Annotated in this window: 40 protein-coding genes, 5 tRNA genes and 1 pseudogene (1 of these 46 cut by a window edge); 13 read left to right on the top strand and 33 right to left on the bottom strand. The window is 49.2% G+C overall.

Going from position 1 to position 57,671, the window contains the following annotated elements; translation table 11 throughout:
• The 7 genes from IEV19_RS04360 to IEV19_RS04390 all read right to left on the bottom strand — a co-directional run.
• On the bottom strand, positions 1-3,036 hold a 3,036-nt coding region (locus tag IEV19_RS04360; RefSeq protein WP_194419537.1), incomplete at its 3' end, for a beta strand repeat-containing protein.
• Positions 3,037-3,445: 409 nt separating this feature from the next.
• Positions 3,446-5,158, bottom strand: a complete 1,713-nt coding sequence (locus IEV19_RS04365; RefSeq protein ID WP_188369461.1) for an Ig-like domain-containing protein — start codon at positions 5,156-5,158, stop codon at positions 3,446-3,448.
• Positions 5,159-5,261: 103 nt separating this feature from the next.
• A complete protein-coding gene (locus IEV19_RS04370) occupies positions 5,262-8,993 on the bottom strand; it encodes a Calx-beta domain-containing protein (RefSeq protein WP_188369462.1) in 3,732 nt (1,243 codons plus the stop codon).
• A 214-nt stretch (positions 8,994-9,207) separates the two neighbouring features.
• Positions 9,208-10,887 carry an Ig-like domain-containing protein gene (locus IEV19_RS04375; protein WP_188369463.1) on the bottom strand — a complete coding sequence of 560 codons (1,680 nt, stop codon included), beginning with the start codon at positions 10,885-10,887 and terminating at the stop codon, positions 9,208-9,210.
• 129 nt (positions 10,888-11,016) lie between these two features.
• Positions 11,017-13,047 (bottom strand): OmpA family protein, encoded by a 2,031-nt coding sequence (locus tag IEV19_RS04380; RefSeq protein WP_188369464.1) that lies wholly within the window; start codon positions 13,045-13,047, stop codon positions 11,017-11,019.
• Between the two features lie 11 nt (positions 13,048-13,058).
• Positions 13,059-14,015 (bottom strand): PorP/SprF family type IX secretion system membrane protein, encoded by a 957-nt coding sequence (locus IEV19_RS04385; protein ID WP_373284802.1) that lies wholly within the window; start codon positions 14,013-14,015, stop codon positions 13,059-13,061.
• Positions 14,016-14,030: 15 nt separating this feature from the next.
• A complete protein-coding gene (locus IEV19_RS04390) occupies positions 14,031-20,459 on the bottom strand; it encodes a T9SS type B sorting domain-containing protein (RefSeq protein ID WP_188369466.1) in 6,429 nt (2,142 codons plus the stop codon).
• Positions 20,460-20,836: 377 nt separating this feature from the next.
• On the opposite strand from IEV19_RS04390, the gene IEV19_RS04395 reads away from it, so the two are divergent.
• Entirely contained in the window at positions 20,837-22,426 is a 1,590-nt protein-coding gene (locus IEV19_RS04395; RefSeq protein WP_188369467.1) for a peptide chain release factor 3, read from the top strand.
• A gap of 36 nt (positions 22,427-22,462) precedes the next feature.
• On the opposite strand, the gene IEV19_RS04400 is transcribed toward IEV19_RS04395, so the two are convergent.
• The 25 genes and pseudogenes from IEV19_RS04400 to IEV19_RS04525 form a co-directional block, all read right to left on the bottom strand.
• Entirely contained in the window at positions 22,463-22,774 is a 312-nt protein-coding gene (locus tag IEV19_RS04400) for a DUF3467 domain-containing protein (RefSeq protein ID WP_188369468.1), read from the bottom strand.
• 60 nt (positions 22,775-22,834) lie between these two features.
• Positions 22,835-27,133: a DNA-directed RNA polymerase subunit beta' gene (rpoC, locus tag IEV19_RS04405; RefSeq protein ID WP_188369469.1), complete on the bottom strand. Its 4,299-nt coding sequence runs from the start codon at positions 27,131-27,133 to the stop codon at positions 22,835-22,837.
• Between the two features lie 44 nt (positions 27,134-27,177).
• Positions 27,178-30,987 carry a DNA-directed RNA polymerase subunit beta gene (rpoB, locus tag IEV19_RS04410; RefSeq protein WP_188369470.1) on the bottom strand — a complete coding sequence of 1,270 codons (3,810 nt, stop codon included), beginning with the start codon at positions 30,985-30,987 and terminating at the stop codon, positions 27,178-27,180.
• Between the two features lie 130 nt (positions 30,988-31,117).
• Entirely contained in the window at positions 31,118-31,501 is a 384-nt protein-coding gene (gene rplL / locus IEV19_RS04415; RefSeq protein ID WP_188369471.1) for a 50S ribosomal protein L7/L12, read from the bottom strand.
• Between the two features lie 52 nt (positions 31,502-31,553).
• Complete coding sequence (gene rplJ / locus IEV19_RS04420) at positions 31,554-32,069, bottom strand: 50S ribosomal protein L10 (protein ID WP_188369472.1); 516 nt, start codon at positions 32,067-32,069, stop codon at positions 31,554-31,556.
• A gap of 18 nt (positions 32,070-32,087) precedes the next feature.
• The gene (gene rplA / locus IEV19_RS04425) at positions 32,088-32,777 is read right to left on the bottom strand and encodes a 50S ribosomal protein L1 (RefSeq protein ID WP_188369473.1); all 690 of its coding nucleotides are present in this window, start codon (positions 32,775-32,777) and stop codon (positions 32,088-32,090) included.
• Between the two features lie 21 nt (positions 32,778-32,798).
• Entirely contained in the window at positions 32,799-33,236 is a 438-nt protein-coding gene (gene rplK / locus IEV19_RS04430) for a 50S ribosomal protein L11 (RefSeq protein WP_188369474.1), read from the bottom strand.
• A 71-nt stretch (positions 33,237-33,307) separates the two neighbouring features.
• Complete coding sequence (gene nusG / locus IEV19_RS04435) at positions 33,308-33,859, bottom strand: transcription termination/antitermination protein NusG (RefSeq protein WP_188369475.1); 552 nt, start codon at positions 33,857-33,859, stop codon at positions 33,308-33,310.
• A gap of 8 nt (positions 33,860-33,867) precedes the next feature.
• Positions 33,868-34,053 (bottom strand): preprotein translocase subunit SecE, encoded by a 186-nt coding sequence (secE, locus tag IEV19_RS04440; RefSeq protein WP_188369476.1) that lies wholly within the window; start codon positions 34,051-34,053, stop codon positions 33,868-33,870.
• A 66-nt stretch (positions 34,054-34,119) separates the two neighbouring features.
• Positions 34,120-34,192, bottom strand: a tRNA-Trp gene (locus IEV19_RS04445).
• Between the two features lie 65 nt (positions 34,193-34,257).
• Positions 34,258-35,445: an elongation factor Tu gene (tuf, locus tag IEV19_RS04450; RefSeq protein ID WP_188369477.1), complete on the bottom strand. Its 1,188-nt coding sequence runs from the start codon at positions 35,443-35,445 to the stop codon at positions 34,258-34,260.
• A 54-nt stretch (positions 35,446-35,499) separates the two neighbouring features.
• A tRNA-Thr gene (locus IEV19_RS04455) sits at positions 35,500-35,571 on the bottom strand.
• Between the two features lie 91 nt (positions 35,572-35,662).
• A tRNA-Gly gene (locus IEV19_RS04460) sits at positions 35,663-35,735 on the bottom strand.
• A 206-nt stretch (positions 35,736-35,941) separates the two neighbouring features.
• Positions 35,942-36,024: transfer RNA gene (locus IEV19_RS04465), tRNA-Tyr, on the bottom strand.
• 27 nt (positions 36,025-36,051) lie between these two features.
• A tRNA-Thr gene (locus IEV19_RS04470) sits at positions 36,052-36,125 on the bottom strand.
• An 85-nt stretch (positions 36,126-36,210) separates the two neighbouring features.
• The gene (locus tag IEV19_RS04475; protein WP_188369478.1) at positions 36,211-36,528 is read right to left on the bottom strand and encodes an HPF/RaiA family ribosome-associated protein; all 318 of its coding nucleotides are present in this window, start codon (positions 36,526-36,528) and stop codon (positions 36,211-36,213) included.
• A 45-nt stretch (positions 36,529-36,573) separates the two neighbouring features.
• Positions 36,574-37,464, bottom strand: coding sequence for a phage lytic cycle repressor MrpR family protein (locus tag IEV19_RS04480; protein WP_188369479.1), 891 nt, complete (start codon positions 37,462-37,464; stop codon positions 36,574-36,576).
• 85 nt (positions 37,465-37,549) lie between these two features.
• Entirely contained in the window at positions 37,550-37,744 is a 195-nt protein-coding gene (gene rpsU, locus IEV19_RS04485; protein ID WP_161434848.1) for a 30S ribosomal protein S21, read from the bottom strand.
• 69 nt (positions 37,745-37,813) lie between these two features.
• Positions 37,814-38,977 carry an acyl-CoA dehydrogenase family protein gene (locus tag IEV19_RS04490; RefSeq protein ID WP_229732480.1) on the bottom strand — a complete coding sequence of 388 codons (1,164 nt, stop codon included), beginning with the start codon at positions 38,975-38,977 and terminating at the stop codon, positions 37,814-37,816.
• Positions 38,978-38,989: 12 nt separating this feature from the next.
• Complete coding sequence (locus IEV19_RS04495; protein WP_188369480.1) at positions 38,990-39,817, bottom strand: ComEA family DNA-binding protein; 828 nt, start codon at positions 39,815-39,817, stop codon at positions 38,990-38,992.
• A 296-nt stretch (positions 39,818-40,113) separates the two neighbouring features.
• Complete coding sequence (locus tag IEV19_RS04500; RefSeq protein WP_188369481.1) at positions 40,114-42,177, bottom strand: amino acid carrier protein; 2,064 nt, start codon at positions 42,175-42,177, stop codon at positions 40,114-40,116.
• 91 nt (positions 42,178-42,268) lie between these two features.
• A complete protein-coding gene (locus IEV19_RS04505) occupies positions 42,269-43,279 on the bottom strand; it encodes a potassium channel family protein (protein WP_188369482.1) in 1,011 nt (336 codons plus the stop codon).
• 1 nt (position 43,280) lies between these two features.
• Positions 43,281-43,508 carry a PspC domain-containing protein gene (locus IEV19_RS04510; protein ID WP_129602635.1) on the bottom strand — a complete coding sequence of 76 codons (228 nt, stop codon included), beginning with the start codon at positions 43,506-43,508 and terminating at the stop codon, positions 43,281-43,283.
• Positions 43,509-43,517: 9 nt separating this feature from the next.
• A pseudogene (locus IEV19_RS13815) lies at positions 43,518-44,800 on the bottom strand (DUF2851 family protein).
• 56 nt (positions 44,801-44,856) lie between these two features.
• Positions 44,857-45,165, bottom strand: coding sequence for a rhodanese-like domain-containing protein (locus IEV19_RS04525; protein WP_188369484.1), 309 nt, complete (start codon positions 45,163-45,165; stop codon positions 44,857-44,859).
• A gap of 178 nt (positions 45,166-45,343) precedes the next feature.
• Here IEV19_RS04525 and IEV19_RS04530 point away from each other — a divergent pair, with 178 nt between their 5' ends.
• The 12 genes from IEV19_RS04530 (at position 45,344) to IEV19_RS04585 (ending at position 56,874) form a co-directional block, all read left to right on the top strand.
• On the top strand, positions 45,344-45,790 hold the full coding sequence (locus IEV19_RS04530) for a MarR family winged helix-turn-helix transcriptional regulator (protein WP_188369485.1): 447 nt from the start codon (positions 45,344-45,346) through the stop codon (positions 45,788-45,790).
• Positions 45,791-45,796: 6 nt separating this feature from the next.
• Positions 45,797-46,429, top strand: a complete 633-nt coding sequence (locus tag IEV19_RS04535; RefSeq protein ID WP_188369486.1) for an NAD(P)H-dependent oxidoreductase — start codon at positions 45,797-45,799, stop codon at positions 46,427-46,429.
• Positions 46,430-46,468: 39 nt separating this feature from the next.
• Complete coding sequence (locus tag IEV19_RS04540; RefSeq protein WP_188369487.1) at positions 46,469-47,050, top strand: YceI family protein; 582 nt, start codon at positions 46,469-46,471, stop codon at positions 47,048-47,050.
• Positions 47,051-47,221: 171 nt separating this feature from the next.
• The gene (locus IEV19_RS04545) at positions 47,222-48,706 is read left to right on the top strand and encodes an aryl-sulfate sulfotransferase (RefSeq protein ID WP_229732481.1); all 1,485 of its coding nucleotides are present in this window, start codon (positions 47,222-47,224) and stop codon (positions 48,704-48,706) included.
• A gap of 244 nt (positions 48,707-48,950) precedes the next feature.
• The gene (locus IEV19_RS04550; RefSeq protein ID WP_188369489.1) at positions 48,951-50,348 is read left to right on the top strand and encodes an anthranilate synthase component I family protein; all 1,398 of its coding nucleotides are present in this window, start codon (positions 48,951-48,953) and stop codon (positions 50,346-50,348) included.
• On the top strand, positions 50,349-50,918 hold the full coding sequence (locus IEV19_RS04555) for an anthranilate synthase component II (protein ID WP_188369490.1): 570 nt from the start codon (positions 50,349-50,351) through the stop codon (positions 50,916-50,918).
• Positions 50,915-51,904, top strand: a complete 990-nt coding sequence (trpD, locus tag IEV19_RS04560; RefSeq protein ID WP_188369491.1) for an anthranilate phosphoribosyltransferase — start codon at positions 50,915-50,917, stop codon at positions 51,902-51,904. The genes IEV19_RS04555 and trpD overlap by 4 nt, the downstream gene beginning before the upstream one ends.
• A 2-nt stretch (positions 51,905-51,906) precedes the next feature.
• The gene (trpC, locus tag IEV19_RS04565) at positions 51,907-52,692 is read left to right on the top strand and encodes an indole-3-glycerol phosphate synthase TrpC (RefSeq protein WP_188369492.1); all 786 of its coding nucleotides are present in this window, start codon (positions 51,907-51,909) and stop codon (positions 52,690-52,692) included.
• Positions 52,689-53,336, top strand: a complete 648-nt coding sequence (locus IEV19_RS04570) for a phosphoribosylanthranilate isomerase (protein WP_188369493.1) — start codon at positions 52,689-52,691, stop codon at positions 53,334-53,336. The genes trpC and IEV19_RS04570 overlap by 4 nt, the downstream gene beginning before the upstream one ends.
• A gap of 2 nt (positions 53,337-53,338) precedes the next feature.
• Positions 53,339-54,523 (top strand): tryptophan synthase subunit beta, encoded by a 1,185-nt coding sequence (gene trpB / locus IEV19_RS04575; protein WP_188370732.1) that lies wholly within the window; start codon positions 53,339-53,341, stop codon positions 54,521-54,523.
• A 16-nt stretch (positions 54,524-54,539) separates the two neighbouring features.
• The gene (gene trpA / locus IEV19_RS04580; protein ID WP_188369494.1) at positions 54,540-55,310 is read left to right on the top strand and encodes a tryptophan synthase subunit alpha; all 771 of its coding nucleotides are present in this window, start codon (positions 54,540-54,542) and stop codon (positions 55,308-55,310) included.
• Between the two features lie 67 nt (positions 55,311-55,377).
• Positions 55,378-56,874, top strand: a complete 1,497-nt coding sequence (locus IEV19_RS04585; protein WP_188369495.1) for a M20/M25/M40 family metallo-hydrolase — start codon at positions 55,378-55,380, stop codon at positions 56,872-56,874.
• A gap of 51 nt (positions 56,875-56,925) precedes the next feature.
• On the opposite strand, the gene IEV19_RS04590 is transcribed toward IEV19_RS04585, so the two are convergent.
• On the bottom strand, positions 56,926-57,671 hold the end of the coding sequence (locus IEV19_RS04590) for a phosphoenolpyruvate carboxylase (RefSeq protein ID WP_188369496.1). 1,804 nt of this gene lie beyond the right edge of the window; only the last 746 of its 2,550 coding nucleotides appear in the window; its start codon lies off the right edge, out of view; it ends in the stop codon at positions 56,926-56,928.

Here is a 57,671-nt window from a genome sequence, read left to right on the forward strand (position 1 = left end):
CCCGGCCAAAGCATTGATCTCATCGATCGCAGCCTGTACATCAGTGGCTACAAGGCCTGAAGCCGTATTGTCATAAGGGTTGCTCGAAGCATTGGTATCGATGGTCTGGGTTGCACCCGTCTCATCGGTATAGGTATAGGTACCATCGGCATTGTCCACCAAAGTGGAAATAGAGGTATCTGTAATGGTTGTGGTATTTCCGGCGGCATCTGTAAAATCATAAGTACCATCGCCGTTATCTACCAGAGAAACGTTACCAGCCATGGCATTGATCTCGTCAATGGCAGCCTGTACATCGGTGGCGGTCAGGCCAGATGCGGTATTGTCATAGGGGTTGGAAAGTGCCCTGGTATCAATGGTTACAGGTGTTCCATCATTGTTGTTAAAGACGTAGGTGCCGTCAAAATTATCTATGATATCAGACTTGCTTATGATCTGTGCAACACCGTCTTCGTTGGTATACGTGATCGTTCCGTCGAAATTGTCGACAAACGTGGTAAGGGTCTCCGTGAATATGGTCGTTAAACCCGTCTCATCTGTATAGGTAAAGCTACCATCTCCATTATCAGTTAGGGTAGAAATACTTGTATCACTAATGGTAGTTGTATTTCCGGCAGCATCTGTAAAGTCGTATGTACCATCGCCATTATCCACCAAAGCTACAGTTCCTGCAAGGGCATTGACCTCGTCAATAGCTGCCTGAACATCGGTAGCTACAAGACCGGAGGCGGTATTGTCGTAGGGGTTCGCAATAGCCCGTGTATCAATTGTAACCGGACTTCCATCATTGTTGTTAAATACGTAGGTGCCGTCAAAATTATCTATGATATCAGACTTGCTTATGATCTGTGCAACACCGTCTTCGTTGGTATACGTGATCGTTCCGTCGAAATTGTCGACAAGCGTGGTAAGGGTCTCCGTGAATATGGTCGTTAAACCCGTCTCATCTGTATAGGTAAAGCTACCATCTCCATTATCAGTTAGGGTAGAAATACTTGTATCACTAATGGTAGTTGTATTTCCGGCAGCATCCGTAAAGTCGTATGTACCATCCCCGTTGTCTACCATGGCCACTGTACCGGCCAGGGCATTGATCTCGTCAATAGCAGCCTGAACATCAGTGGCTACAAGGCCAGAGACCGTATTGTCATAAGGGTTGCTCGAGGCATTGGTATCGATGGTCTGGGTAGCTCCCGTCTCATCGGTATACGTATAAGTACCATCGGCATTATCCACTAAAGTGGAGATAGAAGTATCTGTGATGGTCGTCGTATTACCGGCAGCATCCGTAAAGTCGTATGTACCATCTCCGTTGTCTACCAGGGCAACTGTACCGGCAAGGGCATTGATCTCATCGATGGCAGCTTGCACATCGGTGGCTATCAAACCAGAGACTGTGTTGTCATAAGGATTGCTCGAGGCATTGGTATCGATGGTCTGGGTTGCTCCTGTCTCGTCGGTATAAGTATAGGTACCATCGGCATTATCCACTAATGTGGAGATACTTGTGTCGCTAATGGTAGTATTGTTTCCTGCAGCATCGGTAAAGGTATAAGTACCATCCCCGTTGTCTACCATGGCCACTGTACCGGCCAGGGCATTGATCTCGTCAATAGCAGCCTGAACATCAGTGGCTACAAGGCCAGAGACCGTATTGTCATAAGGGTTGCTCGAGGCATTGGTATCGATGGTCTGGGTAGCTCCCGTCTCATCCGTATAGGTATAGGTGCCATCGGCATTGTCCACTAATGTGGAAATACTTGTATCTGTGATGGTGGTGGTATTCCCTGCTGCATCCGTAAAGTCGTATGTACCATCTCCGTTGTCTACCAGGGCAACTGTACCGGCAAGGGCATTGATCTCGTCAATAGCAGCCTGTACGTCGGTGGCCGTCAATCCTGAAACTGTATTGTCATAGGTCACTTCGGCAGCGGTCTGATCGTCCGTACTACCTGCAGCTACTTCGTCTATTGCCGCCTGAACATCAGTGGCGGTCAGGCCGGAGACTGTGTTGTCATAAGGATTGCTGGAGGCATTGGTATCGATGATCTGGGTGGCTCCCGTCTCATCCGTATAGGTATAAGTACCATCGGCATTGTCCACGAGGGTGGAGATGCTCGTATCTGTGATGGTCGTGGTATTGCCCGCAGCATCTGTAAAATCATAGGTACCATCCCCGTTGTCTACCAGGGCAACAGTTCCTGCAAGGGCATTGATCTCGTCAATAGCTGCCTGTACGTCAGTGGCGGTCAGGCCGGAGGCCGTGTTATCATAGGTAACCTCAGCAGCGGTTTGATCGTCAGTGCCGACCAATCCTGAGAGATCTACAGTCCGCGTATTCCCATCCTCCAGGGTAAGGGTCACAATATTGCTGGCATCTATACTAAAGTCTGTGATGATCTGGTCGTCCGTATTGTCCAAAAATGGGGTCAGGTCCACAGACCCGCCATCTTCAAGAGTAAGGGTGTTACCTGCAAGGCTAATAGTCTGGTCATCTGTTCCCACAAGGGAGGAGAGGTCTACGGTTCGCGTATTCCCGTCTTCCAGTGTAAGGGTCACAATATTACTGGCATCTATACTAAAGTCTGTGATAATCTGGTCATCGGTATTATCGAGATAAGGAGTCAGGTCGACGGATCCACCGTCTTCAAGGGTCAGGATATTTCCCGCCAGGCTGATGGCCTGGTCATCGGTACCGGTACTGCTCAAAGCGCTCAGGTCTACGGAAACCGTATTCCCGTCCTCAATATCGAGGGACAGCAGGTTGGTGGCCGGGTTAAAGCTGAAATTCTGCAGGACCTGGTCATCCGAGGAGGTGAGCTCCCAGGTATCCCCGTCCCAGAAGTAGATCACCCCGGTATTGGTATTCACGTAAATGTCTCCCGTATCTGCACCTGAAGGTGTAGTGGTCCCGGGGGAGGTAACGGCGGTACCACTGAGTACCTCACAGTTACACTGATCCTGCAAATTCACAGTGGTTTGTGAAAATGCAAATCCCGATACCAGAAACAGAAGAAACAGGATCTTCTTATCCATGGTCAAAAACTTAAGTATGTGCCTTTCTCTTTTCAATAGATTCTTTGTCGGTTTTCACCCGATACATTATTATCAACTAACAAATTTAACCTGAACCTACCCCTAGGAAAATAATTGTTGTGTACTCGATGAAATGCATGGTCTAGGACCCAATACTTGAGGTTTTACGCTAGAAAAACCTTAAAATCCTTAAGGTTTCGTTGGTCGATCATCCCAATAATCATGGGGTTTATCGAAGGGTCTTTTCGTAGGAATTTTCTCAAAATACAGCTTCTTTCGTCCTTTTTTCAGGTGGATTTTAAAGTGTGATTCTGTATACATATAACAGGTGCGTTCGACTCGTTTTTTCAGCCTGAATTGTGCTCCCGAAATTGCTTTTTGAAGAACAAAAAAATGGTTGAGTTTTACCCTAATTTGGATTCACCCTGTAGGTGATCCTGCGGTTAGTGATCACCGAACTAGAACTCACCGTCAAACTCACTACGGCCGTATCACATAGCCCAAAGGAATCGCATACCTCATAGGTAAAGGTATCTGAACCCACGTATTCGGGGTCTGGGGTATAGGAGAAACTTCCATCGGCATTTAGGGTAAGGGACCCGTTGGATACATCGACCACAGGTGTGGTAGTGACATTGAGCACATCTCCGGCATCATCGTCTATATCATTCCCCAGCAGTCCGGTTACGGGTACGTTTAAGGTCGAGTTCTCTGTGACCGCATAGGAATCATCATAGGCACAGGGTATGGCCCTTATATTTAAAATATCTGTGGGATCTGTAACCGGGGTACAACCCTGCAGAGGGGCGATGCCTAACTGGTAATCGCCCATGGTATCTATTTCCACGCTATCCATCCCGATACCGGATATCTCAGAAAGTCCGTTAGCCGGGAAAACCACCCCGGGGGTAAGGGAATACCACACATACTCCGAAGAAGCACTGACGAATTCGGCCTGGAGGGTCAGGGTTTCCCCTGGAATGCAGGAATCAAAATCCCCCGGATCCTCTATGGTCGTATTCACCTGGGTGCCTGCAGCGCTCCCCAGGAAATCATAGGGTCCCGCAAAATCTTTAAGGTTTGAAGTAAAAGACGCTGAGGACCGAGATTTAGCCAAAACAGCACTAAATGGGGAGTCACAGGCGGCTCCCGGACCAAATAAAGCCCGGGGATCAAATCCCAGCTGGGTAAAATTAACACCCACCTCTGCAAAATAATCAGCAGAAAAATTCGCGGTATAGCCAGACGTATTGTTAGTTCCCCAAGGTGGTCCCGTGGTTGTCAGTGGATTAACCCTGCTGAGCAACGCACCTGCCGGAACTACTATTTGCCCATAGCCATAGGTACTTCCACCGTCAATATTAGTACCCCAGGTAAAGGTAGAGGTTCCTCCAGGCGATGTGCCTGGAACAAAATCACTACGCCGTACCCATAATCTCACCTCAACACCGGATACTCCACCTCCACCATAAGAGAACCCTATTATCATATCCCCTATCTGTGTTACATTTCCACCTGCATCAAATTCCCAGGCTGTATGCCCCTCTTGTGTTCCAGAATTCAAAAAATTTGGACCGGAAACCTGCAGTTCATTTACAAAAAGTTCAAAATCAATGAAGTGGTTACCAGAGGATGAAAGAGTTGAGATCATTAAGGCAACCCAAAGATCATCGGTCACATCCACACCATCGCGACGCATGTGAACCCCGGCATCAACTATGTCTGTTTTATCAGGTACCGGTGAAGTTTGCACTCCCCACTTGGTCATAGGATTTTCTCCATTCTTACCTCCTGTAAAAGTCGTTTGATCATTGGTAGATCCGGTTATCTGGTCACGGCCATACCGGGTACTATACCAAATGTATCCATTGTTGGAAGCGTAATTAGGAATACTTTGCCTGAGGTCAAAGGCAATGTTATTGTTGGCTGCCAGCTGGGCAGCATATCCCATGGCAGCTGCCGTAGCTTCATCCACCACGCCTGCTCCGGAGATCCCGTTATAAAACCAGTCGTCTGTCAACACCCCGGATAGTACGTCCCCGGAATATGCATCTGCTTCAATGCCAAAGTTGGCACCAACCCCTACCTGAGCCCTTAGATCGAGGAAACAAAGCAATCCCAAAAGCACGCATAGCAAAATAGCCGTTCGAGTAAATCGCGGCGGTAAATATGAATTAACTCTATGTCCGTCATTATTCTCCCTCATCTCATCAAAAATTAAATCCCTAATCAGGGTTCACCCTGTATGTGATCCTGCGATTTGTAATCACCGTACGCACTGCGATCTCAGAAAAGGGTGAGAATTCTGAGGTGGTATTGGCCAGGGTAGCTGTCCCCGTCAGGAAATTTCCTATTCCTATGCTGGGAGGAGCCGGGATGCGCACTTCAAACAGATTGGTATTGTCTGTATTTCCGTCTGTATCCGTATAGGAGGAGACACCCGCATCCGAATCGTCTACACTGCCCTCCACGGCAGTTCCCAGGTAGATTTGTCCTTCACCGTAATCTTTGGTATAGCCCAGTTGGTTATCGCCGGTTGCGGCTGACCCCTCATTGATATCAGTCAGGAAGAATTCCAGGGTGGCACCAGGTCTTGACCAGCCCTTGATTACAACGTTTGAACCTTCCATATAAGCAGCACTGATAATGGGAAAATTAGCGGCCCCGTTAGGCCCGACGTCCGTGTCACCATTGTCATTCAGGGTAACCCCGTCCCCCATGGTATCTGCCAGATCCAGGTCGATCCCCAGGGCATCGGCTGTGGTTCCGTTGGCATAGATGGAATTCTGTGAGATCAGGTTACCGGAAGTAGTTCCACCCCCCAGGACGATACCTGCGCCTCCGTTCTGATAGATGATATTATTAGTAATTGAAGAATTGCTGCCTTCCAGACGGATCCCGGCATTCTCGATTACCCCATTGCAGTTTCCCCCATCCTGCCCGGCTGAGGTAATGGTATTCTCTGTGATCGTAACACCCCCGGCTATTCCATTTCCATCGATACCCATCGCAGCAGACAATTCGAGCAGGTTTTGCTGGATCAGTATCCCTGTGCCCCCCGTAATGGTAATATTGTCAAAACATTTATCGTTTCCATTCCCAGTGAGGTGGTTGTTCTGTACAGTAGTTGCTGTACCCCCATTGATCAGGATCCCGGTTTCTTCATTCGTACTGAGGTAGTTACTGTCTACAGTGGCTTCCCCTCCTGTAACCTCAATACCAAAAAGGATCGCTCCGTTATTGGCCCCTAGGGCATCAACGCCGATCAGGCTGCTGGATACGGTTACAGACCCGTTATTCACCTGCACTCCTGCCAGGTCATCTGCATATATAGACAGGTTGCGGATCACATTGGCATTCCCTTCATTGATGAACGTATTGCCATCTTTGGCATGGACCTGAATCTCAGGCAGGTCATAATTCGGTAGATTTATTGCGGAAGTTCCGACCGCAGAACCTCCTGCCCCAATGCTTCCGGAATTTGTATCCCCTGAATAGGCGGTCTGGGTACGCCCGTCGATATGCGTATTGTCTCCGGTAATCGCAGTGAGGAAGTCGACATCGATATCGAATATCCCGGCAGTAAAGTTAGCATCTGCCGCCCGGCCCAGCGCATCTCCGGTTGGAGGGATCATGAATATGGAAGTGTCCTCCCCTGCAGCTGGATCAAAGATCCCGTTCGCTACGATATCCAGCCCGGCCTCTCCTGTAGCGTTAGAATTAATGATGAACTGTTCCAGGGAACCCTGCCCATCTTCGTTGGTATTAACAATGGTGTTGAAATTAAAGCCAAAATCCATCCCTGCGATCCCCTCATTCAGAATGGTAAAGCTCGAAATTGATTGCGCATTGTTTAATGTCCCCGGTCCGGGATCCTGACCAGAGGGGTCCTCTCCCCCAACACTATTGGGATCTTCCACCACCACACTCGCGATATAGTCTGTTTTAAAGGTCTGTACTGGGATACAGGTGGTACAGGTACTTCCCCCCGGACGGGTTGATCGCACCGAATTATTGACCACTCTTACGGTGTAGGAACCATTGGCCATCCCGGCAAATACATACCGGCCGGCTGCGTTGGTGGTTGTGGTAGTGACCAGGCTTCCCCCTCCGTCGTATAATTCCACCGTAGCATTAGGGATAGGAACTCCCCCTGCGGTTGCCCTGTTTCGGCCAGCACCTCCTCCGTAGTTTACATCTTCAAACACAATACCTGTGGTGAGGTTTGAAGGTACTTTCAGGGTCACCGTATTGAGGATCACAAAATCCTGCCCGGACCCGACGTTTGTGGTCACGGAAGTTTCTCCCGGTGAAATAAAAGGGGAGATATTATAGGTGTCCAGGTCCACCCCGTGAGAATTGGTATTGTTCAACGTAGGGGTAGCTGTATTATCATAATGGGTAGAATTAAAGGGATTGATGGTGGGCGTTCCCGTATTATCCCCGTCACCCACCAGGTTAAATGTTCCCAGGCCGGTAGTAACCGTAAGACTCTCGTTATTGCTCAGGGTCTGGTCCCCTTCCCAGGACTGCACCGTAGTCTTGGAACCCGTTGCCCCAATGGCGAAGAAACCACTGAGAGTATAGGAGGAGGAGGAATTGCTTTCCCCGCTGAACCCTTCGTACACGTTTATTGTGGAAGCCGGGAGGCTGTTGTCCGTATAGAATACCATCAGGGACCAGCCACCTAGAGTTGTCGCGGTGTTACAATAAGGATCGGTATTGTCTATAGTAAGCCCTGAGAATGTCCAGGTATAGGTCGACGGGTTGGGTACCGCGGTAACGATTGCGGTCACATCGGCCCTTCCCCCGTAGAAAGTCCGGTTGGTCAGGGATGTGCCATAAAGGAAATCGGCGTTCACGGTGTTTCCGTCAAAGGTTACCTGCGTATCCGGTGTGGCTCCTGAATGGGCCCAGTATAATATCGCCTGTTCTATGGTCGCAGTTGCCGGAATGGGCGTTGAAAACGTATTACTCGAACTGGTAGTAATAGCACAGGTATTCCCGGTATTGGGCTGTGTCCTAAGGGTCCCCGCTGTAGAGGTATAGTCCATATACCCGTCAAATTCGTGGGTGAGGACAAGGGGTGCGTTAAACGCATATTCGTCATCAATTATGGTGGCACTGCCCTGCCCGTCTGCGATAATTACTCCCGGGTTGCTGATATTACTCAGGTTGACAAGGAAATTCTCATCGTTGAATTCGGGAACCGCATCATCGATAAGGGTAACGACGAGCGTCTCGGTTTCCCCCGCTGTACCTGCAAATGTTAGGGTACCGCTACTGGTAGTATAATCCGATCCGGCGACCGCTGATCCGTCTGCTGTAGCCCAATCGACCGTAAACCCCCCGGCAAAAGCCTTGTTCAAAGTAACCGTGAATGTAGCTGTACCATCGTCTTCATTGACTGTGATGTCATTGATACTTATTCCGGCAGGCACATTCCCGTTGAATTGGATATTATCTATCTCATAAGCCTCTGTACTTCCCCAGGCACCGCTATTGGTGATAAAGCGTATCTGGGAATTGGCCGACATCTCGTTCGCCGCCAGGGTGTAATTCACAGATCCCGATCCATTCAGGGTGGCCACCGTATTCCATCCGGTCCCGTTCCAGAGGTCCACGTCGATCTGTTCGTTTCCGGAGATCTCCCAGTAATCCATGGTCAGGACCACTCCAGTTGCCCCGGATAGATTCAGGGACCGGGTGAGTTCTGCACTATCCATATTCTCGATTCGCAACCTGTTGGGACCCGTCCTGACAAAGATCCGACCGTTGGACGGATCATCATCATCCCCGCTTTCCACCCAATCTGTGGCAAAATTCATGGTCCCGTCATTGTTGGAGTAGGAAACGGATTCGAAATTATCCCGAAAAGTGTCCTGTCCGTACAGCACAGGTGTGACCGTACAGAAAAGTACGAAGATCAAAACCGCAACGGCTTGATTGTGTTTCATTTACTATTGGATACGGTTGGTCCAATGTAAAAATAGGGAGGGAGGCTCTGTCACCTAAAATTATGTTGTGAACCTGCCTTTATCACGTGTAAACGCACGGTATTCTGAGGTCACCTGCCTCCCAAAGACGTGGTTTCCACCTTCCTTTCATCGATCAACTCCCATAAATTCTGGATGTTTGAAAGGCCTGTATTTGTAGGATTTATCTTATATTCTAGAAAATTTTGATCCGGTAGGTCTGCTTTCGGTTGCTGATAACTCCCCTTAAACGGACCATGAGACGTGCTGCGGGTGTCAGGGTTGGGGAACAACTCGACATGGAATTGGAAACCACCACCCTGAAAAGGTGATCGTTCTGATTCACCTGAACATTTTTCACTGTCATAACAGTGGATTGTGTACCCTGGTATACTGCACCGTCAGTGATATCTGTAAAACTGCCTCCTCCGTCCGTACTGACCTGCCACTGGTACGTATTGGCATTGGAAGGAGTAATGCTGAACAGGGCGTCCATCCCCACCCATTGGGTCTGGTCGGCCCCCATTGTGGCAGTAGCCGGAAGGTCTGCTGAAACAGACAGACCGGTTCTTGAATTACTGCGGCATCCCGTGACCATATTCCGGGCTTCGGCATAGAAAATACCCGGGCCGATCGGGGTATAGGTTGTACTTCCGCTGAGCAAAAGGGTACCGCCTGACGCGGCATCGAACCAATCGGCCGTCTCCCCTGCTCCGACCGTTACACTCAACGTCGGTACGGGATCACCGGAGCAATAGGCCTGGTCGCCGTTGCTAACCGGGGCATTTACCACCGGACAGGTGCAATTGGGAGCTGTGACGGCAAGATCCGTTGCGCAGCCGTTGGCGCCTGTAACCGTTGCTATGATATCTGTTCCATTGGGAATATTGGCGATACTCCATTGATTGCCCGAAATATTGGTTACCGTTCCGTCTGTACTTGTTACTGTCCCGTTGCTCACCGTAACTTCCAGGGAATAGGTGTTGGTGAAGAAATTACAGGCCGGGGCGCTCGAAATACTGATCGTGGGGCTGTCTTCTATGGTCAGAGTAACAGGGGTCCTGAAAATGCTCTTCCGGTTGGGATCACTGCTATCCACACTTTCTGCGTAATAGGTGATGGTCCCCACGGTGCTCAGGGTCGGGCTGACCTGTGTCCCACCTTCGGCCGTGTTATACCAGTCCACATAAGCTCCGGAAGGCGGAGTTGCAGATGCGGTGAGTGTCTGTATGGGCGATTCTTCACATTCCGTGATATCCCCGTCACTGGTCGGTGGGGGCAGGGCCGATTCAATTTCATCAAAGGAGTAATCTGCACCTCCATTTCCATTACAGGTAGAAAACTTTTCGCTTCCGATAAAGATGACCTGAGAAGCATTACAACTTTTGGATGTACTTATAGTACCTCCGTTATTGTAGATGATAGCACCCTCCGGAAATCGGATATTGGCATTCTTGACCCATTCCAGGATCCCGTCTGATTCTACGGCGAGGGTTTCTATGTTCACATCGAAATCCCCATTGTCGGGCAGCAGGAGGATGTCGTTACCTCCCGAATTGTCCCCAATCACCAAATTGGTCAGGGTATAGGCAGTGATGTCGACGTTCAGGGTTACCGTGTTACCGTTTCCGATGAGCACTTGGTCTGCATCCGCATTTTGGCCCGGATAATTGGTTGCGGCGACCCAGGCGACGCCATTGTAACGTTGCCATATGGCCGGATTACTCCAGTTTCCGGTACCGGCAGAGCGATAATCTCCTGCCGACTGGGCAGATATCTGGATGCTGCTACAAAGGAGAATAATTAAAACAGCATAGTTTGAGAAGGCGAAAAGAAGGTCAATTCGTTTTCTAAAGCAGCCGTAACCGATACGCATGTGTGAGTTAGCAATTTTTTAAAGGGAACATACCCGAGTCCTTTTCAGGACTATTGCTAAGCTACTCAGATCGAATTAATGGTGAGAAAAATTGTTGTAAAACCCAAAATTGATGATGTGAAATCCCAACTAGTAACAACAGTTCTCCCCTTCCTCACATAGAATCAGGAATTCTGACCTGCGATTCAGCTGGTGCTTGGCAGCTGAACACCTCACCCCGTCCGCACATTCGTTGACGAGTTTGGTCTCCCCATAGCCTGCGTATTTCAGTCGGTCCATGGCTATGCCTTTGGAGGCGATATATTCTACCGTTGCCTTGGCCCTGCGTTCAGAAAGGGGCTGGTTATAGGAATTGGGACCCCTTGAGTCTGTGTGGGAATTTACCTGAATCCTGAGACTGGGGTACAGGATCATTGCATCGACGATTATGTCTAGTTCATCCTTGTAGTCATCCTTGATATCCGACTTGTCAAAGTCAAAGAAGATGGTGGGATCCAGGCCGAGTAATTTAGCCAGGTCTGTACCGTAATCCACACAACTGGTCTCCATATAAAAATCAACCATCCTCAGTTCGCAGGGGGCGATCTCCAGGTACTCTTCAATTGTAGTATACGCTTCCCGTGTAGCCCTTACAAAGTTATTCCTGGTCCTGTCTATAGTTACCTCATAGGCACCTTCCTCATCGGTAAAAGTTGAAGCGATCACTTCGTTGTTGTCGTCTATGATCTGGATCGTGGTCCCTGCCAGAGGCAGGAGTGTAACCTTGTCTCGCACGATCCCAGTGAGAACTTTAGGATTGATGCACTTGGCCGTAAAGGCGTAAATGTTATCAGAAGTATCCTCTGAGGTTTTACTCCCTGAAACGACAGTTCTTGGCCTGTTGGAAGCAAAGAAGCCGTATTCTTTTTCGCTGTCGTAAATGAAAGTAAAGTCGTCATAGGGCGTATTGACCGGTTCCCCCAGATTTTCAGGGACAGAGGCAACCTTGCCTTCTGCATTCAGGTTTACTGAATACACGTCCATCCTTCCCATCCCGCCCAGGCGGTCTGAAGAAAAATAGAGTTTACCTTCCTCACTGACAAAAGGGAAACTTTCCCTGAACTGGGTATTGACCCGATCCCCAAGGTTGTCTATCCTGCCGTAGATCCCTGAGTCATTGATATTGACCACAAAGAGGTCGGACAGTCCCTTGCTGCCCGGCATATCTGAAGTGAAATACAACCTGGAATTGTCAGGGCTCAGTGCGGGATTGGCGAAGGAATACCCTTCGACATTAAAGGACTTATCACCATTGGGATTTTTATACCAATCTTCATCCGCAATCTCCCATCCCTCGGCTCCATGAACAGCTTTGTAGATCTTCAGGCGCACAATATTATCGGGGCCTTTCACCAGATCCCCATCCCTGAAATTGGAGGCCGTAAAATACATGGTATTCCCGTCGGAGGAAAAAGTAGCAGTAGATTCATCTACCTTGATCGCAGTCGATTCTGCATCTCTTGCGTTGATCCCGTTACCTTTTAGATTCAATTTGTTGATGACCATCATAGAGTCCTCATTATAACCGAGCTGGTAAAGGTCGAGAAAGTCTTTGTTGGTCCCGCTGTGGCGATACCTGTGGAACATCCCTGTATCCCTGTCGGAGGAAAAAATGAGACCCTCCTTATAAAATACAGGTGCAAAATCAGAGAAATCCTTCAGATTTACACTGTCTTTCAAGTTCTTAATATAGGTTTTCAAGTCCTGTATTTCATACTTCCTGGTGGTTTGGACCACAGACCTCGCCCCGGATTCATCCAGGAAGGCCTCGAGTTTTTCCATGGCGTCCTTTTCACGTCCTATGGCCCTGAGACTCTGACCATACCGGAAATTGTACTCCACAGGGACCTCAAAATCAGCTTTCTCCTCTGCCCTTTCATATAAAAACTCATAGACCTTGACCGCATTCTCGTAATCCGCTATAAAGTAATAGGAATCCCCCAGTTTCATCAATACCGTGTCCTTCACCTTATCGGGCTTCTCCATGAGGCGTTTCTGGTACACCTTGGTGTACATCGTATATGTATACTTTTCTCTTTTCTTCTCGGGAGCATCCTGAGCAAACAGACCGCCCAAAACAGCCGAGAAAAATATGCAGGTGATCAGTAAACGCTTTGTCATGAAATACATAATTAAAAGAATCTAGGTGATACCAGGCCACGGAATGAACGGACCAGTTCAAACCTCAGGAATACCTCAAAAGAACCGTCATTAAATCTCGTACCCCCGAGTTCGGTGATCTCGCGATCATAAGCCAGGCCGAGCATGAGCTGGTCAGACAACTGAAATCCGAAAAGTGCACTGGCAGCGGCATCCCATCTGTAAGCAGCACCAAAGGAAAATTTATCATTCAGCAGGAAGGTCCCAGAAAAATCGAGCTGAAGGGGAGCTCCGCCAACGGCTTTCATCAGGAAGGCCGGCTTGAATTTAAAGTTGTAGTTCAGGTCAAAGACGTACCCCGTAATCAGGTAAAAGTTCATACGTTCGGTCGACTGGAACTGGACTGAGTTAGCGTCACGCTGTGAATTATCGAAATAATCCGACTCAAGCAGATTGGGTACAGAAAGCCCAAGGTAGTATCGATTGGTGTGATAATAGAGTCCCAAACCGAAGTTGGGAGAAAAATTGTTGGTGATATCGGCCCCGTCATTGATAGGTTCCTGATCGAAATTCCTCAATTGCTGAAAATCGAGGTTCAGCAGGTTTCCCCCAACCTTCAATCCGAAGGACAGTTTTCTGTCCTGGGGAAAATCGAGTGTATATGAAACAACCCCGTCAAAATAGGTCTCCTGTACCACCCCGTTCCCGATATTGTCGTTCACGACCGAGATCCCGTATCCCAGTTTACTGTTCCTGATCGGAGAGTGCAGGTTCAGGGTCTGGGTTTTTGGGGCACCGTCAAGGCCTACCCATTGAGCCCTGTACATAGCCGCCATGCTGAGCTGCCCCCTTGAGCCTGCATAGGCCGGGTTCACACTCATTGTATTGTACATGTACTGGGTGTACTGGGAATCCTGCTGTGCCAGAAGAGGATCGCACAAGGCTATAATCCATAGTAAGATTACAAGAGGATTTTTATAGAATTTCATAGTCATTTGCTTCTGTTATTTACTCAAATACAAGTAACCCGTATCTGTGATCCTTTCCTGATCCAGGTCGTATTCAAAGATATAGAAATAAACCCCTGCGGGCAGGTAATCATTGGTGCTCAGGGTAGAGCGACCCCTGGATCTTCCGTCAAAGACGTTGTTCTGGTTGTTGTAGTTTGATCCTTCATACACCGCTATTCCCCAGCGATTGTAAATTTTTAGGGTGTTGTTCTTCGCAAAATCAACATCCCGGATAAAGAGGAAATCATTTCTACCATCACTGTTCGGGGTAACCATCTGGTTCACTTCGATTTTGAAGGTAGTGACGATCTCTGAGACCAACACGGTCACTATAGCCGTATCGCAATTATCCGGATCTGCAACTTCGCAAATCGTATACTCAATGGTATAGGTTCCCGGAGGAGTACCGGCCAGTACGGTCACCGTTCCGTCTGCATTGACGGTAAGCGGACCTGTAGGCGTGGACGTAATGACCAAATCAGAGGGATTCACAGGTTCTCCATTCAGGGTGTCATTATCCAGCACATTGCTGTCTGCCACCAGGCCTCCTGTATCCCCATCGACGACAACTTCTGTAAAGTCGTCATCCACCGCATCGATCAAATTGGGGGCCATGCCCACTTCTACGAGTACTGTTGCGGTATCACAATTCTCAGGGTTGGCCACCTCACAGATCGTGTAATCAATGGTGTACATGCCCGGAGCAGTATCAGGCGCCACAGTGACCGTGCCGTCTGCATTGACGGTAAGCGGACCTGTGGGCGTTGAGGTAATTACCACGTCAGAAGGATCCACAGGTTCTCCATTCAGGGTATCATTGTCGAGGACATTACTGTCTGGCACGACCCCTCCGGTTGTCCCATCCACGGGTACTGAGGTAAAGTCATCATCTACGGCATCGATCATGTTGGGTCCCATCCCCACCTCAACCGTGACCGTTGCCGTATCACAATTCTCTGGGCTGGCCACCTCGCAGATGGTATAATCTATAGTGTACGTACCCGGAGCGGTATCCGGTGCCACACTGACCGTTCCGTCTGCATTGACCGTTAGCGGCCCTGTTGGAGTGGAAGTAATCACCACATCAGCGGGGTCTACAGAGATCCCATTCAGGGTATCATTATCCAGGACATTGCTGTTGGATACCACACCACCTGTTGTTCCATCCACAGGATTTGAAGTAAAATCATCATCCACGGCATCGATCCCCGGAGCTCCAATAAGTACGGTAACCGTTGGGTCATCAGGATTACCGTCCCCGTCACTGTCATTGTCGGTCGGATCATCAGGATCGTCAGAAAGTGAGCTGACAGGTCCGTTGTCCGGAATAAAGCCTGTTACAGTTGCCGTATTCTGGAAACTGCCGGCATCGATATCTTCCTGGGTGATGGTATACGTCGCCGTGAAGGTTGTACTGTCTGTCTGCCCGGGCTCTAGGGTGGTCAAAGGTCCACCACTCACCTCTACCAGGGGATCAGTGATCGTAATATTGCCAAGTGGAACCGTACCGGTATTGATCACCGTAAAGGTATAGCTGATGGTTTCTCCAGCCTGGGCATACCCGTCATTATTCTCATCGTTAAAAGTATCCACTTTGAGTACAACGATATCTGGTCCCCCTTCCACAACTACTGTCACAGAGCCTGTGTCGCAGTTGGTCGGATTAGCTACCTCACAAATGGTGTACTCAATGGTATAGGTGCCCGGAGACGTATCAGACGCAACGGTCACCGTACCGTCTGCATTGACGGTAAGCGGGCCAGTTGGCGTACTGGTGAGCACCACATCGGCAGGATCCACAGGCTGGCCGTTCAAAGTGTCGTTGTCCAGCACATTGCTGTCCGGTACTACGCCCCCGGCCTCCCCGTCTACGGGAGTGGCGCTGAAGTCGTCATCCACCGCGTCGATCACGTTGGCTCCCGGATCCACGACCACGGTTACTGAACCCGTATCGCAATTGGTCGGGTTGGCCACCTCACATATAGTGTATTCAATCGTATAGGTTCCTGCTGGCGTATTAGGCGCTACGGTCACCGTGCCGTCTGCGTTGACGGTAAGCGGGCCCGTTGGCGTACTGGAGAGCACCACATCGGCAGGATCCACAGGTTGGCCGTTCAAAGTGTCATTGTCCAGCACATTGCTGTCCGGTACCACGCCCCCGGCTACCCCGTCTACAGGAGTGGCGCTGAAGTCGTCATCCACCGCGTCGATCACGTTGGCTCCCGGATCTACCACTACGGTTACTGAACCGGTATCACAGTTTGTCGGGTTGGCCACCTCACAGATGGTGTATTCAATCGTATAGGTGCCTGCTGGCGTATTAGGCGCTACGGTCACCGTACCGTCTGAATTAACGGTAAGCGGGCCCGTTGGCGTACTGGAGAGAACCACATCGGCAGGATCCACAGGTTGGCCGTTCAAAGTGTCATTGTCCAGCACATTGCTGTCCGGTACCACGCCCCCGGCTACCCCGTCTACAGGAGTGGCGCTGAAGTCGTCATCCACCGCGTCGATCACATTGGCTCCCGGATCTACGACTACGGTCACTGAACCGGTATCGCAATTGGTCGGGTTGGCTACCTCACAAATGGTGTATTCGATCGTATAGGTGCCTGCTGGCGTATTAGGTGCTACGGTCACCGTACCGTCCTCATTGACGGTAAGCGGGCCCGTTGGCGTGCTGGTGAGCACCACATCGGCAGGTTTCACAGGCTCGCCATTCAGGGTGTCGTTGTCCAGTACATTACTGTCCGGCACAACCCCTCCGGCAACCCCGTCTACAGGAGTAGTGCTGAAGTCGTCATCCACCGCGTCGATCAAGTTGGCACCTACCGTTATAGTTACGGTTGCTGAAGCACACACATCGGGTTCAGGATCTGTGTTGCATACCTGATAAATTATGGTAACTGTGGAGTTTGATTCGGAAATATCAGGAGTAAAGGTGAGTTCCCCTGTTTCCGGGTCAAAGGAGACAGCGCCTGTTGCCGTACCCCCGATCTGGGTAATCGCAGTCGTGCCCAGATTATTGGGATCGTTATTCGGCAGGTAATCGTCGTTGGCCAGGATATTGATGGTCACCGCGGTCTCGGCAGCAGTTTCACCTTCATCATCCACAGCGGTAGCCACCAGCGGATTGGGATCTCCTCCGTTGGGATTCCCATCTCCGTCACAGTCTATCGCATCCCACTCGGCAGAAGGATCGAGCGTCTGGCTCGCCAACACCAGGGAACAGGGATCAAGAGGATCTGTGCCATCGTTGTTTTCATCTCCATTGGTCACCCCATCTCCGTCACAATCCAAAGCGAGATAGTCATCACTTTGTGCAACGGTAATGCTGTCCGGATTATATGAACAGGGATCCAGAGGATCCGTCTGATCGTTTACCTCGTCGGAGTTGGTCACCCCATCCCCATCGCAGTCGAGATTATTCCACTCATCGGTGGTGTCTACCGTCTGACTTGTCAGGACGAAGGAGCAGGGATCCAGAGGATCAGTACCGTCGTTGTTCTCATCTTCGTTGGTCACCCCATCCCCGTCACAATCGGCAACCAGGTAGTCGCCGCTCTGGGCGAGGGTAATACTGTCAGGGTTGAAAGAGCAGGGATCCAGAGGATCGGTCTGGTCATTCACCTCGTCTGAGTTGGTCACCCCGTCCCCGTCACAGTCGAGGTTGTTCCATTCCTCGGTGGTGTCTACAGTCTGACTTGTCAGGACGAAGGAACAGGGATCCAGAGGATCAGTACCGTCGTTGTTCTCATCTTCGTTGGTCACCCCATCGCCGTCACAATCAGCGAGCAGGTAGTCGCCACTCTGGGCCACGGTAATACTGTCAGGGTTGAAAGAGCAGGGATCCAGCGGATCGGTCTGATCAGTTACCTCGTCTGAGTTGGTCACCCCGTCCCCGTCACAGTCGAGGTTGTTCCATTCCTCGGTGGTGTCTACCGTCTGACTTGTCAGCACAAATGAACAGGGATCCAGGGGATCAGTACCGTCGTCGTTCTCATCTTCGTTGGTCACCCCATCACCATCACAATCGGCAACCAGGTAGTCGCCGCTTTGTGCTAGCGTAATACTTTCAGGATTAAAGGAGCAGGGATCCAGGGGATCGGTCTGATCATTTACCTCATCTGAGTTGGTTACCCCGTCCCCATCGCAGTCGAGATTGTTCCACTCATCTGAGGGATCCACAGTCTGGCTGGTCAGGATAAAGTCGCAGGGGTCGAATGGGTCGGTGCCGTCATTATCTTCATCTCCATTAGTAACGCCATCCCCGTCACAATCGGAGACCACATAATCGCCGCATTGCTCCACAGTAATGCTATCAGGATTAAAGGAACATGGATCCAGCGGATCAGTCTGGTCGTCCACCTCGTCTGAGTTGGTTACTCCATCGCCATCGCAGTCCAGGTTATTCCACTCATCGGTGGTGTCTACTGTCTGACTTGTCAGAACGAAGGAACAAGGATCCAGAGGATCAGTACCGTCGTTGTTCTCATCTTCGTTGGTCACTCCATCCCCGTCACAATCTGCAGCCAGGTAATCGCCGCTTTGAGCAAGGGTGATACTTTCAGGATTGAAAGAACAGGGATCCAGGGGATCGGTCTGATCGTTCACCTCGTCTGAGTTGGTCACTCCATCTCCGTCGCAGTCCAGGTTGTTCCACTCATCGGTGGTGTCTACTGTTTGGCTTGCAAGTATAAAATCACAAGGGTCGAAGGGATCTGTTCCATCATTGTCCTCGTCCCCATTGGTCACGCCATCCCCGTCACAATCGGAGATCACATAATCTCCGCATTGCTCCACAGTAATGCTATCAGGATTAAAGGAACAGGGATCCAGCGGATCAGTCTGGTCGTCTACCTCGTCTGAGTTGGTAACCCCATCCCCATCGCAGTCCAGGTTGTTCCACTCGTCCGAAGGATCAACGGTCTGGCTGGAAAGGATAAAGTCGCAGGGGTCGTTGGGATCGGTATTGTCTTCTTCTTCATCCTCATCGGTCACCCCGTCCCCATCAGTGTCCGGGTTGTTATCAGGATCTAGATAATCAGGCGTTCCGTCTTCATCCGAATCATCATTGGTAGGATCTCCGTCCTCATCAGCATCTTCATCCGGGGTATCTATTCCATCGCCATCATCATCGATATCGCGGTAATTCACGTCCTCTGTCCCATCAGTATCCGGCAGGTCATTGGCAGGGTCGTCTACCTCGTCATTAACGTCAAAACCATCATTGAGGTCTGAGCCTTCGTACCCATCATCGAGTCCATCTCCATCGGTATCATTTCCCGTAAAGTTTTGATCGGGGATACCGTCAAAGTTAAAATCGTTCCCTTCATTATTGTCTGGAACGGTATCATTATCTGTATCCAGATCCCGATAATCAGGCTCATCAGTACCGTCTGTGTTCTGAGGGGTAATACCGTTGTTCTCATACGCATCGTCCAGCCCGTCCTGGTCCGTGTCCATTCCGGACGGAGAAACGTACCCAGATGTAGACTGTCCTTCGACATTATCAGGAATACCGTCATTGTCAGAATCGATGTCTCGGTAATCAGGGTTGGCATCTCCATCCGTATTGACGGGAGTTAAACCTTCACCTGCCCCGGGTGTGGATTCGTAATGATCATCCAATCCGTTCCCATCACTGTCGTTGGTACAGACCGGGATATACCCTGCAGAGGTCTGGGATTCCACGTTGTCGAGAATCCCATCGTTATCAGAATCTATATCCTTGTAATCAGGGATACCATCTCCGTCGGTGTCTACGGCGGTCAGTCCGCAAGAATTGTCAGGAATCTCAGGACAGGGGCCCAGAGTATCTCCATGGTCCAGGTGTGCCTGAACTGCTTCAGGGGCCACAGTAATCTCGTGATATCCATTTCTCGGATTATTGGGACTTTTATCTTCCCTGTGGCACAGGGTAACCTTGTCTTTGCCCTGGTATTTGCTCGCTTTGCTGTTGTAATCACAAACTCCATCCCCCGTTTTGGTATCGTCCTCTTCGGGACAGGCGTATGCATCATCCAGTCCATCTCCATCTGCATCAATCCCTGAAGGGGCAATGTATCCGGAACTACTCTGAGCTTCCACATTGTCGAGGATACCATCATTATCCGAATCAATGTCGAGATAATCAGGAGTACCATCTCCGTCGGTATCAGTTGGATTGGTGGTATGATCTTTATCCCCATCTAAATCTGCATCCTCAAAAATATCCAGGATGCCGTCGTTATCGTCATCTACATCGTCCTTGTCCTTCACCCCGTCCCCATCGGTATCGGTGTTTTTATTGGATTTTTTGACAAGGCCGGATTCCGGGTTTGAGATGCCATAAGAGACCTCCGCAGGCATAAGAAGGATAAGGGAAAAAAGCAGAGAAAAAATAAATGCCTTTTGGGTTCTCAAAAAAGTAAAGTTCTCCATGTGGGTTAGTTTTTTGAACTAAGCACCATGGCGGTAGGGAGGACGTATGGGTAAGACTTTGGGAGTCTGAAAGTACTGTGCAAGATATGTTTTTCGCACCGATCCTCAAATTGTTTAATCTCAATCTTCCCCGACTCTCTTTAAGAGACCAGAATTTTCGATAAACTGATATAAAGTAGGTTTTTTCCTACGTTGCTTTTTTGCATTTTATCGATATTCTCATTACCGGGGATCCCTGTTCATCGGCAATATTTGCATCTCGTCTTGCTTCGATCTAAAATATCCTTTTTTGAGTTCCGGAGAGAAGCCTTTGCTTTATGTTCACGCTACTCGGAGTCAACCCGATAAATTCCACTATTTTTGCAAAAATTTTTGCAGTGAATTTTAAAAAAGAGATCGCAAAGCGCAGGACATTTGGTATCATCTCCCACCCGGATGCGGGAAAGACCACCCTTACAGAAAAATTGCTGTTGTTCGGAGGTGCCATTCAGGAAGCAGGAGCGGTCAAAAGCAATAAGATCAAGAAATCGGCCACCAGTGATTTTATGGAGATCGAGCGGCAGCGTGGGATTTCCGTTGCCACTTCGGTTCTGGCCTTTCATTACAAAGACAAAAAGATCAACATCCTCGATACACCGGGGCACAAGGATTTTGCAGAAGACACCTTCCGGACCCTGACGGCCGTAGACAGCGTGATCGTGGTCATCGACGTGGCCAAAGGGGTAGAGGAACAGACTGAGAAACTCGTCGAGGTATGCCGGATGCGCAAGATCCCTATGATCGTTTTTATCAATAAACTCGACAGGGAGGGAAAGGATGCGTTCGATCTCCTGGACGAAGTGGAACAGAAACTGGGACTCACAGTGACACCCCTGAGCTTTCCCATCGGTATGGGATATGATTTCAAGGGGATATACAATATCTACGAGAAGAACATCAACCTGTTCAGTGGCGATAGCAAAAAGAACATTGAGGAGACGATCGCCTTCGACGATCTGAGCAATCCCGAGCTTGAAAAGATCATCGGGAACAAGGCAGCCGATGACCTCAGGGAACACCTGGAACTCATCCAGGCGGTGTACCCCGACTTTGATAAGGAGGCATACCTAAAAGGAGACCAGCAACCCGTTTTCTTCGGCTCAGCCCTGAATAATTTCGGGGTAAGGGAACTGCTCGATTGTTTTATCGAGATCGCACCTCCGCCCAGGGATAAAAAGGCGGAAGAAAGGATGGTCAGGGCCGATGAGAAGCAAATGACAGGCTTTGTATTCAAGATCCACGCCAACATGGACCCGAAACACCGGGACCGACTCGCCTTCGTTAAGGTGGTATCGGGCACCTTTGAACGCAACAAACCCTACCTGCACGTACGTCACGATAAAAAACTGAAATTCTCCAGCCCAAATGCCTTTTTTGCTGAGAAAAAGGAGATCGTAGACGTTTCCTTCCCGGGAGATATTGTCGGCCTGCACGACACGGGGAATTTTAAGATCGGGGATACCCTAACCGAAGGGGAGGTCATACACTACAAGGGGATTCCCAGCTTTTCACCCGAGCACTTCCGCTATATCAACAACGCCGATCCGATGAAAGCCAAGCAACTCAACAAAGGGATAGACCAGCTGATGGATGAAGGGGTAGCTCAGCTCTTTACCCTGGAGATGAACGGAAGGAAAGTCATCGGCACAGTGGGAGCCCTGCAGTACGAGGTGATCCAGTACCGTTTGGAACACGAATACGGGGCCAAGTGCACCTATGAGAACTTTCCGGTGCACAAAGCTTGCTGGGTGGAGCCGGAGGATCCTAAAAGTGAGGAATTCGCAGAATTCAAGAGGGTCAAACAGAAGTTTTTAGCCAAGGATAAAAGGGGGCAGCTCGTCTTCCTGGCCGATTCGGCCTTTTCCCTCCAGATGACCCAGCAGAAGTACCCCAAGGTAAAACTGCATTTTACTTCTGAGTTCGATTGACAGCAAAAAAAATCCGGAGATCATCCGGATTTTATTCTATGCCTCCCCTGTAGGCCCGAAATTAAGCGGGATAGGAGGTTGTTCATAATCCTTGATCGTGCCGTGGGCCTTTTCGAAACGACTCACGTTCTCGTTAAGCGCTTTGAGAAATTTCTTGGCGTGTTGAGGGGTGAGCACGATGCGGCTCTTCACTTTCGCCTTCGGCGCCCCCGGCATCAGACTGATAAAATCGATCACAAACTCCGAAACTGAATGGTTGATGATGGCCAGGTTGGAGTAGGTACCCTCCGCGGTCTTCTCATCCAGCTCTATGTTGATCTGTTTCTGTTTTTTCTCATTCTCGGCCATAACCACTTGCTTTTAATGTGAATAAAAAACCCCCAACCGGAAGGTTGAGGGTTTTTGATTTTAGAATTTCAATTCTTCCTTACGGGCCATGATCTCCTCGTACTCCTGCTTGGAGCCCACGATGATGGATTCATAGTCGCGCATACCGGTACCGGCCGGGATCCTGTGACCGACGATCACATTCTCTTTCAGGCCTTCCAGATCGTCTACCTTACCGCTTACGGCAGCTTCGTTCAACACCTTGGTAGTTTCCTGGAAGGAAGCCGCTGAGATGAAGGACTTAGTCTGGAGGGACGCCCTGGTAATCCCCTGGAGTACAGGGGTTGCCGTTGCAGCAACCGCGTCACGTGCAGTGACCAGTGCCTTGTCGGCCCTCTTCAGGATGGAATTCTCGTCCCTGAGCTCTCGGGCTGTAATGATCTGCCCGGCTTTCAGGTTTTCAGAATCTCCTTTATCCTCCACGACCTTCTTGCCGAAGATCTCATCATTCTCCTGGATAAAGTCGTCCTTGTGTACCAGCTGATTCTCCAGGAAGATCGTATCTCCCGGATCCTCTATCCTTACCTTCCTCATCATCTGTCTCACGACCACCTCAAAGTGTTTGTCGTTGATCTTCACCCCCTGGAGACGATATACTTCCTGTACTTCGTTGACCAGGTATTGCTGTACAGCAGAAGGTCCTTTGATGGCCAGGATATCTTCCGGGGTCACGGAACCATCTGAAAGCGGCATACCGGCACGTACGTAATCGTTCTCCTGCACCAGGATCTGGTTAGAGAGTTTTACGAGATACTTCTTCTGCTCGCCCAGTTTGGATTCGATGATGATCTCCCGGTTACCCCTCTTGATCTTCCCGAAGGAAACCACCCCGTCGATCTCAGAGACCACTGCAGGGTTAGATGGGTTACGGGCTTCGAACAATTCGGTCACCCTTGGCAGACCACCCGTGATATCACCAGTCTTGGCAGATTTTCTCGGGATCTTGACCAGGATCTTTCCTTCCTTGATCTTTTCTCCGTCATCCACCATCAGGTGGGAACCAACAGGCAGGTTGTAAGATCTCAGTACCTCGTCCTTGCTGTTCTTGATCAGCAGGGTCGGGATGAGCCTCTTGTTCCTTGATTCGGTGATCACCTTCTCCTGGAATCCGGTCTGCTCGTCGATCTCGACCTGGTAAGTAACACCTTGTTCGATATTCTCATAGACGATCTTTCCGGTAAATTCGGAAACGATCACCCCGTTATATGGATCCCACTGACAGATCAGCTGTCCTTTTTCGATCTTGGCTCCATTCTTCACGAAGAGCTGTGATCCGTAAGGTATGTTATTCGTACTCAGGGTAATACCTGTCTTGTTGTCGACAATCTTGATCTCAGATGTCCTGGAGATCACGATATCAACGGGTTTCCCTTCGTTGTTTTGTCCTTTAACGGTGCGCAGGTCCTCGATCTCGGCCTTACCGTCGAATCGGGCTTCCAGCTTGTTGTCTTCAGAGATGTTCCCTGCGATACCTCCCACGTGGAAGGTTCTCAGGGTAAGCTGTGTTCCGGGTTCCCCGATAGACTGGGCAGCAACCACACCTACAGCTTCTCCTCTTTGTACCATCTTGTTGGTAGCCAGGTTACGGCCGTAACACTTGGCACAGATACCTTTTTGGGCTTCACAAGTCAACGCAGACCGCACTTCGACCTTCTCGATAGGCGAGGCTTCGATCTTCTTCACGTCGGCCTCCATGATCTCTTCCCCGGCCTTGAGGATCAATTCCTCTGTAAGCGGGTCATAGACATCGTGAAGGGATACCCTTCCCAGGATTCTTTCCCCGAGGGTTTCTACAACTTCCTCGTTCTTCTTGAGGCTTTCCACTTCAATCCCCCTGAGCGTGCCGCAATCCTCGATGTTGACGATCACATCCTGAGACACGTCTACCAGCCTACGGGTCAGGTAACCGGCATCCGCCGTTTTAAGAGCCGTATCGGCAAGACCTTTACGGGCACCGTGGGTAGAGATAAAGTACTCAAGGATAGACAGACCTTCCTTAAAGTTGGAAAGGATGGGGTTCTCGATGATCTCCCCACCTCCGGCAGTCGATTTCTTGGGTTTCGCCATCAGTCCGCGCATTCCCGTCAGCTGACGGATCTGCTCCTTGGACCCCCTGGCCCCTGAATCGAGCATCATATACACGGAGTTAAAGCCCTGCTGGTCTTCGCGTATCCTCTTCATGGCCAGCTCGGTAAGCATGGCGTTGGTTGAGGTCCACACGTCGATCACCTGGTTGTAACGCTCGTTATTGGTGATCAGACCCATGTTATAGTTCATCATGATACCGTCTACCTGTTGATTGGCATCGGCGATCATTTCGTGTTTCTCCTGTGGGATGATGATATCCCCAAGGCTGAAGGACAATCCCCCTTTGAAGGCGAATTCATATCCCATCGTCTTGATCTTATCCAGGAATTCGGCTGTGGTGGGTACGTCAGTCACAGAAAGGATCTTTCCGATGATATCCCTCAGGGATTTCTTGTTCAGAACCTCATTCACATAACCGGCTTCCTCCGGCACAACCATATTAAAGAGGACCCTACCGACGGTAGTCTCTATGATCTGGTTGACCAGCTCTCCTTTTTCATTGAAATCCTTGGCCCTTACCTTGATCCCGGCGTTGAGCTCCACCTTGCCTTCGTTAAAGGCGATGACCACCTCCTCGTAGGAGTAGAATGTCAGGCCTTCCCCTTTTACAGGCTTTTCCTTGGTAGATTTACGCTCCTTGGTCATATAGTACAACCCAAGTACCATATCCTGAGAAGGAACGGTAATGGGTGAACCGTTAGCCGGGTTCAGGATGTTGTGGGAGGCCAGCATCAACAGCTGGGCTTCCAGGATAGCCTCCGGACCTAACGGAAGGTGAACGGCCATCTGGTCCCCGTCGAAGTCGGCGTTAAAAGCCGTACACACCAGCGGGTGCAAACGGATAGCCTTACCTTCGATCAGTCTGGGCTGGAAGGCCTGGATTCCCAGCCTGTGCAGGGTGGGGGCCCGGTTCAGCAACACGGGGTGTCCTTTGAGGACGTTCTCCAGGATATCCCATACCACGGGCTCCTTCTTATCTATGATCTTTTTAGCGGATTTTACAGTTTTTACGATCCCTCTCTCGATGAGTTTTCGGATCACAAAAGGCTTGTAGAGTTCAGCGGCCATGTCCTTGGGCAAACCACACTCGTACAGGCTCATTTCGGGACCTACGACGATCACGGAACGGGCTGAGTAATCCACCCGCTTTCCGAGGAGGTTCTGACGGAACCTTCCCTGTTTCCCTTTGAGGGAGTCGGAAAGGGATTTCAGAGGCCTGTTAGACTCTGTCTTGACAGCAGAGGCTTTTCGCGTATTGTCAAAAAGGGAATCGACGGCTTCCTGCAGCATCCTCTTCTCGTTCCTGAGGATCACCTCAGGAGCCTTGATCTCCATCAGTCTTTTCAGACGGTTGTTTCGGATGATCACCCTGCGGTACAGGTCGTTGAGGTCAGAAGTCGCAAAACGGCCACCATCAAGAGGTACCAAAGGCCTCAGTTCCGGTGGGATCACAGGGATCACCTTCATGATCATCCACTCGGGACGGTTCTCGCGGTTGTCCTGAGATTCCCTCAGGGCCTCTACTACTTGCAGCCTTTTAAGGGCTTCTGTTTTCCTTTGTTTGGAGGTTTCCGTATTGGCCTTATGCCTGAGATCGTAAGAGAGTTCCTTGAGATCGATCCTGGAAAGGAGGTCTATAAGACACTCGGCCCCCATCTTGGCGATGAACTTATTGGGATCTGAATCTTCGAGGTACTGGTTCTCCGGTGGGATGGTCTCCAGGATGTTCAGGTATTCCTCTTCGGTGAGGAAATCGAGCATCTGCAGCTCCTCCCCTTCCGGTCCTTTGGCGATACCAGGCTGGATCACTACATACCTTTCGTAGTAGATGATCATATCCAGTTTCTTGGATGGCAGGCCCAGCAGGTAACCTATCTTGTTAGGCAGAGAACGGAAATACCAAATATGGGCTACGGGAACCACCAGGTTGATGTGCCCTACACGGTCCCTACGTACTTTCTTTTCGGTTACTTCCACTCCGCAGCGATCACAAACGATCCCGCGGTAACGGATTCTCTTATACTTTCCACAGGCGCATTCGTAGTCCTTTACCGGACCAAAGATACGCTCACAGAACAACCCGTCCCTTTCCGGCTTGTGCGTCCTGTAATTGATCGTCTCAGGCTTGAGGACCTCCCCCCTGGACTCAGCCAGGATGGCTTCCGGAGAAGCCAGACCGATGGAAATCTTGTTAAACCTTTTTACTGCTGTGTTATCGTGATGTCTAGCCATAATGCTATTAGTGATACTAAATGATTGTGTAACAGGTACTTATATTATTCCTCCAGTCGGATATCGAGGCCGAGGCCTTTCAGCTCGTGCATCAATACGTTGAAGGATTCCGGCAAGCCGGGTTCCGGCATGGTCTCTCCCTTGACGATCGATTCGTAGGTCTTTGCCCTTCCGATCACGTCGTCAGACTTCACGGTGAGGATCTCCCTCAGGGTAGCAGAGGCTCCGTAGGCCTGCAGGGCCCACACTTCCATTTCCCCGAAACGCTGTCCACCGAACTGTGCCTTACCTCCCAGAGGTTGCTGGGTGATTAGGGAATAAGGTCCGATAGATCGGGCGTGCATCTTGTCATCGACCATGTGGCCTAATTTGAGCATGTAGATCACACCTACTGTCGCAGCCTGGTCGAATCGCTCTCCGGTTCCACCATCATAGAGATAGGTGTGTCCGAATCTCGGGATGCCGGCTTCGTCTGTCAGTTTATCGATCTCGTCTATCGTGGCCCCGTCAAAGATCGGGGTGGCGTATTTCTGACCCAGATTCTGACCGGCCCAGCCCAATACGGTTTCATAGATCTGTCCGATATTCATCCTCGAAGGTACCCCAAGCGGGTTCAGTACGATGTCTACAGGTGTTCCATCCTCCAGGAAAGGCATGTCTTCCTGACGGACGATACGAGCCACGATACCTTTGTTTCCGTGGCGTCCTGCCATCTTGTCCCCTACTTTCAGCTTCCTCTTCTTGGCGATGTACACCTTGGCCAATTTCATGATCCCGGCTGGGAGTTCATCCCCTACGGAGATAGTGAATTTATCCCTTCTCAGGTTCCCCTGAAGGTCGTTCAATTTGATCTTATAGTTGTGCAACAGATCGGCCACCATCACATTGGTCGCTTTATCCGTTGTCCAGCTGCCGCTTACCAAGTGGGCGAAATCGTCCACGGCATTGAGCATCTTCATGGTGTACTTCTTGCCCTTTGGCAGCACTTCTTCACCCAGGTCATTGACCACCCCTTGTGAGGTTTTTCCATTGACCAGCTTAAAGAGTTTTTCCACCAGGATGTCCTTCAGCTCCTGGAATTTCACTTCGTATTCGAGCTCCAGGGCGTTGATCGCCTCCTTATCCTCGGAACGCTTGCGCTTGTCCTTGATGGACCTGGAGAACAATTTCTTGTCGATCACCACTCCTCTGAGCGATGGAGAAGCTTTCAAAGAGGCGTCCTTAACGTCTCCCGCCTTATCGCCGAAGATGGCGCGAAGGAGTTTTTCTTCCGGAGTAGGATCAGATTCTCCCTTCGGAGTGATCTTACCAATAAGGATGTCACCGGGTTTTACCTCTGCCCCAATGCGGATCATTCCGTATTCATCGAGATCTTTGGTCGCTTCTTCCGAAACGTTGGGGATATCATTGGTCAGTTCCTCAGCTCCCAGTTTGGTATCGCGAACTTCCAGAGAGTACTCATCTATGTGGATAGAAGTGAAGATATCTTCCCGGACCACTTTCTCAGAGATCACGATCGCATCCTCGAAGTTGTATCCCTTCCAGGGCATAAAGGCCACTTTCAGGTTTCTACCCAGGGCAAGTTCTCCGCTCTCGGTCGCATAACCCTCACAGAGTACCTGTCCTTTTTTCACCTTGTCCCCTTTTCTTACGATGGGTTTGAGGTTGATACTGGTCCCCTGGTTCGTCTTGCGGAACTTGACCAGTTCGTATGTCTTGGAATCTTCGTCAAAACTCACCAGTCTTTCCTCATCGGTACGGTTGTACTTGATGACGATCTTCTGGGCGTCTACGTATTCGATGACACCATCACCTTCTGCATTGATCAGAACACGTGAATCTGAGGCTACCTGTCTTTCGAGTCCGGTTCCCACGATGGGGGACTGGGGTTTCAAAAGGGGTACTGCCTGCCGCATCATGTTCGATCCCATCAGGGCCCGGTTAGCATCGTCGTGCTCCAGGAATGGGATGAGGGAGGCAGAGATGGATGCGATCTGGTTGGGCGCCACATCCGTGTAATTTACCTCAGAGGGATCAACGACGGGGAAGTCACCTTCCTCCCGTGCGATCACCTTCTCCCTGTCTATAGTGCCGTCTTTCTTCAGAGGAATGTTCGCCTGGGCGATCTTCATTCCTTCTTCTTCCTCAGCACTGAGGAATACATAATCCTTGGTATCTACCTTCCCATCAGCAACCTTGCGATAAGGAGTTTCCAGGAAGCCCATGGAGTTTACCTTGGCAAAGACGGAAAGAGACGAGATCAAACCAATATTTGGTCCTTCCGGCGTCTCGATCGGACAAAGCCTTCCGTAGTGGGTATAGTGAACGTCCCTTACTTCGAATCCGGCTCTTTCCCTTGAAAGTCCGCCTGGCCCAAGAGCAGACAGCCTTCTCTTGTGAGTGATCTCTGCAAGAGGGTTGGTCTGGTCCATGAACTGGGACAGCTGGTTGGTCCCGAAGAAGGAATTGATGACAGATGAAAGGGTCTTCGCATTGATAAGGTCGATAGGTGTAAACACCTCGTTGTCCCTTACGTTCATCCTTTCCCGGATCGTTCTGGCCATACGCGCCAGCCCTACACCGAATTGTGCAGAAAGCTGCTCGCCTACGGTTCTTACCCTTCTGTTGGAAAGGTGGTCAATATCGTCGATCTCCGCTTTGGAGTTGATCAGTTCTATGAGGTACTTGATAATGGTGATGATATCCTCTTTGGTGAGGACCTGTTTGTCCATCCCGATATCGAGTCCTAATTTCTTGTTCATCCTGTACCTTCCCACTTCCCCGAGGTTGTACCTCTGGTCTGAGAAGAACAGTTTGTCTATGATGCCCCTCGCAGTCTCTTCATCCGGCGGTTCTGCATTCCTCAATTGGCGGTAGATGTGTTCCACAGCCTCTTTTTCGGAGTTTGTGGGGTCTTTCTGGAGCGTATTGTGGATGATGGCATAGTCGCTCTGTGCATTGTTCTCCTTGTGCAGAAGGATGGTTTTCACATCGGCGTCTATGATCTGTTGGATGTGGTCTTTCTCAAGGATGGTATCCCTGTCGAGGATGATCTCATTACGCTCGATGGAGACTACCTCCCCGGTATCCTCATCCACGAAATCCTCATGCCAGGTATTGAGAACCCTCGCTGCGAGTTTCCTGCCGAGGACTTTGGTAAGTCCTGTTTTGGTAACCTTCACTTCTTCAGAAAGGTCGAAAATCTCGAGGATGTCCTTGTCCCTCTCGAAGCCGATCGCCCTGAACAGAGTGGTTACCGGTAATTTTTTCTTTCTGTCGATATAGGCGTACATCACGCTGTTGATGTCCGTGGCGAACTCGATCCAGGAACCTTTAAAAGGGATTACCCGGGCCGAGTACAATTTGGTACCATTGGCGTGGAAAGACTGCCCGAAGAACACACCGGGTGAACGATGCAACTGGGATACGACCACGCGTTCAGCTCCGTTGATCACAAAGGTCCCGCTGGGGGTCATGTATGGAATGGTCCCCAGGTAGACATCCTGAACAATTGTCTCAAAATCCTCGTGTTCCGGATCTGTACAGTACAGCTTGAGCCGGGCCTTGAGAGGTACACTGTAGGTGAGTCCGCGTTCAATACACTCCTGAATGGAGTAACGCGGAGGGTCTATAAAGTAATCGAGGAATTCCAATACGAATTGGTTCCTAGTATCGGTGATGGGAAAGTTTTCCATGAAGGTATTGTAAAGACCTTCATTGCCCCTCTCGTCAGATTTTGTTTCAAGCTGAAAAAAATCTTGAAATGATTTAATCTGAATGTCCAAGAAATCCGGGTAGTCCGGTATGTTCTTAGCGGATGCGAAACTTATTCTTTCAGTCTGTTTTGTGAACATCTATGGACAAAATTTTGAACGTGAATACTGTGATGGGTGGTATATGACTTTATATACTATCTATAAAAGGGTTTAGGTCTAGCCACCGTAAGGCGGAAAGACCTAAACCAAAACCGTATGGTCGTAGCAATTATTTAAGCTCAACTTCTGCTCCTGCTTCTTCCAAAGATTTTTTGATGCCTTCAGCTTCGTCCTTAGACACAGCTTCTTTAACGGCTTTTGGTGCACTGTCTACGATGTCCTTAGCGTCTTTCAGCCCAAGACCGGTCAGTTCTTTCACCAATTTAACTACAGCGAGTTTAGAGGCACCGGCTGCTTTCAGGATCACATCAAATTCTGTTTTTTCCTCAGCGGCTTCAGCTTCTCCACCTCCGGCAGCTCCGCCAGCGGCAACAGCAACAGCTGCAGCAGCAGGCTCAATGCCATACTCTTCTTTTAGGATGTCAGCCAATTCGTTTACCTCTTTTACGGTAAGGTTGACCAACTGTTCTGCGAATTCTTTTAAATCTGCCATTTTTCTATCGTTTAATAAAATTTTAAAATATACTTGTTTTAGTGCGTACTGATTATCTTTCTGATAAGGTCTTGAGGATACCCGCCAGCTTGCCTCCACCTGATTTCAGGCCGGAGATCACATTCTTGGCTGGAGACTGGAGCAATCCGATGATATCTCCGATCACTTCCTCCTTAGACTTGATACTTACCAGGGTATCTAACTTATCATCCCCAACAAAGATGGCCTCTTCGATAAATGCACCTTTCAATAAGGGTTTATCGGCCTTCTTCCTGAAGGTTTTGATCAGTTTGGCCGGGGCGTTCCCTGTTTCTGAGAACATAAGGGATGTATTTCCCGTAAGTACCTCAGGGAGTTCCCCGAATTCTTTATCTGAAGCCTCCATGGCTTTTGCCAGCAAGGTGTTCTTGACCACGGAGAGCTTGATGTTTGCCTTAAAGCAGGCCCTTCTCAGCTCAGAGGTAGTCAGGGCATCCAAGCCCGAAATATCGGCCAGGTAAATGGTCGAATTCTCGGCCAGCTGTGCAGTCAGATCTTGTATTACCGTAGCTTTTTCTTCTCTTGTCATTCTTTTACGTTTTCAGAATTAAACCGCTTTGGGATCTAATTGAACACTGGGACTCATGGTGCTTGACATGTAGATGCTCTTCATATACACTCCTTTGGCCGCTGTGGGTTTCAACTTCACCAGCGTATCGAGGAGTTCTTTGGCATTGCCCGCGATCTTCTCTGCAGGAAAGGAGGCCTTTCCTATGGCAGCGTGTACGATCCCGGTCTTATCCACCTTGAAATCTATCTTACCGGCTTTTACCTCGGATACGGCCTTGCCGATGTCCATGGTCACGGTTCCCGTCTTGGGGTTAGGCATGAGTCCGCGTGGGCCCAGTACCCTACCAAGGGGACCGAGTTTACCCATCACGCTTGGCATGGTGATAATGACGTCTACGTCTGTCCACCCACCTTTTATCTTATCGAGATACTCATCCAAACCGACGAAATCCGCACCGGCTTCCTTCGCTTCTGCTTCCTTGTCCGGAGTCACCAGGGCCAAAACTTTTACATCTTTCCCGGTACCGTGAGGCAGGGTCACTACCCCCCGTACCATTTGGTTTGCCTTACGCGGATCCACGCCCAGGCGGACAGCGATATCGACAGATGCATCAAATTTGGTTTTGGTGATTTCCTTGATCAGGGCAGAAGCTTCTTCCAGGGAGTAGAGTTTGTCTTTCTCAATTCTAGCCCTGGCTTCTTTTTGCTTCTTTGTTAATTTTCCCATATAAAAATGCCTTTATAAGATTTAAAAAGGTTTCTTACCTGCCACCTTGAGACCCATGGATCTCGCAGTTCCGGCAACCATGCTCATGGCAGATTCAACGGTAAACGCATTGAGGTCCACCATTTTGTCTTCTGCGATGGCTTTCACCTGGTCCCAGGTAACATTCCCTGATTTAACTCGGTTAGGTTCGCCAGATCCTTTTTTAATCTTAGCCGCTTCCATAAGTTGCACTGCCGCTGGTGGTGTCTTTACGACAAAGTCGAATGACTTGTCCTTGTACACGGTGATAACCACAGGCAGGACTTTCCCCTGCTTGTCCTGGGTTCTGGCATTGAACTGCTTACAGAACTCCATGATGTTAACGCCGGCAGCACCTAAAGCGGGTCCAACCGGTGGCGACGGATTCGCAGCACCTCCCCTAACTTGTAGTTTAACTACTTTACTTACTTCTTTTGCCATTGTTTGAAATTAAATGTCAAAACCGTGTTTAAATTGGAAGCAACACAGCCTTTATATATGTAACATTTGTATTATACTTTTTCTACCTGCATGTAACTCAGTTCCAGAGGGGTCTTTCTTCCAAAGATCTTCACCATTACCTCCAGCTTGCGTTTCTCCTCGTTGATGCGCTCCACGGTTCCATTGAAACCGTTGAATGGCCCATCTATTACCTTTACCGTTTCTCCCAGAACAAAAGGAATAGCTACACTGTCTGTATTGACAGCCAGCTCATCCACTTTCCCGAGCATACGGTTCACTTCGGACTTTCGAAGCGGTACAGGGTCTCCCCCCTTGGTCTCACCCAGGAAGCCGATCACATTAGTGATGGAGCGGATGATGTGAATCATCTCACCCCCCAGGTTGGCCTTGATCATGATATAACCGGGAAAATAAACCCTTTCCTTGTTGATCTTCTTGCCATTGCGGATCTGTACTACCTTTTCCGTAGGTACCAGAACCTCTTCCAGGTAATCCCCAAAGCCGGCTCTTTCAACCTCGGACTCAATATAGCCCTTGATCTTGTTTTCCTGACCGCTGACGGCCCTTACCACATACCATTTTTTCTCCAGAACTTCAGACATGGCCTACGTTAGTTTAAGGTGTCGAAATACAGTTGAATCAACTTGCTGAACACCGTATCCACACCCCAGGTCGCCAAAGCGAACAGGATGGAAAAAACAGCGACGATTACCATCAGGTTTGAGGCCTCAGCCCTGGTGGGCAGAGAGACGTTGTGTTTCAACTCTTCAAAAGATTCTCTTATATAGGTAATCATGCTGTTTTAATTTTAAGGAGGGAAAATCGACCGTTCTCTAAAAACTCCCTTCTTTCTCTTACTGTGCACGGGAGGAGAGACTCGAACTCCCGACACCCGGTTTTGGAGACCGGTGCTCTACCAACTGAGCTACACCCGTATCTATTTGCATTGAAAGGCATCCCGCCGTAGCGGGACACCCTCAAGCTTATTTACTTCTTAGAATTAATCTAAAATCTTGGTAACCTGTCCGGCTCCTACAGTCCTACCACCTTCACGGATCGCGAATCTCAGACCCACGTTAAGGGCGATTGGCTGGAGAAGATCTACAGAAATGGTCAGGTTATCACCTGGCATTACCATCTCAACTCCACTTGGCAGGTTGATTGTTCCTGTCACGTCTGTAGTCCTTACGTAGAACTGTGGACGGTAGTTGTTGTGGAAAGGAGTGTGACGTCCACCTTCTTCTTTTTTCAAGATATAGACCTCAGCCTCAAACTTGGCATGTGGCTTAACAGAACCTGGCTTGCAGATTACCATACCCCTTTTGATGTCAGACTTCTCGATACCTCTGAGGAGGATACCTACGTTGTCTCCGGCTTCACCCCTGTCGAGGATCTTACGGAACATCTCAACTCCGGTGATAGTAGAAGTCAGTTTCTCAGCACCCATACCGATGATATCTACAGGATCTCCGGTGTTAGCCACACCTGTTTCGATACGTCCTGTAGCAACAGTTCCACGACCGGTAATGGTAAATACGTCTTCAACTGGCATCAGGAAAGGTTTGTCAACATCCCTTTCTGGAAGTTCAATCCAGGTATCAACGGCTTCCATCAGCTCCATTACGGTGTCTACCCACTTTTGCTCACCATTGAGAGCACCCAGGGCAGAACCTGCAATTACGGGACCGTTATCACCGTCGTACTCATAGAAGGTAAGCAATTCCCTTACTTCCATTTCAACGAGTTCGAGAAGCTCCTCATCATCTACCATATCTACTTTGTTCAGGAAGACAACGATACGTGGAATACCTACCTGACGTCCCAGAAGGATGTGCTCTCGAGTTTGTGGCATAGGTCCATCTGTTGCAGCAACAACGAGGATGGCACCGTCCATTTGAGCAGCACCGGTAACCATGTTCTTCACGTAGTCGGCGTGACCAGGACAGTCAACGTGAGCATAGTGACGATTGGCTGTCTGGTACTCAACGTGAGACGTGTTGATCGTAATACCCCTTTCTTTTTCTTCAGGTGCATTATCGATAGAGTCGAAGCTCCTGATTTCGGATAGCCCTGCATTTGCTAATACGGTTGTAATAGCGGCAGTCAATGTAGTTTTACCGTGGTCAACGTGTCCAATAGTACCTATATTTAAGTGCGGTTTGGAACGATTAAAGGTTTCCTTTGCCATTTTAATGAATTTTGATCTTAGTTTATATTAGTGTCCAAATTTTTCCAATCGTAGAGCCAACGACGGGAATTGAACCCGTGACCTCTTCCTTACCAAGGAAACGCTCTACCCCTGAGCTACGTCGGCATTTTGGGTTTGAGTTCATGTTCGGGGGTAATTCTGACCACACCCCGTGTAACCATCACCCCAAACAGCAAACGTTCACTCAAAGTTCTTGAGCGGGAGACCGGGTTCGAACCGGCGACATTCAGCTTGGAAGGCTGACGCTCTACCAACTGAGCTACTCCCGCGTTACTTTAAATTTCAATATTTCAATTTCCGAACATCTCCCTTTATTTCAGATCCAGGATATTTGAAATCCTTGATTAGAAACCTCCATTTTGGAAGGATTACCTCTCTTCGTTCGGTGATCCTGGTTCGGTGAACCAGGATCAAAGATTTTTTCTCGTGGTCTTACAAGAGCGAGCTCTTGACGCCCACTTTGAAAAAATCTTTGTGGGGAGAGCAGGATTCGAACCTGCGAAGGTAAAAACCAACAGATTTACAGTCTGTCCTCGTTGGCCGCTTGAGTATCTCCCCGAACCCTTTGTTTTTTAAGAACTTTCGAGCCGATGGAGGGACTCGAACCCACGACCCCGAGATTACAAATCACGTGCTCTAGCCAGCTGAGCTACATCGGCTTTGACCGCTTTTTCAAGCACAAAAAAGTCCGCTATTTCTAACGGACTGCAAATGTAGATATTTTTTGTTTTAAACAAAACTATTTCACAAAAATTTTAAAGGGACAAAACCCCTTGCTTTCCTTTTCCTGGCGAGCAATTTCCGTTCCAGGGAATCACAGGCAAAATCCACGGCTTCCTCGAAGGTTTTGCATTGTTTTTTAACAATGAATACATCGCCGGGTACGTGCACCTTAATCTCCACCAATTTGTTTTCCTTATCACTCGCATTCTCTACCTTTAAATATACATCCGCATTGACAATCCTGTTGTAAAACACATCCAGCTTATCCAGACGTTTCCGAATGAATTTCAACAATTTGATGTCTGCAGTGAAGTTGACAGCTTGTGTTTGTACTTTCATCAGCTAACTTTTTAGGGTTATACCTTAATATAATAAAGTTTATACTTATTTCCGATTCCTCGGGTGAGCCCTGGAGTGCACTTTCTTAAGCTCCGATATACTGTTATGGGTATAGACCTGAGTGGATGCCAGGCTTGAATGTCCCAGCAGTTCCTTGACGGAATTCAGATCGGCTCCCTGATTGAGCATATGGGTGGCGAAGGTATGCCTGAGGATATGCGGACTTTTTTTGACTTTTGAGGATACTTTGCTAAAATAACCATTGATGATCCTGTAAACCAGGGTTTCGTACATCTTTTTCCCTTTAGAAGTCAGAAATACCGCCTTGTTCCCGGAAGAAGGAAGCTGGTTCTCCCTCAGGGAAAGATATTCTTCTATCAGGTGTACCGTAGACGGTAAGAGAGGAATGATCCGCTCCTTGTTTCGTTTTCCGAGGACCCTGAGGGTCCGCTTTGAAAGGTCTATATCCCGCAGCTCAAGGTTGATCAATTCGGATCGACGGATCCCGGTAGCGTAGAAGAGTTCTATAATCAACCTGTCGCGAACCCCTTCAAAGTCGTCCTCGAAAGGAATGCTGTTCAACAGCTCTCCCATCTCCGACTGAGAGAAGGGGATCTCAACTTTTTTAGGAGTTTTAAGGGCCTTATGCCTGGCCAACGGGTTGGCAGATACATCACCCACTTTGAGGAGGAATTTGTAATAGGATTTAAGAGAGGTCACCTTGCGGTTAACACTGCGGTTGCTGATCCCCTCTTCTACCAGGTGAACGATCCACTCCCTGATCTCACCGTAGCTGGCATCCTCTATTCCCGAGCCCGGTTGCCGCTCCCCGGAAAAGGCACTGAATTCTTCCAGGTCTTTCCGGTATGCCTTTACCGTATGGGGGGAATACTTTTTTTCATAAGACAGGTAAGAGATAAAAGCATCGATGGCCATATCCCAAAGATACAAAAGGCAGATAGAGATAAGATCAAAAAAAATCCCGCCCGAAGGCAGGATTTCAAATTGAGTGATTTCTGAGTTAGATCTCCTCTTTATCTCGGAGACTCTGAATATATTGTGCTTTTTGGATCTGCTGTCTGCGTTCCACTGAAGGTTTTGTGAATTGCTGGCGCTTCCTCAACTGACGCATGGTCCCTGTTCTGTCGAATTTGCGTTTAAAGCGCTTCAGGGCTCTGTCTATGTTTTCTCCTTCTTTTACTGGTATTATCAACATGGGCTACAACCTCCTTTCTTTTGGGATTCGGGTCGCAAAGATAAGGCGATTTCCGAATAAGAAACAAACTTATTTCAAAATATTCTTCGCGATCACCACTTTCTGAATCTCGGTAGTTCCCTCGCCTATCGTACACAACTTGGCATCCCTGTAGAATTTCTCGACCGGGAAGTCCTTAGTGTACCCATAGCCACCGTGAATCTGTACCGCTTCATTGGCCACCCTGACGCACATTTCCGAGGCGTACATTTTAGACATGGCACTCCATTTAGTCATCTTTCTGCCCTGGTTCTTCAGGAAGGCAGCTTTGTGAAGCAACAGTTCGGAGGCCTCTATTTCAGTGGCCATTTCGGCAAGCTTAAAAGAAACCCCCTGGAAAGAACTGATCGGTTTACCGAACTGTACCCGCTCCTTGGAATATTTAAGGGCAGCTTCATAGGCTCCTTTGGCAATCCCTAGGGAAAGGGCACCTATGGAAATCCTACCCCCATCGAGGATCTTCATGGATTGTATAAAACCATCGCCGATCTCTCCTATCCTGTTTTCGTCAGGAATTCGACAATTGTCGAAGACCAGCTCGGCAGTCTCGCTGGCCCGCATCCCCAGTTTATCTTCCTTCTTTCCACTGGTAAAACCCCTTGTCCCTTTTTCAATGGCAAAGGCAGTCATTCCGTGACTGTCACCTTTTTCTCCCGTCCTGGCGATGACCACGGCGATGTCACCACTTTTCCCGTGGGTAATGAAATTTTTGGCCCCATTGAGGATCCAGTCATCCCCGTCCTTCACTGCGGTTGTACTCATCCCCCCGGCATCGGAACCCGTATTGTGCTCAGTTAGTCCCCAGGCACCTATCCATTCTCCTGTCGCTAGTTTCGGGATCCAGCGATCTTTCTGTTCAGCCGAACCAAATGAAAGGATATGATTGGTACAAAGTGAGTTGTGGGCGGCAATGGAAAGTCCAATAGAGGGATCTACCTTGGAGATCTCTTCTATAATGGCTATATACTCGTGATATCCCAGGCCTGAGCCTCCCAGGCTTTCGGGTACAAGAACACCCATAAAACCCATAGATCCTGCCTTTTTAAAGACGTCGACAGGGAATTCCTGGGTCTCGTCCCAGTGCATTACGTAAGGTCTGATATGCTGCTCTGCGAATTGTCTTGCGGATTCCGCTACCATTCGCTGGGTCTCAGAATAATCAAACCCAAATTCAGTCATTGTTCCAGTGATCATTCTAGCAATTTTTTACAGGGCCAAATATAGCTTAATTCTGTTAATCCGTTCAGATGGAAAATCTTCAATTTTTGTTAATTGTTCGATAGAGTCGAACTTGCCGACACTATCCCTGTAGGCCACGATCCTCTCAGCGAGCCTCTTCCCAAGATACACCAATTTACACAATTCCACTTCCCCTGCCCGGTTCAGAGAGATCAATTCGACAGGCGGCGCCTCCTGCACCCTGAATACTTTAAGGGCCCGTCTTCCCACCTCCTCATCGAGACCATATACATCAAAAAGTTGTTCATCTACCAAAAATCCCCCCAGCCTGTTCCTGAAACGAACGATGCGAGAAGATAACACAGGGCCGATACCGGAGATAGCCTGCAGATCCTCGGCAGTAGCCTTGTTCAGGTCTTTTAATTCAAAGGGTTTCTGCTTCCTTCTTACCGTCACTTTTTGTTTTTTATTGAACTGCGGAAATGAGAGATAGGGGGCGATAACCCTTAGCAGACTGTCTGAGATCTCAGTAACCCTTCTGAATTCCTCTGCCGAATTCACGTACTTGCCTTTTTTCCTGAAGGTGTAAAGACGGTCGAGTTCCAACGCAGACATCCCCAGAAGATAGCCTCTGTAATCATTAATATAGTTTGGATTGAAGGGCCTGACTGCCCTCTCGGTAGCGGGATGCTCCGGGCTGGAAATGATCAGGCTATCAATAGTCAGCAAGGGAACCTTATCTGACTTAAAGGCGGGATTGTAAAACCAAAGGATACATTGCAAAGTTGCGATCAGGATCAGCAGGGCTGAGATTCCCCTTTTTTCCTGTTTAGAATATCGGAAAGGGGGTCTCATCTCATTCTCTTGTCTGGACTATAATGTCCTCTATGCATCCGAATAATTAGCCGGTTGCCCTGAAATTCTATGGAAGAGGAACGTCAGGCACAAGGATCACGGCATCAGAAAACCAATTACACTCACATTTAAGAATGAAACCGGATGATCACAAAGGCAATGAATCTCAATTTACAGATCAGATCTGCAGAATCACAGCAGGCAAAGAGAATTATCCTTGTAGAATGCCTTGGAAAAAAAAGTAATGCACAAAATCGAACGGCAGGAATACTAGTCTAAACCGAACATTTTGCCCATCATGAGCTTTTTTTGGTGTAGAGCTGATTGCTCTTCAGTTTGTTCCAGTAATCGCCCAGATCTTTTCTAACTTCCCCTGACATGATATACAACCCTATAATATTGGGGAAAGACATCGCCAGGATCATCATATCGGAGAAGTCGAGAACCGCACCAAGGTTTACTGAAGCTCCAACGACCACAAAGATCAAAAACAGGACCTTGTAGATCATTTCTGAGCGCTTGCTCTTGCCAAAGAGATACGTCCACGCCCTCATTCCGTAGTAAGACCAGGAGATCATGGTGGAGAAAGCGAAGAGGAAAACTGCGATACCAAGGACATAAGGGAACCAGGAGATCACACTGCCAAAAGCGTCAGAGGTGAGCTGAGCCCCAGCCATACCTTCTACTTCGTGCATCCCGGTAAAAATGAGGACCAGAGCGGTAAGTGTACAAACCACCACTGTATCTATAAAAGGCTCCAGCAGGGCGACAAATCCCTCAGAAGGAGGGTTGTTGGTCTTGGCCGTACTGTGAGCAATAGCCGCTGATCCCACACCTGCTTCATTTGAAAAAGCAGCTCGCTGGAATCCGACAACGAGCACCCCTATCACCCCGCCTTTAAGTGCACTGGGACTGAAAGCACCCTCGACAATAGCCGAAAATGCAGGGCCTATATTTTCAATATTGACAATGATCACCGCCAAAGCAGCGATGATGTAGATCGATGCCATGATGGGGACCACCCTTCCGGTAACTTTGGCGATACTCTGTATACCTCCTATGATCACCACCCCAACCAGGATGGCCGTCAGGATACCGAACCAGAATCCGTTGCCTTCCAGCATTGAAAACTGACCTGCGAGCTGTTCGAATGACTGGTTTGCCTGGAACATATTACCTCCTCCAAAGGATGCTCCCACAGCCAGCACGGCAAAGAGGCCGGCGAGTACTTTGCCAAAACCTTTGAGGTTCCTCTTCTCAAGACCATACCTGAGGTAATTCATAGGACCTCCGAAAACACGGCCGTCCGGAAGGATATCCCTGTACTTGACCCCCAGGGTACATTCCACAAATTTGGACGACATACCGAGCAAACCACAAACGATCATCCAGAAGGTTGCCCCGGCCCCTCCAAGGGATACCGCAACGGCAACTCCCGCTATATTCCCAAGGCCCACCGTACCGGATACTGCGGTAGCCAAGGCCTGGAAATGTGTAACCTGTCCGGGAGCATCGGGATCGTCATACTTTCCCTTAGCCAGGCTGATAGAGTGCCTGAATCCCCTGATGTTGATAAATCCCATCCTGAGGGTAAAGAAGGTCGCTCCCAGAACGAGCCAGATCACGATAAAAGGGATATTCTTGGTCACGGGATCCCCGTTTGGATGACGGACCACTTCAGGAGTGTCATATTCGATCTCGGCCAGATAATGTGCTCCTTGTTCGATGACGTGTTCCTTATTCTCGGAATTGTAGATGACCTTTCCTTCTCCGGTGAGGTATTTTAGTTTCCCGTTTACCGCTGCTGTTACTGTATCTACGGAACCATCGTTGCGGGAAACCAGGGCGATCTTCTGTCCTTTTTTAACCCGGGAGCCTTCTTCGGCCAGCCATTGTTTCAAAACAAATCGATCTTCCACGGTGGCAGACCATCCGGGAGTCGCCACAAGCTTAACATCTGCGTAAACCACGGGATCGTATATCCCGGTAGCCTCAAACGGGTCCCAGAAAAGGACACTGCCCAGGGCGCTTACCGCAGGGGCCATGGTGCCGTTAAACACCTCGGGAATCGACTGCGTATCTACAGTGTATTCCTGGGTTACAGAAGCACCGGCCGCATCCGTTACGGTTACAGAATAGGGCACCCCCTCTACCAGGCCGCTCGACTTGGATGAGGTCTGGGGGGTTTGTTGATTGCTCCATTTATAGGAATAGGGTGGTGTGCCTCCTTCCACCTCGAGTTGGATCATCCCATCATTGATATTGTCTGAAGGGTTCACCGTTTTTCCAAGGACCGTCAGATCCTGGGAAAAAAGAGACGCACAGAACAGGAACAGAAAAATGCCAATGTACTTTTTCATGTATGTCATAAGGGTTTTATTGGGCGGTAGGTTGCACGGTCGGGCAATATCTTAAAAAAAAGTGTCCGAATCAAATAATCTTTCCCAAATATCAGGACTGGATATGGAACATTTCGTTCAGTTTGCGGATCTGTTCCGGCCTACCCAAAACGATGACCTTGCTCTTGGGCATCAAAGGCATGTCGGCCTCCGGATTGATAATGTATTTCCCGTTGGGTTCTATGTACCCTATGATGGTACAGCCGGTCTTCCGGCGGAGATCGAGATCTCTCAGAGAATTACAGTCGACCTGGTCCGCAAAATCCTCAATAGCCACTTCTTCCAGGTTCGTGGTGTGTTCCCCTTCCATTGACAATTGATCCATAAAAGTAATGAGGTCAGGGATCACCACAAGGGAAGCCATATGGTCTCCCCCAATCTTATCGGGCATGATTACCTTATCGGCTCCGCCAAGTTCAAGTTTTTTCTGGGAGGTGACCTTAGAGGCCCTGCTGATAATGAATAGATTTTTATTGAGCTGTCTTGCGGAGAGTACTACAAACAGGTTCTCTGCATCGTCCGGGAGTGCGGCGATCAAATAGCTGGCACGTTCCACTCCTGCTTCCATCAAAACGTTATCATCATTCGCATCCCCTTCCACGAAGAGTATTTCGTCCTCGAATTTCTCGATGATCTCCTTATCCCGTTCAATGACTATAAAAGGGCGATTGTAGGCTTTGAGACGCTCTGCAGCCTGCATTCCGTTGCGGCCAAAACCACAGACGATCACGTGGTTGGACAAACTGTTGATCTGATTTTTCACTTTCTTCTTTTTTAGGAGTTGCAATGAATTTCTGCTCAGGATATATTCGGTAAGCACCGACAGAGCAAAGGAAAAGATGATCACACTGCTGATGATAAGCATCACAGTAAATATCTTCGATTCGGCATCCAGGGGTTTCACTTCCATGAATCCGACCGTGGTCACAGTGATGATCGTCATGTAGAGTGCATCCAGCCAGTTGTAGTCAGATATATAGCGATAACCCAGGACCCCGATGAGCAGGACCACCACGGTGAGTGCTAAGGCGAAATACATCTTTGAACGGAACAGTCTGATCATTCTACAGGTCGAATACTGAGGTGCGTTTGGTATAAATAAGATCTTTTATCCGCAGCCAGAATGCCAGGAACAGGTACAGGGCAAATCCGAAACCCAGGGTCACGAAGGTCAGGTATATAAAGGTAGTACGCACGACGCGTGCCCTGATCCCGAGCCTTTCCGCAATTCGCCGTGAAACCTCAAAACCCCGTTTCTGAAAAAAATACAGCAGGCGGTAGAAGATATTCATGCCCTAAAATTAGTATTTTCCATACAATAAATAGATGCCCCACCGGCATTGGAGACATTTATTTTTAAGGCAGTACCTGTTGTAGAGTTGCAGGAGAGCCTGGGACTCCTGAGCGTTGTTCACGCAAATCCCTTCCTGTTTGAATTCACGTACGACCCTGTTGTCTTCTGCTTTTAATTCCCCAGCCCAATTGATGAACCTGTCTGAGGTAAACTGTCCTGTCTTTCGGCTGTAGGCCAGTAGAACAGGGATCACTGTGTTGAGGATCAACAGGTCGGTGAATCGGGTGGACGTCCTCCTCGAGACAGGAGCACATACCCTGCCGAAGGTATGATGCGTATGCCAGTACGGGCTTGCCTCCGTCTGCAATAGATTCCTCACCTCCCCCAGATCCCCTGCATTCCTGATATTTTTGAACAAATCGGGGCTCCTGTGATAAAGCACTGCCAGCTGTGAAAGTCTTATTGTCGGAAAATTCGATGGGCGGAGTGAAAAGAACAGAGGGTTCTGACAGGCATCGGAACTCAGCTTGAACTTGATTTAAGGTAGCGGTATTCCCTGAGCAGGGCTCCTGAATAGTTGTCCACCTCCCCTGCCCTTTCCAACAGCCCGCATAGTCCGAATAGCAGGCTTTCCAGGGATGTGATATCAGAGCGTACCCTCCTCAGGACCCGATAGGAAATTGCATTGGCCAGGCTGGCAAAAGCTTCGCCATTCAGGTTGAGTCCAAATCCCTTTAGCAGGGCTTTGAAAAAGAGGTGGTCCCAAAAGTGAGCTGAACGACTTTTCCAACGGAGTATTTGCTCGCTTTTCTGCCACACACGCTCCCCGTACAACTCTTCTTTCCAGGAATGCACGAGTTGGAGTGGTACGGAATGTAAAAGTGAACTGCACAAAATACCCTGGGTACCTAAAGGTCTGTCGACTCTCGGTGCTTTGAGAATTTCCCCAGAGGAAATGTATCGGGAAAGATCGAGGGTTGGGATATGCGTTCCGTCTTTTCGTCTTACCTCAGCATCCGCACACCAGACAACGTGCAGGATCACTGTGTTGTAGGCCTCATCTAGATGATGATCGTGGAGGTACCAATCGGAGGCCCTGATGTGCAATTCCACATGCCCCGACCACAGTTGATCGTCTATCCGAATGCGAGCGTGGTGAAAATCGGGGCCCGATCCTGTATTGAGAAATCCGGCAGCAAGGACCTGGAGGGAATCACCGGAAGTAGTAAACAATGGAATACGTTGGAAACCCTGTTGTTTCCAGATCCTGTGAAGTGTAAATTCTCGCATCCTGCAAGGTAAACTCGCAGGCTGCAATCAACCTTCAAAAGGGATCATCTGAGAACTCAGTTCAGTTCACCCTCCCATTCAAGGATCCCTCCTTTAAGATTATAGGCGTTTGGAAAGCCCAGACTGTTGAGGATGGCACATGCCTGTCCGCTCCGATTCCCGGACCGACAGTACACATAATAATTTTTACTCTTGTCGAGCTTTTCCAGAGCGTCGACAAAAGCCTGACCCGTGTAGATGTCTATATGCATGGCATCGCCAATAGTTCCATCTTCCACCTCTTCCGGGGTGCGCACATCCAGGATGATCCCATCGGGATCCTCAGATGACATCTTCGCCCATTCTTCCTGCGTGAGATCAGCCATATTGAAAAATTTTGACGGTAAAAATAAGAATACTTCCTCACAATCTGAGATAAAGTATCACGGAGTTTTACTGAGTTTCCCTTTGAAGGAAGAAAAAACTTTAACAGATTTTTATCACAAGAGGAAGTGAGGCGTTCAAATATTTGTATACATTTGTATATACAATTGTTGTAGTTACATGAATGTTGAAGAAATCATAAAGACCCAAAAAAAGATCCCTCTGCCCAGCAGGACCCTGATCCACCTGATGCTGGTCAACAACAAGATCATGGAGAGGATCACCGGGGCACTGAAACCATACGGAGTGTCACCACAGCAATTTAATGTCCTGCGTATTCTGCGGGGACAGGGAGATCGGCCCGCTAACCTTTCCACCCTCAACGACCGAATGGTCTCCAAGATGAGCAATACTACCCGACTCGTAGATAAATTGCTGGCCAAGGGATTCGTCGATCGAGCCATATGCGAAGCAAATCGGAGAAAGGTGGAGATCACGATCACAGCAGAAGGGTTGGCCGTACTCGAAAAGATGGATGAGGTGATGCGCCTTACTGAGGCGGACCTGGTTGCCGGTCTCTCAGACACTGAACTTATTGAACTGAATACCTTATTAGATAAAATATAATTTGCTATGAATTCCTATTTAGAAAGTCTGAACTGGCGATACGCCACGAAAAAATTTGACACCGATAAAAAAATCTCAGAAAGAGATCTGAACCTGTTAGTAGAAGCAACCCGCCTGAGCGCTTCTTCCTTCGGACTCCAGCCATATCACGTATTTGTGGTCACGGATCCCGAGATAAGAACCCAGCTTAAAGAGGTATCATGGGGGCAGTCTCAGATCACAGATGCGTCTCACCTTTTCGTCTTTGCCAACAAAAAGACCTTCGGGCCGGAGCTGATCGACAGTTACCTTTCGGAAGTCAGCAATGTCCGTGAAATCCCCCAGGAAGGCTTGAAGGCTTACGGTGACTTCATGAAATCAAAATTGATTCCCCTCCCTGAAGAGGTGAAGGAGTCCTGGGCCGCAAAGCAGACCTATCTGGCTGTCGGCAATCTGCTCTCTGCAGCAGGAGTTATGGAGATCGATTCCTGCCCTATGGAAGGTTTTGAAGTGGAAGCCTATGACCGGATCCTGAAACTTGACGAAAAAGACCTGACTACCTCCGTGGTGGTGGCCCTTGGATACCGTTCAGAAGAAGACGAGACCCAACATTTTAAAAAAGTCAGAAGACCCAAAGAAAGTTTATTCACCCATATATAATTCTCACAACTAATATCTAATTCTTAAAAATTGAACAAAATGAAAAAAACAATTCTCAGTATTACCATGGCCGTCGTTTTCGGAAGTTTCGCTTCTGCAGCAACAGAGCCTACAGAAGTAGTTACCAAACCGGTTAAGACAGACGCCAGCTCCGTGATGTGGAAGGCATACAAGGTTACAGGATCTCACACCGGACTGGTAGACCTGACCGAAGGCAACCTGATGTTCGACGGGAGCACCCTGGTAGGTGGAAATTTCACCGTTGACATGACCAGCCTGATCTCTACAGATCTCGAAGGTGATTCAAAAGGAAAACTGGAAGGACACCTGAAGTCAGACGATTTCTTCGGCGTGGCCAATCATCCTACCTCTACACTGATATTCACGAATGTGAAGTCTACAGGTAAGAATTCGTACGAGGTAACTGGCGACCTCACCATCAAGGGAATCACCAAGCCGATCACCTTTGATGTTTCCATCTACGGAAACAAGGCTACTGCCACTGCTAAAATAGACAGGGCTGAGTACAATGTGCGCTACGGTTCCGGAAGTTTCTTTGACAACCTGGGAGACAAGACCATCTATGACGAATTTGACCTGGTGGTAGACCTGCAGTTCTAAAAATCCGAACTATTGATATAAAATCCTGCACAGCAATGTGCAGGATTTTTTGTTTCCGGAACTCATGACCAGTATTTGAACCTAAAATTCTATTTTTGGGCAAAATATTACTCCATGACCCGAGTGCGCAGTATCCTGATTTTTTTCCTGTATCCAGCCTGCATAATCCTGATGAACAGTTGTAGTTCAGGATTTGATTATTCTATCGAACCCAACCTCAACCCCCACAACATATCCCCTCTGACGGCTCTGCTGCATATTGAGGCAGAACAGCCTGTAAAAGCGACAGTTAAAGTACTGGGGAACATTCCTGTGGAACAACATTTCGAAAAAGAAGGCAAAGAGCTGGAAATTCCCGTGGTCGGTCTCTATCCGGACCGGGAGAACCTCGTAGCTGTTACCCTCACCTACGAGGGAGGGGAAGTCCGGGATACCCTGGAGATCACTACTGAAAAACTTCCTTCCATCTTTCCTCATGTCGTGGTTAATACGGTAGACAGAAGCAAAATGGCCGAGGGGATGCACGGCTGTGACCTCCATTTAGCCAACAGGGGTACCTTCAGGTCGGCTCCCTTTATCTTTGATGACGAGGGAAACATCAGGTGGTACCTAGACCTCAATTTTGCGGGTAAGATGGTAGCCCCCTTCCAAAGGCTAAGCGACGGTACTCTTTTGATGGTGAGCCGGCACGTGATCTACGAGTTCGACATGCTTGGAAAGATCGTCAACGAGATCTCCATCAACAACAATTACGGGATGCACCACGATGTGGTGGAACTCCCGGACGGCAACCTGCTCATCTGCGTCGGGAAGCGCAATAATTTCATCAAGCTCGACGGGAATTACGTGGAATCTGACAGTGATTTTATCATCCTCTTCGACAGGAAACAGTCCAGAATCGTTAGGGAATGGGATGTAGCCAACGTGATGGACGTCACCCGCAAGGACCTGAATTTCTTCCGGCCCGGAGACTGGTTGCACATGAATGGTCTCGCCTTCGATCCCCGTGACAATTCCATTATCGTTTCCGGGAAAAACCAGGGCCTCTTTAAGATCTCCTGGAACAACGAATTGAAATGGATCCTTGCACCAAAGAAGAACTGGGGACCTTCCGGCAGAAACGGAGATGGGTTTGAGACAGCCCCTTTTCTGCTTACGGCTGTCGACAGTACGGGCAATCCTCTTCCTGAGGCTGTGCAGATGGGTACGGAAAGTGCTGAGTCATTCGACTTCACCTGGGGACCCCACGCTCCCAAACTGATGCCTGATGGCACCTTGCTAGTTTTCGATAACGGCACCTATCGTAATTACGATCCACAAGTACAGTACTCCCGTGCTGTGGAATACAGGATAGACGAAGACAATAAAACTGTTGAACAACTCTGGCAATACGGGAAGGAAAGAGGAACGGAGTTTTTCTCTACCATCGTCAGTGATGTGGACTTTCTGCCTGAGACCAACACGGTGCTGGTCACCTCAGGCTATACAAAGCAGAAAGGAAGACTGGCCGGCAAGATCGTGGAGGTGGACAGGGAAAGCAAGGAAGAGGTCTTTGAAGCCACTGTCTACATGAAGAGTGTGAATGGGAATAAGACTCCCTCCTGGGGACAGACGGATATCCTGTACAGATCAGAGAGAATGCCTCTGAAATATTAAAGGCGATTTTAACGGGAAACAATTTTTGCAAGTTTCTCTTCCCTGTTTTTGAATATACAGCAATCCTTTCTATATTTGACACTGTGAAAAGATTTACAGCAAATACTTGGTGGTGGAAGAACTTACGTCTGATGTCGTGAGCGAAGCACATTGAAGTACTGCTGTACGAAAAGGCTTGTCTGTCACGACAAGCCTTTTTGCTTTCTTAAAGAACCTGTAAATACCGAAATAATCCATATTATAAATGGCATATAAACTCCAGACCCACTACAAAAAGATACTGGCGGATACCATCACACCGGTGAGTGTGTACCTGAAGATACGCGATACCTTTCCGAATAGCATACTCCTGGAGAGTAGCGATTACCGGGCCAACGACAACACCTTCTCCTATATCTGCTGTAATCCCATAGCTTCCATTACGGTGGACGATGAATGTATTACAGAATTATATCCGGATGGGAAGACAAGGGAGACCAAGATCAATTCCACAACCGATGTAGCCCATAGCATTCACAATTTTGCCTCCCAGTTCGATACAGACCCTCAGAATTTCAAATTCATCAACAATGGCCTCTTCGGCTACATGGCCTATGATGCTGTTCGCTATTTTGAAGACCTGGAGATCCGTAACAAAGAAGGGCGTATCCCAATACCCGATGCTTTTTATGCGGTGTACCGGAACATCATCGCCATCAACCACTTTAAGAATGAGGCCTATATCTTCGCTCATTGCTATGAAGAAGAAAACAACATCGAACGCATAGAGCAATTGCTCAACTCCCGTAATTTTGCCTCCTACACTTTCGCCAAGGCAGGTAAAAGGGAAACCAACCTGGCCGATAAGGCTTACAAAGAATTCGTTGGGAAGGCCAAGGAACACTGCCACCGGGGAGATGTTTTCCAACTCGTTCTCTCCCGCAGGTTCTCACAGAAATTCAAAGGAGATGATTTCAATGTCTACCGCGCTCTCCGCTCTATCAACCCCTCTCCATACCTGTTCTATTTTGACTATGGGGATTTCAAGATCTTCGGGAGTTCCCCGGAGGCCCAGCTGATCGTCAAAGACGGTAAGGCAGAGATCCATCCCATAGCAGGGACTTTCAAAAGGACCGGGAACGATGAGGAGGATGCCGTGTTGGCAAAAAAACTCTCGGAGGATGCCAAGGAGAACAGTGAGCATGTGATGCTGGTTGACCTGGCCCGGAACGACCTCAGCCGGAACGGGACCCGGGTGAAGGTGGAGAATTACCGGGAAGTGCAATACTTTTCGCATGTGATCCACCTGGTCTCCAAGGTGAGCGCTGTGAAGAAAAAGGATATTGACACCCTCAAGGTGGTCGCAGATACCTTCCCGGCTGGAACCCTGAGTGGGGCACCCAAGCACAGAGCCATGCAGCTGATCGAGGAGTATGAACCAACAAACCGGGGCTACTACGGAGGGGCGATCGGCTTTATGGATTTCCATGGGAATTTCAATCACGCAATTATGATCAGGACTTTCCTGAGTAAGGATCATACGCTCTATTACCAGGCCGGTGCAGGACTGGTGGCGGCCTCAGATCCCGAAACCGAATTGCAGGAGACCTATAACAAACTCGGTGCACTGAACAAAGCGTTGGAAATCGCTGAAGAACTGTAGATGATGAAGGTACTGATGATCGACAATTACGACAGTTTCACCTTTAACCTGGTGCATTATCTGGAAGACCTTGGATGCGAGGTGACCGTGAAAAGGAATGATAAACTCACCCTACAGGATGTGGACCCCTTTGAGAAGATCATATTGAGTCCTGGTCCCGGCATACCTGATGAAGCCGGTCTTCTGAAAGAGATCATCTCAGCCTTTGCCCCTACGCGCAGTATTTTTGGGGTATGCCTGGGACAACAGGCTATAGGGGAAGTATTCGGAGGGCGGCTTATCAACCTCCCTGAGGTGTATCACGGGATAGCTACAGAAATAGATATCGTAAAAGACGACATCTTGTTTTCTGGCCTGCCCAGAAGAATCTCGGTAGGACGTTATCACTCCTGGGTGGTCGAACCTGATCTTCCCGAGGAACTCATAGCGACTTCCTTCGATGGGAACGGACAACTCATGTCATTGAGGCACCGGGACTTTGATGTAAGCGGGGTACAATTCCATCCCGAATCCGTCCTTACCCCGGAAGGAAAAAAGATAATTGAGAACTGGATACAGAAGAAACCATGAAAGAAACACTGAACCAGCTGATAAACCACGAGGTTTTGAGCAGGGAAGATGCCAGAAACATCCTGATCAGGATGGCCAAAGGCGAATACAATACATCCCAGACAGCAGCTTTCCTTACCGTGTACATGATGCGGAGCGTGACCATAGATGAACTGGAAGGTTTCAGGGATGCGCTTCTCGAACTATGTCTTGCGGTAGACCTTGCTGCCTATGACCCTGTAGACCTCTGCGGTACAGGTGGTGACGGAAAGGACACCTTCAACATCTCTACCCTGGCGTCCTTTGTGACGGCGGGAGCCGGCATACCGGTCACCAAGCACGGGAATTACGGGGTATCCTCGACCTGTGGGAGCAGCAACGTACTGGAATTTTTAGGTATCAGATTTAGCAATGAGGAGGACTTTCTGAGGAAGTGTATCGATACTGCCGGGATCTGTATCCTGCACGCACCCCTGTTCCATCCAGCTATGAAAAATGTGGCACCCATCCGACGCGAACTCGGAGTAAAGACCTTCTTCAACATGTTAGGGCCCATGGTAAACCCGGCCTTTCCAAAAAACCAGATCGTGGGCGTATTTAACCTCGAGCTGGCCAGGATGTACGGCTACCTCTACCAGAATACCGACAAGAAATACACCATCCTCCACGCCCTTGATGGTTATGATGAGATCTCCCTTACCGGAAGGACCAAGACAATCTCCCACACCTCGGAATCCATGCTTTTGCCTGATGATTTTGGGATAAAACAAATTCGACAGGAAGACATCACAGGAGGGGATTCGATTGAGGCTTCCGCTCAGATCTTTATGGATGTTCTTCAGGGAAAAGGAACGGAAGCACAGAATAATGTGGTAAGTGCCAATGCCGGTATTGCCATTGCTACAGTTAGAAACATCTCCCCCAGGGAAGGGTTTGAGATCGCAAGGGAATCCCTGATGAGGGGTGACGCGTTAAAGGCCTTTAAAACCCTTCAAGAAATCAGCTGATCATGGATATCCTACAAAAAATAGTACTGCAAAAGACCCGGGAGATCGCCCTGAAAAAGTCCCTTCTCCCTGCAGATCAATTCGAGAAATCTCCCCTGTTTGGAAAGGCAGGAAAATCCCTCTCTTCGGCTTTAAAAAACAGTAAAAGCGGGATCATAGCCGAATTTAAAAGAAGATCTCCCTCCCTCCCAAAGATCAACCAGCACAGTCCGGTAGACCAGGTCGCTTCGGCTTATGAAAGGGCTGGGGCCTGTGGCATGTCTGTGCTCACGAATACACATTTCTTCGGAGGAACTCTGGAAGACCTGCTGCTGGCAAGGGCTGCGACCAGTTTCCCTGTCCTGCGTAAGGAATTCATCATAGACGAATACCAGATCCTGGAAGCCAGGGCCCATGGGGCAGATGTGATCCTTCTGATCGCTGCCATCCTGAAGCCCGAACAGGTAAGGGACTTCACCCGCCTCGCTGTGGATCTGGGCATGGAGGTCCTGCTCGAGGTGCACGACGAGGAAGAACTGGACAGGGCATTCATCCCCGGAATTCAAATGGTGGGGGTCAATAACCGCAACCTGAAGACCTTTGAGGTAAACCTTGAAACCAGTAAGAGAATCGCCCCAAGGATCCCCGCCGAGGTCGTCAGGATATCAGAAAGTGGGATCTCGCGTACGGATGCCATCAAGGAATTGAGGGAACACGGTTTCAGGGGATTTCTGATAGGGGAGCATTTTATGTCGACTCAAGAACCCGGGGGCCGGGCTGCCGAATTTATAAAATCCCTCGAATCATGAAGATCAAGGTTTGCGGAATGAAGTATCCGGAGAACATGGAGCAGGTATCCCAACTGAGGCCAGACTATATGGGCTTTATTTTCTGGGAACCTTCTTCCCGGTTTTTCACGGGGTCCATCCCTGAAATTCCGGAAACGATCGATAAGGTAGGGGTCTTTGTGGACGCATCCATCCCCTATATTTTAGAGAAAGTAAAAGACTTGAACCTCCAACTGGTGCAATTGCACGGACAGGAGTCCCCAGATTTCTGCACCTCTCTCAGGCGTGAACTTGAGAATTTGATAGGGCCGGATAGAAAAATTGAGATCGTCAAAGCAATAGCCGTCGGGCAGTCTTTTTCCTTTGGGGACTTAAATCCCTTCGAGGGGAGGGTAGACTACTTCCTTTTCGACAGCAAGGGTCCGCTCCCGGGGGGAAACGGATTTGCATTCGATTGGAAACTCCTGGAGGGCTATGACCTCGATACCCCATTTTTCCTCAGTGGTGGAATCGGACTTGCGGAGGTAGAAATACTAAAGGGTTTTATGGGTACTTCCCTGGTGAAGAAGTGCCATGCCATTGATGTGAACAGCGCTTTTGAGTTGGAGCCGGGTCTCAAAGATCCGAGGAAGCTCCAATCATTTATAAAAGAAATACGACTATGAAAATGAGTAAATACCAGGCAGATGAAAAGGGGTATTACGGCGAATTCGGAGGAGCCTTTATCCCCGAAATGCTCTATCCCAATACGGAAGAACTAAGGCAAAACTACCTCCGAATCATGGAGGAACCGGGGTTTCAGGAGGAGTTTCGTCAACTCCTGAGGGATTATGTGGGGAGACCCACCCCTTTGTATTACGCCAAAAGACTATCGGAAAAATTCAACACCAGGATCTACCTGAAACGCGAAGACCTTTGCCATACAGGTGCTCACAAGGTGAATAACACCATCGGACAGATCCTGATGGCGAAAAAACTCGGCAAGAACCGGATCATCGCAGAGACAGGTGCCGGGCAGCACGGGGTAGCCACCGCCACGGTTTGCGCCCTGATGGGTTTGGAATGCATTGTTTACATGGGAGAGGTTGATATCGCCAGACAGGCACCCAATGTAGCCCGGATGAAGATGCTGGGAGCAGAGGTCAGACCTGCCAAATCGGGTAGCCGAACCCTCAAGGATGCCACGAATGAGGCCATACGCGACTGGATCAACAACCCGGTAGACACCCATTACATCATAGGTTCCGTAGTAGGTCCTCACCCCTACCCCGACATGGTAGCGCGTTTTCAGGCTGTGATCTCCGAGGAGATCAAATGGCAGCTGAAAGAGAAGGAAGGACGGGAAGATCCGGATTATGTGGTGGCCTGTGTAGGAGGCGGGAGCAATGCCGCAGGAACCTATTACCACTACCTGGATAATGAGAAAGTAGGCATCATTGCAGTCGAGGCCGCAGGTAAAGGTGTAGAATCCGGAGAGAGTGCTGCTACTTCTGCTTTGGGCAAAGTAGGCATCATCCATGGCAGCAAGACGTTGCTGATGCAAACCGGGGACGGGCAGATCACCGAACCCTACTCTATTTCAGCCGGACTCGATTATCCGGGCGTAGGGCCCATGCACGCCCATTTATTTAAGTCGGGCAGGGCCGATTTCATCCCTATCACAGACGATGAAGCCATGGCGGCCGGACTCATGGTCTCCCAGCTCGAAGGAATTATACCCGCCATAGAGACCTCCCACGCCTTTGCCATCTTTGACCACAGGCAGTTCAGACCTGAAGACATCGTGGTCATCAACCTGTCGGGCAGGGGCGACAAAGACCTGCAGACCTATATCGACTATTTCAAATTGTAATTTCTTTCGAATCGACATGAACAGAATTCAAGAAAAAATGAAGTCGGGGCACAAGCTGCTCTCCATCTATTTCACCGCGGGGTATCCGGACCTGGAAGATACGGTCCCCATCCTTGAGGCTTTGCAAGAGGAAGGAGTAGACATGATCGAGATCGGCCTGCCCTTCAGCGATCCCCTGGCGGATGGCCCAACCATTCAGGAAAGCTCCACCGCTGCCCTGAAGAACGGCATGCATACGGAATTGCTCTTCCGTCAACTGGAAGGGGTACGCGATAAGGTACAGGTACCCCTGATCATTATGGGGTACTTCAACCCAGTTTTGCAATACGGGGTGGAGGCATTTTGCAAAAGATGCCGGGAGGTAGGTATTGATGGCCTCATTTTACCCGACCTTCCCCTCGATGTCTATCAGGAGGAATACGAGGAGCTGTTCAGGGCAAATGGCCTGCTGAATATCTTCCTCATCACCCCGCAAACTGGGGAAGATCGTATCCGTAAGATCGACCGGGGATCTGAAGGGTTTATCTACATGGTCAGTTCTGCCAGTACCACCGGGGCCAGGGAAGGATTCGGGGAAGAACAGAAGGCCTATTTTGAACGGATCCATGCCATGGGTTTGAAGAACCCCTGTATCGTCGGTTTCGGAATCAGCAATGCGGCCACTTTTTCCCAGGCCACCCACCTTGCCAAAGGAGCCATCATCGGCTCTGCCTTTATCAAGATGCTTACCAGGGAAGGAAAGGCAGGAATTGCCAATTTTATCCGATCCATCAGACCCGGGACCTGAATTGTAAGGGAAAAGTGCTTGTGGAAAAGGAGCAAAAATGTACTTTTAAAGGCTAAATCACGAATACATGAAACGATCGTTTGGAATCCTTTTATGCCTGTTTTTAGGGTTGACGGGGCGCTCACAGGATGAAGCTGCACTAAAGTCGCAGGTACGTCACGCCATTGACGAACTGGTACAGTTCGTTTCTATCCCCAACGATGCCCTCGACGCTGCGGATATCAACCGAAATATCAGTTGGCTAACCCGGGAGTTCAATGAAAGGGGGTTTAACACCTCAGTCCTCCCCACGGAAGGCAGGCCTCTTTTCTTTGCAGCCCTTCCTATGGAAGACGATAAACCCACCGTTCTTCTTTACATGCATTTTGACGGGCAATCGGTGGATCCATCCAAATGGGATCAGAGCAATCCTTACAAGGTGGTCTTAAAAGCACCGGAAAACGGTGAGTTTACAGAAAAGTCCTTTGATGAACTGAATGATGATATAAACTACGACTGGCGGCTCTTTGGCAGGTCAACTTCCGATGACAAGGGTCCGATAGTGATGTTCCTGAATGCAATCGACCTGTTGAAGAAAGAGAACAAGAACATCCCCTTCAACATTAAGGTCATCCTCGACGGAGAAGAAGAAAAGAGCAGCAAGCCCCTTCCAAAGGCGGTAAGGGAATACAGGGAGCTCCTGGCGGCAGATTTCCTTATGATCAACGACGGGCCGGTGCACGGCTCTGGCCTGCCCACGGTAGTTTACGGTTGCAGGGGAATCACTTCTCTGAGTATCACTACCTACGGGCCGGAATATCCTCAGCACAGTGGGCACTACGGAAACTATGCCCCCAATCCGGGGCTGCAGCTGGCCCAGCTGCTGGCTGGGATGAAAGACGAGCAGGGCCGCGTCACCGTGCCCGGGTTCTATGACGGTATTACGATGGATGAGGCTACTCTGCAGGTTTTGAAAAGCGTACCGGAAGACAGTGAGAAGATCAATGAATATTTAGGGATCAACACCCCGGACAGGGTGGGACAATTCTACCAGGAATCCCTCCAGTATCCTTCCCTGAACATCCGTGGCTTGGGATCGGCCTGGATAGGAGAAAAGGCCCGGACCATTGTACCTGCTACAGCCACCGCTGAACTGGATATCAGGCTGGTCCCCGAATCGGATGGTAACAGGCTTAAAAAGCTGGTTCGAACTTACGTCGAGGGACAGGGGTATCACGTGATCGATTCCATCCCATCCAGAGAGGAAAGGCTGACACATCCCCGCATCGCGACGCTCAGGGAAGGTTCTGTCACGGACGCCTTCAGGACTGACCTGGACAATGCCTACGGGAATTTTATTGTAAAGACGATGGGAAGTGCCTTCGGGGAACCGGTAGTGCAGATCAGGATCATGGGGGGAACGGTGCCCATTGCACCCTTTATCAATGAGCTCAAAATCCCGGCCTTTATCGTGCCTATGGTCAACCCGGACAACAACCAGCACAGTCCCAATGAGAACCTGAGGATTGGTCAGATCGACTATGGGATCAGGGTATTCTACCACTTGCTGAGCAATCAGATGTAACCCTGAGGAAGCTCATATAAACAGAACTAAGTTGCGGCTGTTTACAATCCTTTAGGCCGAATTCCTGCTCGCGTTGATATTGCCATAAAGCGAACGCGTCACGATCTTTTCATAGACCTCTTTATAGGCGTCCTCCCCTTCCCCTATCCTCGCCAGGGCGTACTGCTGAATGACCAGGAGGGGTAAGACGATGTTTTCCCGGATCTTCACAGATTCCCGGGATATGGATTCGTTTTCCATCAGGATCTTAAATCCGCTGATCTTTAGCAGCATGCGCTTGGAGAGTTCAAACTCCTCGTGCAAGAGTTCCCAGAATTCCCCGAATTCGGGATCGTCCTTCATATAGGCGGTAAGTTCAAAATAGCATTTAGACAAGGCCATCATACTGTTGAGCATCAGCGCCTCAAAAAATGGGACTTCCCGGTACAACTTTTTAAGGTCCTTCAGTTTTCCTTTTTCAACCAGCGTATTCAAGGCCGTACCAATTCCGTAATAGCCAGGGACATTTTGTTTGAGCTGGCTCCAGGAGCCCACAAAGGAAATGGCGCGAAGATCCGTGAGTTCGAGCTTGGCCTTTTGCCCTCTTTTCCCCGGCCGGCTTCCGATATTTGCCCTGGTATAGTATTTCAGCGTGCTCTTGTGCTCCAGGTAAGGGATGAACTTGGGGTGCTGTTTCAGAGCGTCGTATTTCTCAAAACTCAATCGTGAAAGCTCCTCCATCAATTTACGGGAAGAGGCAGTGATCACGTTTTCCTTACCGAATAGGTTGTTAGACAGTCCGGCCGTGAGGAGCTGTT

Source organism: Muriicola marianensis, from assembly GCF_014638095.1.
In the GTDB taxonomy this organism is placed as follows: Bacteria; Bacteroidota; Bacteroidia; order Flavobacteriales; family Flavobacteriaceae; genus Muriicola; species Muriicola marianensis.

Bases quoted from the DNA above. Each gene is read 5' to 3' on its own strand.
- IEV19_RS04370 (WP_188369462.1), bottom strand. From the start codon at position 8,993: ATGAAACACAATCAAGCCGTTGCGGTTTTGATCTTCGTACTTTTCTGT.
- IEV19_RS04375 (WP_188369463.1), bottom strand. From the start codon at position 10,887: ATGCGTATCGGTTACGGCTGCTTTAGAAAACGAATTGACCTTCTTTTC.
- IEV19_RS04380 (WP_188369464.1), bottom strand. From the start codon at position 13,047: ATGACAAAGCGTTTACTGATCACCTGCATATTTTTCTCGGCTGTTTTG.
- IEV19_RS04385 (WP_373284802.1), bottom strand. From the start codon at position 14,015: ATGAAATTCTATAAAAATCCTCTTGTAATCTTACTATGGATTATAGCC.
- IEV19_RS04390 (WP_188369466.1), bottom strand. From the start codon at position 20,459: ATGGAGAACTTTACTTTTTTGAGAACCCAAAAGGCATTTATTTTTTCT.
- IEV19_RS04400 (WP_188369468.1), bottom strand. From the start codon at position 22,774: ATGGCCGAGAATGAGAAAAAACAGAAACAGATCAACATAGAGCTGGAT.
- rpoC (WP_188369469.1), bottom strand. From the start codon at position 27,133: ATGGCTAGACATCACGATAACACAGCAGTAAAAAGGTTTAACAAGATT.
- rpoB (WP_188369470.1), bottom strand. From the start codon at position 30,987: ATGTTCACAAAACAGACTGAAAGAATAAGTTTCGCATCCGCTAAGAAC.
- rplL (WP_188369471.1), bottom strand. From the start codon at position 31,501: ATGGCAGATTTAAAAGAATTCGCAGAACAGTTGGTCAACCTTACCGTA.
- rplJ (WP_188369472.1), bottom strand. From the start codon at position 32,069: ATGACAAGAGAAGAAAAAGCTACGGTAATACAAGATCTGACTGCACAG.
- rplA (WP_188369473.1), bottom strand. From the start codon at position 32,777: ATGGGAAAATTAACAAAGAAGCAAAAAGAAGCCAGGGCTAGAATTGAG.
- rplK (WP_188369474.1), bottom strand. From the start codon at position 33,236: ATGGCAAAAGAAGTAAGTAAAGTAGTTAAACTACAAGTTAGGGGAGGT.
- nusG (WP_188369475.1), bottom strand. From the start codon at position 33,859: ATGTCTGAAGTTCTGGAGAAAAAATGGTATGTGGTAAGGGCCGTCAGC.
- secE (WP_188369476.1), bottom strand. From the start codon at position 34,053: ATGATTACCTATATAAGAGAATCTTTTGAAGAGTTGAAACACAACGTC.
- tuf (WP_188369477.1), bottom strand. From the start codon at position 35,445: ATGGCAAAGGAAACCTTTAATCGTTCCAAACCGCACTTAAATATAGGT.
- IEV19_RS04475 (WP_188369478.1), bottom strand. From the start codon at position 36,528: ATGAAAGTACAAACACAAGCTGTCAACTTCACTGCAGACATCAAATTG.
- IEV19_RS04480 (WP_188369479.1), bottom strand. From the start codon at position 37,464: ATGGCCATCGATGCTTTTATCTCTTACCTGTCTTATGAAAAAAAGTAT.
- rpsU (WP_161434848.1), bottom strand. From the start codon at position 37,744: ATGTTGATAATACCAGTAAAAGAAGGAGAAAACATAGACAGAGCCCTG.
- IEV19_RS04490 (WP_229732480.1), bottom strand. From the start codon at position 38,977: ATGATCACTGGAACAATGACTGAATTTGGGTTTGATTATTCTGAGACC.
- IEV19_RS04495 (WP_188369480.1), bottom strand. From the start codon at position 39,817: ATGAGACCCCCTTTCCGATATTCTAAACAGGAAAAAAGGGGAATCTCA.
- IEV19_RS04500 (WP_188369481.1), bottom strand. From the start codon at position 42,177: ATGAAAAAGTACATTGGCATTTTTCTGTTCCTGTTCTGTGCGTCTCTT.
- IEV19_RS04505 (WP_188369482.1), bottom strand. From the start codon at position 43,279: ATGATCAGACTGTTCCGTTCAAAGATGTATTTCGCCTTAGCACTCACC.
- IEV19_RS04510 (WP_129602635.1), bottom strand. From the start codon at position 43,508: ATGAATATCTTCTACCGCCTGCTGTATTTTTTTCAGAAACGGGGTTTT.
- IEV19_RS04525 (WP_188369484.1), bottom strand. From the start codon at position 45,165: ATGGCTGATCTCACGCAGGAAGAATGGGCGAAGATGTCATCTGAGGAT.
- IEV19_RS04530 (WP_188369485.1), top strand. From the start codon at position 45,344: ATGAATGTTGAAGAAATCATAAAGACCCAAAAAAAGATCCCTCTGCCC.
- IEV19_RS04535 (WP_188369486.1), top strand. From the start codon at position 45,797: ATGAATTCCTATTTAGAAAGTCTGAACTGGCGATACGCCACGAAAAAA.
- IEV19_RS04540 (WP_188369487.1), top strand. From the start codon at position 46,469: ATGAAAAAAACAATTCTCAGTATTACCATGGCCGTCGTTTTCGGAAGT.
- IEV19_RS04545 (WP_229732481.1), top strand. From the start codon at position 47,222: ATGAACAGTTGTAGTTCAGGATTTGATTATTCTATCGAACCCAACCTC.
- IEV19_RS04550 (WP_188369489.1), top strand. From the start codon at position 48,951: ATGGCATATAAACTCCAGACCCACTACAAAAAGATACTGGCGGATACC.
- IEV19_RS04555 (WP_188369490.1), top strand. From the start codon at position 50,349: ATGATGAAGGTACTGATGATCGACAATTACGACAGTTTCACCTTTAAC.
- trpD (WP_188369491.1), top strand. From the start codon at position 50,915: ATGAAAGAAACACTGAACCAGCTGATAAACCACGAGGTTTTGAGCAGG.
- trpC (WP_188369492.1), top strand. From the start codon at position 51,907: ATGGATATCCTACAAAAAATAGTACTGCAAAAGACCCGGGAGATCGCC.
- IEV19_RS04570 (WP_188369493.1), top strand. From the start codon at position 52,689: ATGAAGATCAAGGTTTGCGGAATGAAGTATCCGGAGAACATGGAGCAG.
- trpB (WP_188370732.1), top strand. From the start codon at position 53,339: ATGAGTAAATACCAGGCAGATGAAAAGGGGTATTACGGCGAATTCGGA.
- trpA (WP_188369494.1), top strand. From the start codon at position 54,540: ATGAACAGAATTCAAGAAAAAATGAAGTCGGGGCACAAGCTGCTCTCC.
- IEV19_RS04585 (WP_188369495.1), top strand. From the start codon at position 55,378: ATGAAACGATCGTTTGGAATCCTTTTATGCCTGTTTTTAGGGTTGACG.